The following is a 57,671-nucleotide window of genomic DNA, read 5'->3' as shown; positions in this document are numbered from 1 at the left end:
TGCGCATCAAAACCAGTGCCGGCCTTCGTTTCAATCAGCTCGCCCTGTCCTCGTTGCCGTTGTTCCTGCGCGGTACCGGAGAGTTGCCCGTGCGGCTGTACGAGCAGCTGATCGCCCACGGCTACGCCCTGGCGATCAAGCCGGTTGCGAGCGACGACCCCTGGGTGGAAATCGTCAGGCAACCGGGCCGGCGGATGGGTTTCGACGACGGGGAGGCCCTGCTACCCGTGGGACCCCGCTCCTTCCAGGGTTATCGGCTATTGCACGAATACTTCGCCTTTCCGGAGCGCTTCCTGTTCGTCGAATTGCAGGGCCTGGATGCGGCCGTGCGGCGGTGCCGGGATACGGAGCTCGATTTGATCGTCATGTTCGACAACAGCCACCCGGGACTGGTCAACGCGGTCGACGCCAATCAGTTCGCCCTGTTTTGCTCCCCCATCATCAATTTGTTTCCCAAGCGCTGCGACCGCATCCATTTGAACCGGGCGGATTCCGAGTACCACATCGTGCCGGATCGCACGCGCCCCATGGATTTCGAGGCCTATTCGATCGTCGAGGCGACGGGCTACGGGAGTACGCAAGGCCAGGAGCAGGGCTTTCTGCCTTTTTACGGCTCCAAGACCGGCTACAGCCGGGCCGATGAAACCGGCTACTACATGGTCCGCAGGCGGAAGCGGCTGCTGTCCTCCAAGCAGAGGCGGGAGGGGCAGCGCTCCTCCTATGTCGGCAGCGAAGTCTATTTGTCGCTGGTGGACGCAAATCAGGCGCCCTATGGCAGCGATCTGAAGCAGCTCGGGCTGCAAACCTGGTGCACTAATCGCGATCTCCCTCTCGTCATGCCCGTGGGTGTGGGCACTACGGACTTCACCCTGGAGGTCGGTGCACCGGTGCAGGCCATACGCTGCCTCGCGGGACCGACCAAACCGGCGCCGTCCAGAGCGGACGGTGGTTTCGCCTGGCGCTTGATCAGCCACTTGTCGCTGAACTATTTGTCCCTGGCCGACAGCGATGCCAAGAGCGGGGCCGCCGCGCTGCGCGAGCTGCTGACGATTTATGGCGAGCGTAACGATGTGAGCCTGCGCAAGCAGATCGAGGGGGTCTTGTCCTGCCAGGCGCGCAACGTGGTCAGACGGATAGACGCCGCCGGTCCCATCGTTTTCGGGCGCGGCCTGGAGATCACTGTCACGTTCGACGAATCATCTTTCGAGGGCAGCGGCGTCTTTCTCATCGGCGCGGTGCTGGAGCAGTTTTTCGCGCGCTATGCGTCCATCAATTCGTTCACGGAAACGGTCATACGGAGCAGCGACCGTGGGGAGATCATGAAATGGCCGATCAGGGTCGGACAGCGCCCCACGATTTGATCGAGGCCTTGCGCGAACAGCCGCAACGCTACGATTTCTTTCAGGCCTTGCGCCTGATCGAATGCCAATTTCCGGATAAGCCGCGCTTGGGCACCTCCTTGCGGGCGAGCGAAGATCCCATCAGGCTGGCGCAGCTCCCCGAGCTGGATTTCGCTCCCTCCACCCTGGCGGCCGTCGAGCCTGCTTTGGCCGGTATCCGCCCGGAGCGGCTGGCCGTGCGCTTCCTGGGGCTGTTCGGGCCGAACGGTCCCTTGCCCCTGCATCTGACGGAATACGCCAACGACCGTATTCGGCACCACCAGGACCTCACCCTGGCGCGGTTCGCGGACATTTTTCACCACCGCATGCTGTCGCTTTTCTTTCGCGCCTGGGCCAACGCCCGGCCTACGGTCAGCCATGATCGTCCCGCGTCCGATGTCTACGCCGGCTATGTGGCGTCGCTATTCGGTCTGGGACTGGACAGCCTGCGCGATCGCGACGCCCTGCCCGATTTGGCCAAGCTCCATTACGCCGGCCTGCTGGCGAGCCAAACCAAGAACGCCGAGGGGCTCGAAGCCATCGTCGCGGGTTTTCTCGGCTTCGAGGTGCGGGTGGACGAGTTCGTCGGCGAATGGATGGAGATCGCGCCGCAGGATCAGACGCGGCTGGGTGGGGGCGCGGCCAACGGCGCCCTGGGAAGGTCCACGGTGGCCGGCCGATTCGTCTGGAGCCGCCAGTACAAGTTTCGCATCGTGCTGGGGCCGTTGAGCCTGGACCAATACATCGCGATGTTGCCCGGCGGCCGGCGCTTGGCGGAACTGGTGGCCATCGTGCGCAACTACATCGGCGACGAACTGAGCTGGGACGTCAATCCGATACTGCGCCGCGCGGAAGTGCCGGCCATGAGTCTGAACGGCGCAAGCCGGCTGGGCTGGACCAGCTGGTTGGGTGCGAGCCCGAGCGCCTCCGACGCCGCCGACCTGATGCTCAATCCTTTTTTCGCTATGCCGGCCGATAGACACGACGCGCTCCTGGCCGGGGCGGGCGCGACCCAAGGCACCCGGTAGCCGTTAAAACCCACCCTAGACCTTTGCAGAGAGAAACCAGCGTATGACCGAAATCAACCGGGCCAATTTGTTCGGCAAGCTCAACCGGGTTTGTTACAAAGCCATCGAGGGTGCGACGGTATTCTGCAAGCTGCGCGGCAACCCTTATGTGGAACTGGTGCATTGGCTGCACCAGATCCTCCAGCTTCAGGATTCCGATCTGCACCGCATCATCAAGCAGTTCAACATCGATCCCGGCCGCCTGGTAAAGGATTTCACGGACGCCTTGGACCGTCTGCCACGCGGCTCCACCTCGATCTCCGACCTTTCCTCCCACGTGGAAGATGCCGTGGAGCGGGGCTGGGTGTACGGCACCCTGATGTTCGGCGAAAGCCAGGTGCGCAGCGCGCATCTCATCGTCGGCATCGCTAAGACCAAGGAATTGCGCAACCAGTTGCTGGCCATCTCGCATGAGTTCGACAAGATCAAGACGGACATCTTGACCGACCGCTACGCCGAGGTCGTCGCCGGCTCGCCGGAGGAAGGGCTGGGCGCCAGCGATGGCTTCCGAGTGGGGGGTGGCGCGGTGCCGGGCGAGGCCAGCGGGGCGATCAGTCCGGCGGCCCTGGGCAAGCAGGAAGCGCTCAAGCAATTCACCGTCGACCTGACCGAACAGGCCCGTGCCGGCAAGATGGATCCCATCGTCGGCCGCGACGAGGAGATCCGCCAGGTCATCGACATCCTGATGCGGCGGCGGCAGAACAATCCCATCCTCACCGGCGAGGCGGGCGTGGGCAAGACCGCCGTGGTGGAAGGCTTCGCCCAGAAGATCGTCGCCGGCGACGTCCCGCCCCCGTTGCTGGATGTGACCCTGCGCACCCTGGACGTGGGCCTGCTGCAGGCCGGCGCCAGCATGAAGGGCGAGTTCGAGAACCGGCTGCGCTCGGTGATCGAGGAGGTCCAGGCTTCGCCCAAGCCCATCATTTTGTTCATCGACGAAGCCCACACCCTGGTCGGCGCCGGCGGTGCGGCCGGCACGGGCGACGCCGCCAATCTGCTGAAGCCGGCGCTGGCGCGCGGCACCCTCCGTACCGTGGCTGCCACCACCTGGGCGGAATACAAGAAGCATATCGAAAAAGACCCTGCGCTCACCCGCCGTTTCCAGGTCGTGCAGGTGCAGGAACCCAGCGAGACGAAAGCGATCCTGATGATGCGCGGCGTAGCCTCGGTGATGGAAAAGCACCACAAGGTCCAGGTGTTGGACGAGGCACTGGAAGCGGCGGTCAAGCTGTCGCATCGCTACATCCCCGCCAGACAGCTACCGGACAAGGCGGTTAGCCTGCTGGACACCGCGAGCGCCCGGGTCGCCATCTCCCAGTACGCGGTGCCGGCCGAGGTGGACGACAGCCGCAAGCGCATCGACGCCCTCAACACCGAACTGGCCATCATAGGCCGGGAAAAAGCGGTGGGCATAGACACGGCTGAACGCGAAGCCCAGGCCAACGAAAAGCTGGCGGACGAACACGCCAGGCTGGCGCAACTGGAGGAACGCTGGAACAGCGAGAAGGCGCTGGTGGAGCAGGTGCTGGATCTGCGCGCCAAGCTCAGAGCGGGCGGCAAGCCGGTCGATACGACCGAACCGCAAGCTTCTTCCGCTGACATCCCCTCCCCCTCGCAGGGGGAGGGTCAGGGAGGGGGTGAGGCTGCTCCAGTTAGTAGGGAGGCCGACCACGCAACCCTGCTGGCCGAGCTCAAAACGCTGCAAGCCCAGTTGCACGAATTGCAGGGCGAAAATCCCCTGATCCTGCCTTCGGTCGACCACCAGGCCGTGGCCTCCGTGGTGCAGGACTGGACCGGCATACCCGTAGGCCGCATGGTTAAGAACGAGATCGAAACCGTGCTCAAGCTGGCGGATCTGCTGGAACAGCGCATCATCGGCCAGCGCCACGCGCTGGAAATGATCGCCCGGCGCATCCAGACCGCCCGCGCCGGCCTGGATAATCCCAACAAGCCCATAGGCGTGTTCATGCTGGCCGGCACTTCCGGCGTCGGCAAGACCGAAACGGCGCTGGCGCTGGCCGAGGTCCTCTACGGCGGTGAGCAGAACGTCATCACCATCAACATGAGCGAATACCAGGAGGCGCACACCGTCTCCACCCTCAAGGGCGCACCGCCCGGCTACGTCGGCTACGGCGAGGGCGGCGTGCTGACCGAGGCGGTGCGCCGCCGTCCCTACAGCGTGGTGCTGCTGGACGAGGTGGAAAAAGCCCATCCGGATGTGCACGAAATCTTCTTCCAGGTCTTCGACAAGGGCTGGATGGAAGACGGCGAGGGCCGGGTGATCGACTTCAAGAACACCCTCATCCTGCTCACCACCAACGCCGGCACCGAGCTCATCGCCAATCTTTGCCGCGATCCCGAGCTAATGCCCGAGCCCGAAGGCATCGCCAAGGCCTTGCGCGAGCCGCTCCTGAAAGTGTTTCCGCCGGCCCTGCTCGGCCGCCTGGTGGTGATCCCTTATTACCCCTTGAGCGACGAGATGATAGGCGCCATTGCCCGCCTGCAGCTCGGCCGCATCAAGAAGCGTATCGAGGAGGCTCACAAGGTTCCGTTCAGCTACGACGACGAGGTCATCAAACTCATCGCCAGCCGCTGCACAGAGTTGGAAAGCGGCGGCCGCATGATAGACGCAATACTGACCAATACCGTATTGCCTAAGATCAGCGAGGAATTTTTGGTCCGCATAATGGAAGGCAAAACCATAGGGCGGGTGCATGTCGGCGTGGGCGGCGGCGAGTTTGTCTATGAGTTTTGAGGGGTGAGCCGCCGCTAATATCCGGTTTTGGATTTGTGAGGTGCATGCGCTCAACGGTTGCGTAGCGTTGGGCTTGGTTATTTCATTTGTCAATGAAGTCAATCGAGGTCGCTCTGGTTTGCTCGATTGCAAAGACTGGAAGGAGAGATCGTGTCGTATTCGTTACCGAATAAGTTGCCTGAATTACTTCTCGTGGGCGATAAAACATTCAAGTTGCTTACCCCTAAGGAATCGGTTCGTCGAGGAGTATGTAAAAGCAATAGCGACGGCTGGTTTTACTACTTCAATCAAAAAGTGCTTGACGGGGGAGAAAAAGAAATCGGCAGCCGCAGGCATTTTTCCGTACAGCAGGCCAAAAATCGGCGTAGCGTCCACATATCGATGAAGCCCAGTGCTGCCAAGAACGATACGATCATGATTTGGTATCGCTACGACGCCCAGTGGACTGGACAAAGAACGGAACCGGAGGGGTGGGGAAGGATAGATCCCAGGCCTGGGCAAAACGCAACCAGGGTGGAGAAAGCGGCTCGTCTGCTTAAAACTTTCCTAGAGGCCATGGATGCGGTCGCCAAAGGGGGCTCGGCGGTTCCAGTAAAACCATGTCTGACGCCCCCGATCGTATCCCTTTCGAGTACATGGAACGATTGGGGAGTGACCACCGAAACCGACAACTTCTTCCCGCCGCCTATCGCGACACCGGTGACGCCAAAGACCACGGCGGAGCTACTGGGGAAGGCGGAGTCGGACGATTGGGAGGATTATGTGTAAGCAGCGTGGGGGTGCGACATGTCCCCTTCGGAATTGATCCGTTTGCCACCCTACAGCGGGCGGCGCGGGTCATTTGGAGGCCACCACCAGCAAACCCGGTACGGGCTGGCCGGCTTCCTTGCGGAATACCTCGTGCCGCAGGCATAGCAGGCCCAGCCCCGCGGCGTTCAAGGCCTCGGCGACGTGGGCCTGGGTGTGCGAATAGCGGCCGTGGGCGTTGAGCCGATAGACCGGCTCGGGTTCGGCGTCCGCGGCGTGCTCCAGCGAAAAGAGCAGGCGTCCGCCGGGCCGCAGCACCGCGGCGGCCGCCGCGATCACCGGTTTTAAATCCCCGAAATAGACCAGGGTGTCGGCCGACAGCACGACGTCGAACGCGCCCGCCTGCCGCTGCAGGTAATCGCCGAGTTCGGCTTCGTGCAGCGCATCGTATATCCCCAGCTCCCCCGCCTTGGCCAGCATGCCGGCCGACAGGTCGACACCCACCAGGCGTTTCGCCAGCGGGCGCAGCAGTGGGCCGCACAGGCCAGTGCCGCAGCCGGCATCGAGGATGTCCGCCTTTCCCTCCCCCATGTCGCCGGTTTCGTGCAAGGCCTCCACCAGGGCTTGCGGGGCGCGATAGTCGAGTTTTTTCAGCGTCGCGTCGAAATTCTCCGCGAAACCGTCGAACACCTGGCGCACGTAGCCGTCCGAGGCCCTGGCTGGCGCGGCCTGAAAAGACCAGGCGGCCCTGGCGTGTTCCAGCCGGTGGTCGCCGGGCAGGTTCCGTTCCCAATCCTCCAGTACGCCGGCGAGTTCACCTTGGCGCTCCTGCAGGATGAGGATGCGCCCCAGTGCCTCGTAGGCACTCGAGGTTTCCGGGCGCTGGCTCAGGTAGCCCCTCATCTCGTCCTCCGCTTCCGCTAGGCGTCCTTCCGCCAGTAAGGCCTGGCTCAGCTTGTAGCGTGGCTCGGGCCGGCCGGCGTCGGCCGCGATGGCCTTGCGGTAGGCCGCGATCGATTCGGCCATGCGCTTCAGGTCGAACAAGGTGCCCGCCAGGGCGTTGTGCGCCACGTACAGGCCGGGTTCCGCGGCAACCGCATCCTGCAACGCGGCGATCGCATCTTCCGGCTTGCCCTGCCGGCGCAAAACCTCGCCCAAGTTGTAGGCGATGCCGCCGCGCAGCTCGGCGGGGCAGTATTTCAGCGCATCGCGGTAACAGTCCTCGGCATTTGCCAGCCGGCCCTGAACGGAATAAACCACCCCGAGATTACAATAGGCGGCGATATTCTTGGGCAGGAGTGCCAGAACCTTGCGGTAAGCAGCTTCAGCAATGTCCAGCCGCCGTGCCTGATAGGCCGTGCGGGCAAGTTCGAAGCGAAGCTCGGCGGAGTCGGGTGTGCGGTCGGTGGCCCGTTGCAGGGTCTCGATAGCCTCGTCCCAGAGATCGTTCGCCGCCAGTGCGAATCCCAGTAGGATCCACGCGGCGGTATCTTCCCCCGCCTTGGCGACGGCCTTGCGCGCCAACATCAGGGCCTTGTCCTTATTGCCCTGGCGCAAGGCAGTACGGGCGGCATCCAACACACTCATGAGGTTTGCTTTCCTAATCGAAAATCAGGGGGTGGGAGGATATGGAGTGTAGATCGGCATCAATCCGCCGGCCAATCTGAGGGAAGGACTTCTTGACTCGTATCTCTCCGCGGCGCGACGATAGTCCGCTAGGCCAACCAGCGAGAACGAGGACGTAACGATGCCGGAAACCACCCAGGACAAACGGATAGCGGCGGTAGCGACCAGCCCTCTGGAGCCGGACGTGCTGCTGTTCCGTTCGATGAGTGGCACGGAAGCGCTCAGCCGGCCCTATGATTTCGAGCTGGTGCTGCTGAGCGAGAACCCCAACCTGGCGGCTGCGGACCTGCTGGGGCATCCGCTGGCGATTTCCCTGATCCAGGCCGACGAGACCTCGCGCTATTTCCACGGCCACATCGCCCGCTTCGGCTACGCCGGGGTGGAGGGGCGCTACTTCCGCTATCAGGTGCGCCTGCGTCCCTGGCTGTGGTTGCTCAGCCGCGCCTCCAACCTGCGCGTGTTCCAGCAAAAGAACGTGCCCGACATCGTCAAGGCGGTGTTCGATGCGCACGGCTTCACCGACTACCGATTCGCCCTGTCCGAGACCCACCCGGTGAGGGAATACTGCGTCCAGCATCGGGAGACCGATCTGGAGTTCGTCAGCCGTCTGCTGGAAGAAGAAGGCATCAATTATTTTTTCGAGCACACCGCGCAAAAGCACACGGTCGTCCTGGCCGACGCCAACGACGGCCATCCTACGCTGACTGGCGGCAGCGAACTCGCCTTTGCGCCCGAGGCCGGCAACCGGCGGGCGCGCGATGTGTACGTCTACCAATGGGCGTCCGAACACCGCGTTCAGCCGGGCAAGGTGGCGATGCGCGACTATGATTTCGAAAGTCCCGGCACCGACCTCACGGTCAGTTCGGCGCAGAGCCGGAGCCATCAGCATGCCGCGCTGGAACGCTACGAGTTTTCTCCGGGCAAGTACAAGCAGTCGGGGCTGGGCCAGTCCCGTGCCGCTTGGCGGCTGCACGAATTCCAGTCGCGCCACGCCTGGTATGTGGGTGCGACCAACGCCATGAACGCGGCGTCGGGGTCCTTGTTCACCCTGAAGGAGCATCCGCGCAGCGACCAGAACGGCGAATACCTGCTGACCGAAACCCGCTTGCGGATCGATGCCGGCCCCTATGGCGCGGGCGACGCGGGCCAGGAGGTCTACGACTGCGAGTTCGCCGCCCTGCCGCGTGCCCAGCAATACCGGCCGGAAACCGCCACACCCAGGCCCATGGCCGGTGGCCCGCAGACAGCCGTGGTGGTGGGGCCGCAGGGCGAGGACATCTGGACCGATCAGTATGGCCGGGTCAAGGTGCAGTTCTACTGGGACCGCGACGGCCAGCGGAACGAGAACAGCTCCTGCTGGGTGCGCGTGGCCCAGCCCTGGGCCGGCAAGGGCTGGGGCGCCGTGTTCATCCCGCGCATAGGCAACGAGGTGATCGTCGATTTTCTCGGCGGCGACCCGGATCAGCCCATCATCACCGGCTGCGTCTATAACGCCGATCAGACCGTGCCCTACACCCTGCCCGACAACCGGACGCAGAGCGGTATCAAGACGCGCAGCAGCCTGAACGGCACGGCCGAGAACTACAACGAGATCCGCTTCGAGGACAAGAAGAACGAAGAGGAGATCTGCATCCATGCCGAGAAAGACATGAATGTCGTGGTGGAAAACAACGCCACGCTGAAAATCGGTTTCGACAAGCAGGACGCCGGCGACCAGACGGTGGACATCTACAACCACCGTACCGTGACCCTGGAGGAAGGCAACGACACCCTGCATCTGAAAAAGGGCAAGCGCGAAACCACCCTGGATCAGGGCAACGACATGCTGCAGCTCAAGCAGGGCAAGCGGGACGTCATCCTGGACGTGGGCAACCATACCCTGTCGATCAAGCAGGGCAATCAGGAAACCAAGATCGATGCGGGCAGCAGTAAGCTGGAAGCCATGCAGTCCATCGAATTGAAGGTGGGCGGCAACAGCATCAAGATCGACCAGCAAGGCATCACCATCAAGGGCATGATGGTCACCGTGCAAGGCGATTCCAAGGCCGACCTGAAAAGTCCGATGACGACGGTATCCGGAGACGGAATCCTTACGGTCAAGGGCGGTTTGGTTAAGATCAATTGACCGCTGTGGAACAAGCGCAGATGAGCGGACACAATTTCAAAAAAGTGGCTTCCCCGGCGGCCGAGACCTTCAGCCGGGACATCGAGTTGTCGGCGGAGGCCAAGTCGCTGCTGAGCCCGCAGCTCAGCCCGGCGGACTTCCTGGAAGGGCTGCTGGCCGCCGGCCATTACGGCGACGCCGTCAACTTCATGGCGCGCGCCCTGCCCAAGCGGGAAGCGACCTGGTGGGCTTGCCTGTGCGCCCGCAGCGCGCTGGGCGAGAACCCGCCCGCCCCGTACGTGCAGGCTTTGGCGGCGGCTGAGCAGTGGGTCTACACGCCGTCGGAAGAAAACCGCCGACTCGCCATGGCCGCCGCCGAGGCGACCCCCTTCGACCATCCGGCCGCCTGGGCCGCGGTGGCGGCGTTCTGGAGCGGCGGCAGCCTGGCGCCGGAAAACGTGCCGGCGGTTCCTCCCGCCGACAACCTGAACGCCAAAGCGGTGATCGGCGCCGTGCGCCTGGCGGTGGTCATCCGCGAGCCGGAGAAGGCCGCGGAGAAATACCGGCTTTTCCTGGAACAGGCCATCGATATCGCCAACGGCGGCGACGGCCGCAAAGTCGCCCCTACTGCTCCCGGAGCCTGACCATGCCGCCCGCCGCGAGACTCACCGACATGCATACCTGCCCAATGTTCGACGGCCCCAAGCCGCACGTCGGTGGGCCCATTACCGCGCCGGGCGCGCCTACCGTGCTGATCGGCAACCTTCCCGCCGCGCGCGTGGGGGACGTGGTCACCTGCGTCGGCCCGCCCGATACCATCGTCAAGGGTTCGGCCACCGTGCTCATCGGCAATCAGCCGGCGGCGCGCATGGGCGACAACACCGCGCATGGCGGCGTCATCGTGGGCGGTTTTCCGACGGTGATGATCGGCGGTTAGAAGTTCAGTCGCAGGCCGAGTTCGACGATGTGGTTGCTGATGCTGCTCTGGCCCAGGCGGGTCTCGTAGCGCAGGAAGGCCGAACCGCCGTTGGGCAGCACAGCGGCGACCGAGCCGCCCAGGTTCAGGTAATCGCGGTCCGGTTTACCGGTGTTGACCGTGAACGCCCCCAGGCCCGCCGAGGCGTCGTTCAGGCGCATGTGGATGCTGCGATTGTCGTTCAGGTACTGATGCTCCCATTCCACCCGTAGCGCGGGCGTCACCACGCCCCAGGGCAGGCTGAGGTTGTGGCCGATCTGCGCGCCCAGGTCGGATACCAGGGAGTCGTCCGACTGTTTGTCCGCGTTCAGCCCCAGGCCGCCGCCGCCTTTTTCACGATAGGCATCGACGTTCAACTGAGAGTATTCGAAGCGCAGGATGGGGCTGGCCAGCCATTCCTTCCAGGCGAAATCCCGCCCGCCGCTCACGGACACGCCGAACTGGTCGCCGCCCGGCGTGCTGCGGGCCTTGCCGCTGAATCCCGAGTAGGCCAGCTGGCGCGTGAGGGTGTAATCCAGGCCACCGTAATTGACCAGCCAGTCCACGTAGTAGTCCTGCGGCAGATACAGGCTACCGTAAAGGCCGCCCAGCACGCTGTCCTGGTTCATCTCGCCCGATCCCTTCGCGAACACGGTGTTGGTATTGGCGTAGCTCAAGGCCACGCCGGCCACGAGATTGTCGTTGAACCGGTAATCCGCACCCACGGTCACATTGCGGGTCTCGTAATGGAAGCCGCGCGCCGTGGCATCCTCGTCCTTGTCGCCCAGGCTCATCTTGCCCTGGATGAACACGCCCAGCGGACTGTCGCGGAACGGCTCGTCGCCCGCGGCTCCGCCGGTCGCGCCCAGGGATACCGCATAGCCGTTGAAGTTCAGCGCCAGCGGGCCGACCCCGCCCACGCGCAAGGAGGCCAGGCGGGCCAGCGGCGCATCCATGCGGGTATTGTTGAACTTGATGCCGAGGTTGGTCTGGGTGGGCGTCTGGTCCGGCGTCAGGCTTTGTACCGCCTGGTTCTTACCGTCATTGTCCAGGGCCTGGAGTTCCAGGCAGCGCTCGGCGAGTTGCCCGGTGGCCGCGGTGCACGACTCGTCCACCGCCGCGGCGAAGGTCTGTTCGTTTTCCGTCAAGGCATCCGTGCCGCCCGTATCGGTCAGGCCGGGGACGAAGCTCCAGGGCAGCAAGCGGCCTTTGCCCCCGCCCAGGCTCGCCCCGAGCAGGTATTGGTTTTCCGTCAGACTGGGATCGAAATAAACGTTGTAATCGCTGAATACGCTGGCGAGTTGGGCGGTGCCGCCGGGCAGCACGATGCGGCGGGCGTACAGGGCGGCGCCCGGGGTCGTATTCCCATCGGTCAGATTAAGCCGATCGCCGCTGGCCAAAGCCAGCGTGCCCCAGGAAAAATTGTTGAGAAAGGCCGAGGCCTGCGCGCCCCGGTCTTCACCGGCCAAGCCCATGACGTGTTGCCCCGAGCCGCCGGCGAAGACCAGGGTCGATGCGCTGGTCTCCCACAGGCTGCTTTGCGTGGAACCGTTTTGGAAGTCGCCGCTTACGACGAAGGCGTCGCCTTCTCCCCCCACCAGATAGCCTTCGGCGCCGACGCTCAGATTCTGGAACTGGTTGAGCGAAGGATCGCTGATGTAGGCCCCTTCGTTGGTGAAGGTGCCGCCGAAGCTCACCGTGGTTTCGGTGACGTTGAAGGTGCCGCGGTTCAGCACATCGCCGCCGACGACATGGGCGCCGACGCCGCTCAGGTTCACGATGCCCCGGTTCACCAGGCCCGCGGTGTTGGGCAGGGAGCCGGTCAGATTCAGCGTACCGGCGTCCACCGTCGTCAATCCCGTATAGGTGCTGATGCCGGAGAGGTTCAGGGCGCCCGCGCCGGTTTTGGTGAGGCCGCCCGGGCCAGCGATGGCGGAGCTCACGGTCGTGTCGAAGCCGTTGGTGTCCACGGTCCCGCCCGAGCGGTTCAAGGTGATGGCCCGGTCGATGGACAAGGCACTGGTGAGCCTCAAGCGGCCGCCGTCGAACGAAACGCCGCCGCTGCCCAGGTTACTCAGGTTGGCGATCTGCAACACGCCGGCATTGATGGCCGTGCCGCCGACATAGGTATTGGCGGCGCTGAGGGTCAGTGTCCCGGCGCCGGCTTTGGTGAGCCCGCCGCTGCCACCGATGGCCGAACTCACGGTCGCGTCGAGGCCGTTGGTGTCCAGGGTTCCGCCGCCGGTATTCAGGCTGAGGGTTCGGTCGATGGTCAGCGCGCTGACCAGGCGCAAGCTGCCGCCGTCGAACGAAACGCCGCCGCTGCCCAGGTTGCTCAGGCTGGCGATCTGCAGCACGCCGGCGTTGATGGCCGTGCCGCCGGTGTAGGTGTTGCTGGCGTTCAGGGTCAGCAGGCCGGCGCCTTGTTTGCTGATAGACCAGGAACCGGCATTCGCGCCGGTACCTCCGCTACCGGTTTGATCGGCGATCACCCCGTTGATCGTTTGGGTCTCGCCGCTGGACGGACTGAAGGTGAGCGTTCCGTTGCCCTGCAGAAACAGGCCGCTGCCGTAAGCGCTGCCGTTGCCGCTGGCGAGGGGCGAAGCTACACCTTGCCCGGCCGTCACGGAACCGCCCGTTTCGCTTAAGTTTCCGGTTACGTTGAGCGAACCGCCCTCCCGGACGAAGATCGCTCCACCCAGTCCCGCACCGCCGCCGCCGTTGCCGCTGGTAAAGCTCGAGTCGCCGGAGCCGTTCCCTGCGCCGAAACCTCCCTGGCCGCCTATGCCTCCCGCACATGGCCCGCCGCTCGGACCGCACAACTGGCCGCCGCCCCCGCCGCCGCCCCCACCGCCGAAACCGCCGTTGCCCCCATTGCCGCCGATGGCGAAGGAAGAGAAGATGGCGCCGCCGCCCCCGCCGCCGCCGCCGCCGAGGCCGCCTGCGCCGCCATCGATGACTTCGACGCCGCCGCCGAAGCCGCCGGCGTTGCCGCCGCCGTTACCGCCGTCGCCACCGCTGTTGCCACTGCCGCCAACGCCGCCGTTGCCGCCCTGCGCGCTGTTGCCCGAGAACTGCACGTTGGAAATCGTCACGGCGGCATTCTGGTTGACGTACAGTCCACCACCGGCTCCCAGTCCGCCGCCGCCGCCGCCGCCCCAGCCGAGGCCATCGGCATTCTGTCCGTTGCCGCCAACGGCCTTGCCGTTGACCACGGTGAGATTGTTGATGGTGACGGAAATCGCGGTATCGCCGTTGCCGACGAAGAACACGCTGTGTTGATTCTGCCCATCGATGGTGACGTTGGCGCCGTTGATCGTCACGCTGTCGGTGAGTGTCGGCAGGTTCACGGTCAGAAGGATAGGGGCTATGCCCGGCGCGAAATTGATGGTGTCGGTGCCGGCCGTTTGGTTGGCCTGGAAGATGGCTGAAACGAGTTGCTCCGCACCCAAACCGCCGCCTTGGGTGATTTCTATCACGGCGGCGTCGGCGGGACCGCAGAGCAGAACCGAAACCGCTGCCGAAACCACGGTGCGTCGGGCATGGGAGCCGTGGCCACGGCCTGTGTCGACAACCGTTCCGGCGGTGCGTGATGATCTGGCCGCCTTTGACGGGGTGGCTGGGCGCGGAATTCCGAAAATCATGAATGACTCCATAGTGGCAATCGGTAGCGGACGACAGCCTGCCCTATGCTTCCTTAGGCATGTTCCTTGGAAAGGAAGTCGATGCTTCGGGTGCGTTCCGAGCAAATTTCGCGATTCGGTCGGAGCTTCCACTACGCGGCAGGGCAAAACGCCGGGACTGCCGCTCCTAGATAAGCCAAAACGGGGAACAAAACAACCGCTGGCTATAAGGTGTCCCGGGCTAGGCGGTTAGAAATTCAGTCGCAGGCCGAGTTCGACGATGTGGTTGCTGATGCTGCTCTGGCCCAGGCGGGTCTCGTAGCGCAGGAAGGCCGAACCGCCGTTGGGCAGCACAGCGGCGACCGAGCCGCCCAGGTTCAGGTAATCGCGGTCCGGTTTACCGGTGTTGACCGTGAACGCCCCCAGGCCCGCCGAGGCGTCGTTCAGGCGCATGTGGATGCTGCGATTGTCGTTCAGGTACTGATGCTCCCATTCCACCCGTAGCGCGGGCGTCACCACGCCCCAGGGCAGGCTGAGGTTGTGGCCGATCTGCGCGCCCAGGTCGGATACCAGGGAGTCGTCCGACTGTTTGTCCGCGTTCAGCCCCAGGCCGCCGCCGCCTTTTTCACGATAGGCATCGACGTTCAACTGAGAGTATTCGAAGCGCAGGATGGGGCTGGCCAGCCATTCCTTCCAGGCGAAATCCCGCCCGCCGCTCACGGACACGCCGAACTGGTCGCCGCCCGGCGTGCTGCGGGCCTTGCCGCTGAATCCCGAGTAGGCCAGCTGGCGCGTGAGGGTGTAATCCAGGCCACCGTAATTGACCAGCCAGTCCACGTAGTAGTCCTGCGGCAGATACAGGCTACCGTAAAGGCCGCCCAGCACGCTGTCCTGGTTCATCTCGCCCGATCCCTTCGCGAACACGGTGTTGGTATTGGCGTAGCTCAAGGCCACGCCGGCCACGAGATTGTCGTTGAACCGGTAATCCGCACCCACGGTCACATTGCGGGTCTCGTAATGGAAGCCGCGCGCCGTGGCATCCTCGTCCTTGTCGCCCAGGCTCATCTTGCCCTGGATGAACACGCCCAGCGGACTGTCGCGGAACGGCTCGTCGCCCGCGGCTCCGCCGGTCGCGCCCAGGGATACCGCATAGCCGTTGAAGTTCAGCGCCAGCGGGCCGACCCCGCCCACGCGCAAGGAGGCCAGGCGGGCCAGCGGCGCATCCATGCGGGTATTGTTGAACTTGATGCCGAGGTTGGTCTGGGTGGGCGTCTGGTCCGGCGTCAGGCTTTGTACCGCCTGGTTCTTACCGTCATTGTCCAGGGCCTGGAGTTCCAGGCAGCGCTCGGCGAGTTGCCCGGTGGCCGCGGTGCACGACTCGTCCACCGCCGCGGCGAAGGTCTGTTCGTTTTCCGTCAAGGCATCCGTGCCGCCCGTATCGGTCAGGCCGGGGACGAAGCTCCAGGGCAGCAAGCGGCCTTTGCCCCCGCCCAGGCTCGCCCCGAGCAGGTATTGGTTTTCCGTCAGACTGGGATCGAAATAAACGTTGTAATCGCTGAATACGCTGGCGAGTTGGGCGGTGCCGCCGGGCAGCACGATGCGGCGGGCGTACAGGGCGGCGCCCGGGGTCGTATTCCCATCGGTCAGATTAAGCCGATCGCCGCTGGCCAAAGCCAGCGTGCCCCAGGAAAAATTGTTGAGAAAGGCCGAGGCCTGCGCGCCCCGGTCTTCACCGGCCAAGCCCATGACGTGTTGCCCCGAGCCGCCGGCGAAGACCAGGGTCGATGCGCTGGTCTCCCACAGGCTGCTTTGCGTGGAACCGTTTTGGAAGTCGCCGCTTACGACGAAGACGTCGCCTTCTCCCCCCACCAGATAGCCTTCGGCGCCGACGCTCAGATTCTGGAACTGGTTGAGCGAAGGATCGCTGATGTAGGCCCCTTCGTTGGTGAAGGTGCCGCCGAAGCTCACCGTGGTTTCGGTGACGTTGAAGGTGCCGCGGTTCAGCACATCGCCGCCGACGACATGGGCGCCGACGCCGCTCACATTCACGACCCCCCGGTTCAGCAAGCTTGCCTGGAAGCTTCCTGCGGAATAGTTCAGCACGCCTTGGTTGACAAACGTGCTGGTCTGCACGCTGCCGCCGGACAGGTTGAATGTTCCTCCCTGGATGTCGACCTGGCTGGCTTGCAATGAGCTGGACAAGTTGGTTAGTCCAGCCGTTTGGGTATAAGTCCCCGTACCGGTAAGGCGGCCATTTCCAGTCAGATCGAATTGGCCCGAGTTAATGATGCTTCCGGAATTATCCCATTCGCCTTGCACGTTCACCGTGCCTCGGTTGGCAAGGCTTGCCTGGAGGCTTCCTGCGGAATAGTTCAGCACGCCCTGGTTGACAAACGTGCTGGCCTGCACACTGCCGCCGGACAGATTGAATGTTCCTCCCTGGATGTCGACCTGGCTGGCTTGCAATGAGCCGGACAAGTTGGTTAGTCCAGACGTTTGGGTATAAGTCCCCGTGCCGGTAATGTGGCCATTTCCGGGCAGATCGAATTGGCCCGAGTTAATGATGCTTCCGGAGTTTTCCCATTCGCCTTGTTGCGCGACGGTCCCCTGGTTAATGAATGTGCCGGGATTCTGTATCGTCGCGCCGTTGTTGGTCAGAGTGCCGCCATTGATATATGTCTCCGACGTGGAGTAATAGTATCCGGGGTTCGTGCTCAAGGTATTGGGCGAGGGATTCGGGGCCAGCGCGATGGGGATCACGGTGACCTGGTAGGGCGCGGCGCCGGGTATCCCTTGTGCGTCCGCTCCGGCGGCGCCGGCCATATTGGGGTGATAGAAAAAATCTAGCGTGGATGCCAGACCGATGTAGTAGGTCCCGGGAGTTTTTGGCGCATCCGATGTCCATGCCGGAAGGACGCCGGATAAAGAGCCAAATCCAGGGAAGATTTCTCCCGAGTAGAATCCTTGCGAGTTGGCCGGTGCGGGCGAAATCCATGCCGTGTAAAGTTGGATGACGCAGAATGGGCAATAAGAAGTGTCCCCTTCCTGTATGGAATATGCGCCCGTCAGGGTAATGCTGGAGCCGGAGCTTACGGTCGCGGCATTGCCTGCAAAAGTCCCGTCGCCCGCTGCCGTGAATGCAGGATTGGAAATGGTGATATTCCGCCCAATGACGGACCACGACACGTCGGAGGATAGGGTCTCAGAAAATGCCGGGCCGGAGGAGCAGGCCAGCAGCATGCCGACCGATAGGGTTTCCATTCCGCGGGAGCGCAGGTGGCGGGTAATTTTGCTCACGGTGGTTTCATCCTAAATGACGGGGTGGGGTTGTCCGTGCGGTTCAAACATTAGAACCCCATATGGCGCGGCTTTCAATTGACGGTACGCCGCCGCCGGCTTGCCGGCGCAACCTCGCCAGAGGGGGCGAGCCCTGTCACAGCCGGGTATTTGCCCGAACCCCGGGCACCCGGCCGCCTGCAAGGGTCAAATTATCCCCAACTCGGCCCAGATGCCGTCGATCTTGGCCTTGACCTCGGCGCTCATGCTGATCGGGCTGCCCCACTCGCGGGTCGTCTCACCCGGCCATTTGTTGGTCGCGTCCAGGCCCATCTTGGAGCCCAGGCCCGAGACCGGCGAAGCGAAGTCCAGGTAATCGATCGGCGTGTTCTCGATCAGCGTGGTGTCGCGCGCCGGGTCCATGCGGGTGGTGATGGCCCACATCACGTCCTTCCAGTCGCGCACGTTCACATCGTCGTCGCAGACGATGATGAACTTGGTGTACATGAACTGACGCAGGAAACTCCAGATGCCGAACATCACCCGCTTGGCGTGACCAGGGTATTGCTTCTTCATGCTCACCACCGCCATGCGATAAGAGCAGCCTTCCGGCGGCAGGTAGAAATCGACGATTTCCGGGAACTGCTTTTGCAGCAGGGGTACGAACACCTCGTTCAGCGCCACGCCCAGGATGGCCGGCTCGTCCGGCGGCCGACCGGTGTAGGTGCTGTGGTAGATCGGATTTTCCCGCTGGGTGATGCACTCGATGGTGAAGACGGGGAACTCCTCCACCTCGTTGTAATAGCCGGTGTGGTCGCCGAACGGACCTTCCGGTGCGGTTTCACCGGGATAGAGAAAGCCTTCCAGCACGATCTCCGCGCTGGCCGGGGCCTGCAGGTCGCTCAGCCGGCACTTCACCACCTCGGTCTTGGAACCGCGCAACAGGCCGGCGAAGGCGTATTCCGACAAGGAGTCCGGCACCGGCGTGACGGCGCCGAGTATGGTGGCCGGGTCCGCGCCCAGCGCCACGGCTACCGGGAAAGGCTGGCCCGGATGCGCGGCCTGCCAGTCGCGGTAGTCCAGCGCGCCGCCGCGGTGCGCCAGCCAGCGCATGATGACCTTGTTCTTGCCTATGACCTGGCAGCGGTAGATGCCGAGATTCTGCCGTTCCTTGTAAGGCCCGCGGGTGATGACCAGGGCCCAGGTGATCAGCGGGCCGGCATCGCCCGGCCAGCAGGTCTGCACCGGGTAGCGGCCGAGGTCGATGTCCTCGCCCAAGCGCAGGATTTCCTGGCAGGGCGCGTGCTTGACCTCCTTGGGCGCCATGTTCAGCACCTGCTTGAAGATGGGCAGCTTGTCGAAGGCGTCCTTCATGCCCTTGGGCGGGTCGGGCTCCTTGAGGAAGGCCAGCAGTTTGCCGACCTCGCGCAAGGCTTCCACCGAGGTTTCGCCCATCCCCAAGGCCACGCGTTCCGGAGTGCCGAACAGATTGCCCAGCAGCGGGACGTCGTAGCCCTTGGGATTCTCGAATAGCAAGGCCGGCCCGCCCGCCCGCAGGGTGCGGTCGCAGATCTCGGTGATCTCCAGCCTGGGATCGGCCGGATAGGCGATGCGTTTCAGCTCGCCGCGGGCTTCGAGTTGGCCGATAAAGTCGCGCAGATCGCGGTATTTCATGTAAAGAGTCCGGCGTACGCTTCCTCCTGGAGCCAAGCATTGAGTCAGGCTCTTGCTTCCCTCTCCCTTTGGGAGAGGGCTAGGGTGAGGGCTAAGCGTGTGGGTGTCCCAACATGGTCACCGTAAGCAGCGTACGCGCTTGGCCCTCACCCCAACCCCTCTCCCACAGGGAGAGGGGCCTAACTCAATGGCGGTTCGTTCGGGGGAGGATTAAAGTTTTGAGGGGATTCAGTTGAACCGCTCAGGCGAAGAACAGCGCTTTCAATGCCGCGCCCGGATCGTCGGCCCGCATGAAGGCTTCGCCGACCAGGAAGGCGTTGACCTTGTGCTCGCGCATCAGGGCGACGTCTGCAGGTGCCAGGATGCCGCTTTCGGTGACGACGATGCGGTCTTCCGGGATGCGCGGCAGCAGGTCCAGCGTGGTGTTCAGCGACACCTCGAAGCTGCGCAGATTGCGGTTGTTGATGCCGATCAGCGGCAGGTCCAGCTTGAGCGCGCGCTCCAGTTCGTCGGCGTCGTGCACTTCCACCAGCACGTCCATGCCCAGTTCCTTGGTCAGGGCGGCGAGTTCGGCCAGACGGGCGTCGTCCAGGGCGGCGGCGATCAACAGGATGCAGTCGGCCTTGATGGCGCGCGCCTCGACCACCTGGTAGGGGTCGATGATGAAATCCTTGCGGATCACCGGCAGGGCGGACGCCGAGCGGGCCATTTCCAGATAAACCTCGGCACCCTGGAAGAAGTCGCGGTCGGTCAGCACCGACAAGCAGGCCGCGCCGGCGGAGGCATAGCTCCAGGCGATCTCGGCCGGGCGGAAATCCTCGCGCAGCACACCCTTGCTGGGCGAGGCCTTCTTGATTTCGGCGATCACCGCCGGCTGGCCCTTGGCGATCTTGGACTTGATCGCGGAGACGAAGCCGCGCGGCCAGTCGCCAGCCGCGAGTTCGCGGAGGAATTCAACCGGAACCCGTGCCTTGCGCTCGGCGATTTCCTCGTGCTTGCGGGCGATGATTTTCTTCAGGATGTCGGGCGTATCGGTCATGATGGGTCTGTTTTAGGTGTTGTTTGCGGTGGGGGCAACCGGGGCCGGGGTACTTGCGGGCGCTATTCGGAGCGATCGCGCCGAACCCCGTATTCGACAAGTTCGCCGCTAACGGCATGCAACCGTGGGCTTAACTGCGCTTGCGCCGATCATTAATGGACACGATGTTCGACTGGGAATGGTTGGCATAGGTATCCCAATCCGGCGCGTAATCTTCGGCCTGATTGCCCCAGCACTGCCAGTTCGGCCGGTTGCCGCGGGCGAACATCTCCAGGTAAGGGCCGGGACTGCAAGATTCGATCAGAGCGTATTGCTCGTCGGGCTTGCGGCTGTGCTCGCGCTTCTGGGTGGCGATGATGTTTTCCTGGCTGCGACCCGGCTGCAGGGTACGCGCGTTCTTGCCACGGACGCCGAAAAGTATCATCTCCGTGACGTTGCGGAAATAAAACCCGACGCCGCGCCGGTCTGGTCCGCCGTCTTTGCGCACCTTGTACCAGATCAGATTGGTCTTGTAGGTGAAACCCCAGCATTCCATCACCGCCAGGCCCTCGGCCAGCAAGGCGTTCGGCACCCAGAGATAAAGATGGGCGGTGTCCTTGACGGCGGCTTCCACCGGGATGTCCTTGATCTCCTGTAAGGTCAGGGTCGGATAACGGGACAGCCGCTTGTGTTCCGGCGCCATCTTGCCGGTGCGGTTCTGGAACTGCCAGGGCGGATCCGCCAGCACGGTGGAAAATTTCCGCCCCTGGGCGAACTGAAGGAAGTCGTCCGCGGCGGAGAGCGTTTCTATGGACATGAAGCCTGTGCCTGTTCGATCAACTGCGTCGTGATGCCGAACACCAGCACCGGACAGCCGCCGTTGCGCCCGGCGTCCAGCCGGGGCAGGAGCTTGCCCATCTGGGTGGTGCTGGCACCGTATTTACCGTATATCCCCAGTTCCTTGAACCAGGGGTCGAGATCGTTGCTGCGCGTCGCGAGGACGCCGACGCTGATCTTGTCGTAGTCGAAAAACGCCCGGAAGGCGTAGAGGTCGCGGTCGTAGGTCTGATCCTTGCTGTTCCACTCCAGATCGAACGCGACCCGCCCTTTCAGGTAATCCACGTTATGGCTGTCGTGGGCGAACTCGTGGCCGTCCACGATCACCTTGGCGTTCAGTTTTTGTTCGCGCCATCCCATGGGGCGGAGGATATCCGAGAAGCGCTTGGGGATCGCACTTTCGCTGCCGCCCGGATCGCGCACGTTTTGTTCGCTCAGCCGGAAGGCGCGCAAGGCGCAGCAGATTTCCTGGAATTCCACGGGAAATTCGTATTTGAGTATGGCCGCGGCGTGCTTGTAATCGTGCACTTCGTAAAGCGCGGTAATGTCTTCCGGTATGTAGTGTTGCCAGCTCATCGGTATGCCATTAACAGCTTATGGCGCTCGCGCCATAAGCTGTTTCCCTCACCCCTGCCCTCTCCCAGTGGGAGAGGGAGACCAAAGTGTTCGCTTCGCGACTTTCATGGCAACCGAGGGCCTCGCAAAGCGGCGCAACGGCGAGAACCTCGAAGGGGGGCCGAAACAACACCGGCCGCGTGCCGGGCCAGGATGCTGCCGTGCTTTCAATGGTTCACCGGAGGGTAGACGGTCCATGTGGCCAGGTAATCCGGGTCCTTGACCACGAAGCCGGTGGTTTTAAGCTGGTACTCGCCTTTTTCGGCTTCCTCGTACCGTTCCAGCATGGGAGGCAAAGACATTTCTTCACCCGTGTCTCCGCGGGATATCACCAAGCCTTCATCCAAATTGACCCGCAGGACGATTCCGAAGTACTGCTCCAGGCCCAGTACGTTGTCGGAGCGGTCGCGGCGGGTGATGCCGACAAGAACCATTTTGCCGATCATGATCCTGGCTTTAATCGGGTCGATGTGTAGATCCACTTCGCTCCCTAACCGGCCGTCGGCAGTTTGAGTCGTGATGCGATCACGTGAAGGACTGGCTTACCGCGATCAGTTCATCCAGCTTGCGCCGGGCCGAGCCGTCGGCGATTACCTCTTGGGCGCGCAGCACGCCCGCTGCGAGATCACCCGCCAGGTCCGCCGCGTATATCGCCGCCCCCGCATTCAGTGCCACGATATCATGCGCCGGTCCCGGCTTGCCGTCGAGGACGCCGCGCAGCATGGCCAGGCTGGCGGCTGCACTGTCCACTGCCAGCGCAGCCAGCGGCGTGCGGGCGACGCCGAACTGCTCGGGTGTGAGGGTGTAGGTCTCGACCTTGCCGTTTTTCAGTTCGGCCACGTAGGTAGGCGAGGCGATGCTGATCTCGTCGAGTCCGTCTTCCGCGTGGACGACCAGCACATGTTTGCTGCCGAGCTTTTGCAGCACGCGGGCCATGGGCTCCACCCATAAGCGTGCAAACACGCCGAGCAGTTGGTTGGGCGCGCCGGCCGGGTTGGTGAGCGGGCCGAGCAGGTTGAACAGGGTGCGCACGCCTAGTTCCCTGCGGGGACCGACGGCGTGTTTCATCGCGCCATGGTGGCGTTGGGCGAACAGGAAGCCGATGCCGATCTTATCGATGCACTGCCCGACCTGTTCGGGTGTCAGATCCAGATTGACGCCGGCCGCTTCCAGCACGTCCGCGCTGCCGGTGCTGCTGGAAACCGAGCGACCGCCGTGCTTGGCCACCTTGCCGCCGGCGGCCGCCACCACGAAGGCGGCGGCGGTGGAGATGTTGAAGGTATGGGCGCCGTCGCCGCCGGTACCGCAGGTGTCGATGACGTGTTCGCCGTTGACATGCACCTTGGTCGAAAGCTCGCGCAGCACCTCGGCGGCGGCGGCGACCTCGTCCACCGTCTCGCCCTTGGCGCGCAGTGCGATCAGGAATGCGCCGATCTGCGCCGGCGTGGCTTTGCCGCTCATGATACCGAGCATCAAGGCTTTCATCTGCACGGGCTCGAGATCCTGGCCGTTGAGCAGATGGTTGAGGGCGGCGGGGAGGTTCATGGGGCTGGGTTTCGGGTTTTTTCGTGGGTCGGGTCAGCCTGCGAGGGCGTAACCCGGCGACATGCGGGATAGGCCGGGTTACGCGATGACGCCGCTAACCCGACCTACATTAGGCGACGAGGAAATTCCTCAACAACTCGTGTCCCTGTTCGGTCATGATGGACTCGGGGTGGAATTGCACGCCCTCGACGGCCAGGGTCTTGTGGCGCACGCCCATGATCTCATCGAAGCCGCCGTTTTCGTCTTCGGTCCAGGCGGTGATTTCCAGACAATCGGGCAGCGTGGCGTGTTCGATCACCAGCGAATGGTAGCGGGTGACTTGCAGCGGGTTCTTGAGTCCCGCGAACACGCCCTGGTCCTTGTGTCGCACCAGCGAAGTCTTGCCGTGCATGATGGACTTGGCGTGGATGACGTGCCCGCCGAAGGCATGGCCTATGCTCTGATGTCCCAGGCAGACCCCCAGTATGGGATAACGCCCGGCATAGCGATGTATGGTTTCCACCGAAATGCCCGCTTCCTTGGGTGTGCAGGGACCGGGCGAGATGACGATCTTGTCCGGATTGATCTTCTCGATCTCCTCGACGGCGATCTGGTCGTTGCGCACCACCTCGACCTCGGCGCCCAGTTCGGCCAGGTATTGCACCAGGTTGTAGGTGAAGGAATCGTAATTGTCGATCATCAGCACGCGGGCGCTCATAGGGACTCCCCTTTTTCCAGGCCGGCCTCGGCCAAAGCCACGGCGCGGAACACCGCGCGGCCCTTGTTCATGGTTTCTTCCCATTCGTTCAGCGGAATGGAATCGTGGACGATGCCCGCCCCGGCCTGGATGTGCAGGGTGCCGTCCTTGATGACGGCGGTGCGGATGGCGATGGCGGTGTCCAGGTTGCCGGACCAGCCGATGTAGCCGACCGCGCCGGAATACACGCCGCGCTTGACCGGTTCCAGTTCGCCGATGATCTCCATGGCCCGGATCTTGGGCGCCCCGCTCACGGTGCCGGCCGGGAAGGTGGCGGCCAGCACGTCGAAGGCGTTCAGGCCCTCCTTCAGCTTGCCGGTGACGTTGGAGACGATGTGCATGACGTGGGAATAACGCTCGACGATCATCTTATCGGTCACCCTGACCGAGCCGGTTTGCGCCACCCGGCCGGCATCGTTGCGGCCCAGGTCGATCAGCATGAGGTGCTCGGCGATCTCCTTGGGGTCGGCCAGCAGTTCCTCTTCCAGTGCGAGGTCTTCTTCCTGCGTCCTGCCGCGCTTGCGGGTGCCGGCGATGGGGCGCACGGTGACCGTCTCGTCTTCCAGACGCACCAGGATCTCCGGTGAGGAACCGACGACGTGGAAGTCACCCAGATTCAGGTTGAACATGTAGGGCGAGGGATTCAGGCAACGCAGCGCCCGGTATAAGTCCAGCGGCGAGGCCGAATAAGGAATGGAAAGCCGCTGCGACAACACCACCTGCATGGTGTCGCCCTCGACGATGTACTGCTTGATCCGGCGCACGGCGTTTTCATAGCCTTCCTGGGTGAAGCCGGAGACGAAGTCGGTTTCGTCCACCTGCTTGGCAGGACGCTGCGGCCGTATCGGCAAGGCCTGTTCGCGTAGCTTATGCACCAGGCCGTCCAGCTTGGCTTCCGCCTTGGTCAGCGCCTCGGCCTCGGCCGGGTCGGCGTGGGTGACGATCAGCAGTTTGCCGCTCAGATTGTCGAACACCAGCACATCTTCCGACACCATCAGCAGGATGTCGGGCGCGCCGATGGGGTCGGGCTTTTCGGTCTTCAGGCGCGGCTCGATGTAAGCCATGGTCTCGTAGCCGAAATAGCCGACCAGGCCGCCGGTGAAGCGCGGCAGGCCGGGGATTTCCGGGGCCTTGAAGCCGGCCGAATAGTTTTCGATCCAGCTCAGGGGATTATCGACCGCCAGGGTTTCGGCCGGCTGGCCGTCACGCTCGATCGAAATCGCCTGGCCGCGCACCTTGAGCACGGTGCGGCAGGGCAAACCGATGATGGAGTAACGCCCCCATTGCTCGCCGCCGTGTACCGACTCGAACAGGTAGGAATAGGGCCCGTCGGCCAGCTTGAGGTAGGCGGATAGCGGGGTGTCCAGGTCGGCCAGCACCTGGCGGGCGACCGGGATGCGGTTGTAGCCGAGTTCGGCGTAATGGTGGAATTGTTCGGGAGTCATGGTCTTCAAAGTCTAAAGTCTGTGCGGGGTGGGTTCAGCGTACGCTTAACCCAACGAGGAGGCCGTTCGTCGGGTTACGGCCTAACCCAAGCTACAGGTTCTGAAGACGCCATCGTTCCCTTAGAGTGGTCATGTCCATCATGCCGCCTGCTTGACGAGGAGGCCCGGCAGGTCGGCGATCGAGTCGATCAGCGCGTCGGCTTTGAGGTCTTGCGCGTCCGCGCAGCGCCGGTAGCCGTAAGGTAGGCAGACGATGGCGTAACCCGCGGCGCGCGCGGCTTCGACATCGTTTTCCGAGTCGCCCACCATCAAACAATGCTCAGGCCGCACGCCGAAACGCTCGGCGGTCTTGAGCAAGGGTTCCGGGTGCGGTTTGTGCTTCTCGAACTGATTGCCACAGCCGATGTAATCCAGCTCCTGCGCGACGCCCAGCTTTTCCAGCAGTGGCTCGGTGAAGTCTGAGTGCTTGTTGGTGAGGCAGGCCAGCTTGTAGCCTTCGGCTTTCAGCGCCCGGATCCCCTCCAGCACGCCCGGATAAAGTTTGCTGCGCTCGCACAGATTGTCCGCGTAGATGGCCATGAAACGCGGCAAGGCCTCGGCGAAGCCTTCGGGTTCGCCTTCCGGCCACATCTCGAAGGTCAGGCCGCGCTTCACCAGCATGGCGACGCCGTTGCCTATCCAGCCGCGCACCCGCTCCACGCCGGCCGGCGCCCGCCCCAGTTCGGCCAGCAGCGTATCCAGGCTGTAGGCCAGATCGGGCGCGCTGTCGACCAGGGTGCCGTCGAGATCGAAGACGATCAGTTCGGGGCGGACGAGCGTCATCTGTCTTAGCGCTTGGCCTGGGCCAGTTCGTCGCGCAGCGACTTGATGATGGAGTCGTAGCGGTTGGGATCGCTGTCCTTGCCGGCGCCGAATACCGCCGAGCCGGCCACGAAGGTGTCGACGCCGGCTTCGGCGACTTCACGGATATTGGCAGGACCGACGCCGCCGTCGATTTCCAGGCGGATGTTGCGGCCGGACGCCTTGATGCGCTTGCTGACTTCACGCGCCTTGTCGAGCACGTAAGGGATGAACTTCTGCCCGCCGAAGCCGGGGTTGACCGACATCAGCAGGATGATGTCCAGCTTGTCCAGCACGTGGTCCAGGTAGTGCAGCGGGGTGGCCGGGTTGAACACCAAGCCGGCCTGCACGCCGCTGTCCTTGATCAACTGCAGGCTACGGTCGACGTGTTCGCTGGCTTCCGGGTGGAAGGTGATGATGCTTGCGCCGGCCTTGACGAAGTCCGGGATGATGCGGTCCACCGGCTTGACCATCAGGTGCACGTCGATGGGCGCGGTGACGCCGTGCTTGCGCAAGGCTTCGCAGACCAGCGGGCCTATGGTCAGGTTGGGCACGTAATGGTTGTCCATCACGTCGAAATGCACGATGTCCGCGCCGGCCTTCAAGACGTTCTGAACTTCCTCGCCGAGGCGGGCGAAGTCGGCGGACAGGATGGAAGGGGCAATCCAAAAATCGTTCATCGGTTCATGCTCGCTAGGGGTCTGATACGGTTCGTCGTCGGCCGTTTCGGCTGTCGGCCTGATCCGCCGGGCCTTGATAGTGCCGCGCGGGGCCGGTATTTTCACACTTTACGCAAGCCGCGGGCAAGCAAGCGCCCGGGCTCTTTCCCGACTTTCATTCCCGGAACACCATGTCTACCTCCCCGGATAAAACCCTGGTTCTCGTCGACGGCTCGTCCTTTCTCTATCGGGCCTTCCACGCCTTGCCGCCTTTGACCAATTCGCGCGGCGAGCCGGTGGGGGCGGTCGTCGGCGTGGCCAACATGCTGCGACGCCTGCTGTCGGAATATCCGCAAGCGCACGTAGCCGTGGTGTTCGATGCGCCGGGCAAGACCTTCCGCGACGAGGCCTACGAGCACTACAAGGCACACCGCCCGCCCATGCCGGACGATCTGCGCGCGCAGATCGCGCCGCTGCACGAACTGGTCAGGACCATGGGCTTCCCGTTGTTGATGGAAAGCGGCGTGGAAGCGGACGACGTGATCGGTACCCTGACCCATCGCGCGCTGGAGCAAGGCTTCAGCGTAGTGATCTCCACCGGCGACAAGGACATGGCGCAGTTGGTGAACGAGCGCGTGGTGCTGGAAAACACTATGAACAACACGCGCATGGACATTGCCAGGGTGAACGAGAAATTCGGCGTGCCGCCGGAGCGCATCGTCGACTATCTGGCCCTGGTCGGCGACACGGCGGACAACATCCCCGGTGTGCCCAAATGCGGCCCCAAGACCGCGGCGAAATGGCTTGCCGACTTCGGCAGCCTGGACGAGCTGATGGCGCGGGCGGACGAGGTCGGCGGCAAGATAGGCGAGAGTCTGCGGGCGAGCCTGGCTAGCATACCCTTGTCGCGCGAACTGGCGACCATCAAATGCGACGTGGAGCTGGATGTGGCGCCCGACCAGCTGGTCGTGGCGACTCCTGACCCGGCGCGCCTGAAGGAACTGCTGCAACGCCTGGAGTTCAATTCCTGGCTCAAGCAGCTCGAAGGCACGGGCGGCGCGCCAGCGCCCGCGGCCGCGGTGGCCTCCGACCCGCCCAAGGCCACCGAACGACGCTACGAGACCGTGGCTACGGAAGCGGATCTGCGCCGCTGGCTGGCGCGTCTGGAGAATGCCGAGCTCTTCGCCTTCGATACCGAAACCACGGCGCTCGATTATTCCCGCGCGGAGATCGTCGGACTCTCATTCGCCATTGAGCCGGGCGAGGCGGCCTATGTCCCCCTGAAGCACGACTACCCCGGCGTGCCGGACCAATTGAACCGCGAGGCGGTGCTGGAAAAGCTCAGGCCGCTACTGGAAGACCCCGAGCGCGCCAAGCTGGGCCAGCATCTGAAATACGACGCCAACGTGCTGGCCAACCACGGCATCGAACTGCGCGGTATACGCCACGACACCATGCTGGAGTCCTATGTGCTGGACAGCACCGCGACGCGACATGACATGGATTCGCTGGCGGCTCATTATCTCAAGGAGCAGACCATTCATTACGAAGACGTGGCCGGCAAGGGCGCCAAGCAGATACCGTTCGCCCAGGTGGACATCGAAGCGGCCACGGCCTATGCCGCCGAGGATGCCGACATCACCCTGCGTCTGCACCAGCATCTCTGGCCTTTGCTGGAAGCCGAGCCCAGCTTGAAGGCTTTGTACGAGGAGGTCGAAATACCCCTGGTGCCCGTGCTCTCGCGCATGGAGCGCACCGGCGTACTGGTCGACGTGTTCAAGCTGGCCGAGCAGAGTGACTTGTTGGCCGCGCGCATGCGCGAGCTCGAGAAGGCCGCCCACGACGAAGCCGGCCAGCCTTTCAACCTGGGTTCGCCCAAGCAGATCCAGACCATTTTGTACGACAAGATGAATCTGCCGGTGGTGAAGAAGACGCCCAAGGGCCAGCCTTCGACGGATGAGTCGGTGTTGCAGGAACTGGCGGAAATCTACGACCTGCCCCGTTTGATCCTGGAGCACCGGGCCATCTCCAAGCTCAGGTCCACTTATTGCGACCGCCTGCCCGAGCAGCTCAATCCCAGGACCGGCCGGGTGCATACCTCTTATCACCAGGCGGTGGCGGCCACCGGGCGCTTGTCTTCATCCGATCCCAATCTGCAGAACATCCCGGTGAGGAGCGACGAGGGCCGCAAGATCCGCCAGGCTTTCATCGCGCCGCCGGGCTATAAGCTGCTGGCCGCCGACTACTCGCAGATCGAACTGCGCATCATGGCTCATCTGTCCGGCGACCAGAGCCTGCTTCAGGCTTTCGCCCAGGGCGAAGATATCCATCGAGCGACTGCCGCGGAAGTGTTTGAGACCGCGCCGGAAAACGTCACGGCCGATCAGCGCCGTGCCGCCAAGGCCATCAACTTCGGGCTGATCTACGGCATGTCCGCCTTCGGACTCGCCAAGCAACTGGGTGTGGGGCGAGAGCGGGCGCAACTCTATATAGATCTGTATTTCCGGCGTTATCCGGGTGTCCAGGCCTACATGGACCACAGCCGGGAAACGGCACGCCAGCGCGGCTACGTGGAAACCCTGTTCGGCCGCAGGCTCTACGTGCCGGACATCAACGCCAAGAACGGCCAGCGCCGGCAATATGCCGAGCGCACCGCCATCAACGCGCCCATGCAGGGGACGGCGGCGGACATCATCAAGCGGGCGATGATTTCCGTCGACCGCTGGATAGAATCGGAGCATCCACCGGTCCGGATGATCATGCAGGTGCACGATGAACTGGTGTTCGAAGTCCGGGAGGACTATCTGCAGGAGGGCGCCGCCGCGATAAGACAGCGGATGGAGGCCGCGGCCGACCTGGCGGTGCCCCTGATCGTCGAGGTCGGAACGGGCGATAATTGGGGCGAAGCCCACTGAGTGAAGCGGGCGAACAAAAGGTCGCTCTGCCGCTCATAGAGTGTTTCTCCGGCGTTGACATCGGGCCTGCTTGTACCGTACATTCGCGCGCCGAAGCATAACAACAATGCATCGCACCTCGTAATTACTGAATAACCTTTCGGAGGACGCATCATGGCTAAGCCCCTAATTCAAGTCGCTTTGGACACCCTGGATTTCGAACAGACCCTGAAACTGGCCGCTTCCGTGGCTCCTTATGTCGACATTCTCGAAATCGGTACCCCGTCCATCAAGTTCAATGGCATCGGCCTGGTCAAGGCTCTGAAGGCCGCTCACCCGCGCAATAAGGTCCTGGTCGACCTGAAGACCATGGATGCCGGTCTGTACGAAGCCAAGCCGTTCTATAACGCTGGCGCAGACATCGTCACCGTGCTGGGCGTCGCCGGTATCGCCACCATCAAGGGTGTGATCGAAGCTGCCAATGCTTACGGCAAGCAGACTCAGATCGACCTGATCAACGTTCCGGACAAGGCTGCCCTGGCTCGCGAAGGCGTTGCTGCCGGCGCTCACATCCTGGGCGTACACACCGGTCTGGACGCACAGGCTGCCGGCCACACCCCGTTCGCCGACCTGCAAGGCATCCTGAACCTGAACCTGGGTGCAACCGTGTCGGTAGCCGGCGGTATCAACCAGTCTACCGTTCAGCAGGTTGCTCGCGCCGGTGCAGGCATCGTCGTAGTCGGCGCAGCCATCTACGGTGCGGCTTCTCCTGCCGCCGCTGCCAAGGAAATCCGCGGTCTGGTTGACGCCCTGTAAGGTAAGGTCAAATGCACCAGAAGCTTATCTTCGATAAGATTTCCGGCATACTCGCCGCGACCCCCGACACCTACGACGCGCAGCTGACCCAGATACTCGATGGGGCCAAGCGCATCTTCGTGGCCGGAGCCGGTCGTTCGGGTCTCGTTGCGAGATTCTTCGCGATGCGTTTGATGCACGGCGGATACGAAGTATTCGTCGTCGGCGAAATCGTGACTCCCAGCATCCGTGAAGGCGATTTGTTCATCGTCATCTCGGGTTCCGGCGAGACCGAAACCATGCTGGCCTTTACCAAGAAAGCCAAGGAGCAAGGTGCGAAGATTGCTCTGATTTCCACCAAGAGCAGTTCTACGTTGGGCGATTTGGCGGATACGACGTTCCAGATCGGAACGCCGGAGTTGTACAGCAAGGTGGTCGGCATGCCCATGGGCACGACCTTCGAACTGTCCACGTTGTTCCTGCTGGAAGCAACGGTCTCGCACATCATCCACGAGAAGGGAATTCCGGAAGAAGAAATGCGGACCCGGCACGCCAATCTGGAGTAGTGCCGAACCGAGCGGGAAGCGCAAGCTTCCCGCTTCTTCGATTGAAGAGCCCGGGCGATGTGCCGCAAGGTCATCCCCGGGTTTTTTTATGGGCGTGAGGTTTGAACCGGTCCGGGTATTCGCGGTTTGAAAATCGATACCGCTCGGAGCCCGGTCAGTCGAAAACCCGGTATCAAATTCCCTTGCATGGCGGTCGCGGGCGATGCCCCGTTGGGCGACCCGCCCATTTAGGGCTCGAAGCACGCGTCATTGCACAATTCCTATCAATAATCCCGGCGTAACCCTTCGGTGCCGCGGCTTGTTTCCCTTCCTATTGCTTCAGCACGTCTTTTTTAAACCCTTGAAGAGCTTTAACCCACCAATCAAACGTATCTTCGAGGTTGCGCTTGGTTACCCCATAGTCGATATTGGCTGTCATTTTCAAGTTCACATCCCCGTCACTATCGGAATATGCATTGCCATACCGTCTTGTTAGATTCCAATTATTAATTTTATCTTCGCTAACTTTGGCGCCGGACCAGCCTGCACCAAACTGAATGTCGTCACACTGAGAGCCTTTGCTGCAGCCATAAAATGATATTTGATACTTGGTTCCTTCGATTCGTCCGACGATTCTAGGGTCGCCTTCACTGTCTTTTTCCAAGGACGCGCTACCGAAGCCTTTCGCAATATCCAAGATGGCTTCCGGGGCTTCTGCGGAGATAATATCTGTATCAGCCGCAAAAGAAGCAGATGCAGCTAATGACAGTATCATGGCGCCAAACGCTCTTCTCATTTATGGTTCCTCTATGCCCCGTTGGTTAGAAGAAATTGGGCTGTAATTAGTGGGAGCATTTCTAAACAGCCTAACTAACAATGCTAAGCAGAATGAGTATAGCAGCGAAATCTATATCTCATTTGTCATGGGGAAGTCGGCAAGAAAAGAGATTGCTCCAGGCGCGGTAATGTTTCACGGGTAGTAAGATACCCGGATCCGACAGGATGAGTGTTGGTGGCGAGTGACCTTATGCATAGGGTCACACAAGACAGGGAGGATATCCGTTAATGTGATATGTCAGTCCGGCGGCTGAAAATTCATCTACGCCTGATACTTCGCATATATCCAGACCAAGCCATCCGATATTGGGTAATTTTCCCATTTGGCGGAGAGCCGGTGGTGCCGGCCCTATTTTACGGCGCCGGCGCAGAAGGTCTTCCGGCGCCCACCAGATTCGGCCGCCAGGGAACGTGAGGAAAGCGTCAATCCCAGCCGACGGGCTGGTAACCTCGCTCCTGTAGACACTGATTCACGAAGTTCTCGAAAGCCGGACTGCGTGTCGGCTTGCTGAATATCCAGTGCAACAAGCCGGCGGTGGCTCCGCTGGCCGCCCCGATTGCGGAACCGGAACCCGCCGCCCCGACCACGGCGCCGCCGACCGCTCCCGAGGCGGCGCCGACGGCGGCTCCCCCGGCAGTTCTGGCAGCCGCGTCTTGCGCGCTGCTGTTCCCGGGTTGGGCGCCGGCGGATTCCGCAAGCTCCATGCAGATCTCGACATCATGTTCTGCCGCCTCCGCGCCGACCGCGTTGAAACGTTCATTGGGATAAAGGACGGGACGGGTCGAGGCACACCCGGCTACCGCCAAGGCGACGACACAGGCCAAAAAAGTCCTGGACATGGGAGTCTCCCGTTGCAGATAAGTTGAGTAATTGTCTAGCTTTGACGCTGCACAAGGTCGTGTTCAGTACCCCAGTCGAACCATTCCGTAATGGCGGGGCTCCAAATGTGACCGCTGCGACTATGTAAAGAATAAGCTAATGCAGCAGATCTCGCCCAGCACGGAACCGGCTGGGTTGGGGGGATGATAGATCAGCGCCGTGGGCTGGAATGAGCGGGAGCGAATTCCAGCGAATAGTCCGCAAAGAGCTGGAATTCCCGCTGGTCATTCCAGCCTACTGCCGGGTTTTGGGGCGAGTTTGGAATGCCGTAGCCCAAGGAGGGCGGAACCAGGTCCTATCGGGTTCCGCCGGATGGAAAGCGGGATAGCGCGATATGTTTTTTCGAGGTTTAGTGGCGGATCGCCCTACCGGGCATCCACCCTACTCGGGCGTGGGTATCAAGACGAGGAGGCGGCCGGTTCCGTTTCCGCTGGCGCTTCAGCGACTTCCTGGCTGTCGAGGTCGGCCTGAGGATATTGCTCGATCTGCGCGACCACTTCGTTGGAGGCGAATAACAGGCCGTTGCGGAAATACTGGCTGGCTTTCGGGGTATCGTTTTGCTGGAGGAAAAGGTCGCCCATCAGTTGATAGGCTTCCACGCTGGGTTCTATCCCCAGGCTGGTGTCCAGGTATTTCGCGGCTTTTTCGCGGTCGCCGACGCGTAATGCCAATTTACCCAACACGCGATGCAGGACGGCGTCCCGGGCATGGGAGGGGAGCCAGGACTCTTCGGCGAGGGCGAGTTGCTGCTGGGCGTCAAACGACTGGATGCAGCCGTATAGCACGAGCAGGGTGGAGTTCCATTCCTTGCTTAAGGCCTGTCGCAACGCCGTTTCGACTTCCGCTCCGGCGCCAGCTTCTATCATCGCCGCAAAATAAAGTTGCTGTATGCCGCTCATTTCACGAATGTGTGCGGGTATGGTGTCCCACACCTTGCGCAGGGTGGCGGCGCCTCCCTCCTCCGAACGTTGCTTGAGCAGTGCGGTATATGTTTCGGCCTCCAGCAGCTTGATTTCCGCTTCCAGCAAGATCTTGTTGGTATGAAGTTGGGGAATGATGTGGCTAAGTCCTTCCCAGTCTTCCGCTTGCGCATAGGCCTGGTGCTTGAGCCTTAGGACGGCGGCATGGCTGGGGGCGATGAGTTCGAGCTGGGTCAGATTTTCCAGGGCTTCTTCGAACTGCTGGTTGGATAACTGCAGCTCTGCTTTGGTGAGCCCGATAGCCAGCTCGGCATCTGGCATGGATTCGTGGGCGAGCCTCAGGTATTCGTCGCGCTGCTCCAGCGCGCCGCGCGAGTGAGCGGCGCGCGCGGCGGTGAGGTAGTTGATCAGCGGCACGCCGCTGTTGGCCGCATGGCGGATCAGATGCTTTTCCGCATTTTCCCAATTGCCTTCGACCGAGGCCAGGAGGCCGGCGACGAGGGCCTCCTGAGACAGTCGGCCCCGCTTCTCGCGCACGCGCTGCTTGATGACGCGCGGCAGTCTGAGCGTATTGGCGATGATCCGGATTACGACGTAGAGAGCGATGAAGCTGAGGATGATCGCGCTCGCCGCCAGGATCAGCGTGGTCTCGATTTTCCAGTTTCCAATACCGGCGACGAAAAAGCCGGGATCACCCTGGGAGGCCAGTTGGCGATGGATGAAAAAAATCGCCCCGGCCAGGATGATCGAGAAAATCGCCAGGAGGATCAGGGCTCTTTTCACGGTTTGACTCCCTTGGTCCGTTTGCGCGGGGTCGGCGCGGGACTGGGCGTTTCGGCCGGGGCAGCGGCATTGCCACCGCTCTCGGCTGTAGGGACGGGGCTGGCTGCAGGCGCTACCGTTTCAGGCTTGACACTCTCGCCGCTCGCGGCTGGAGTCTCGGCGGGCGCCGGAGCTGTCCCTGGCGTTGGCGCGGGTTCCGGCGCCGGAGTCGGAGCCGGAGTCGGAGCCGGGGGGGTGCCGGCGCCGCCGGGAGCTGCTTTGCGGGGCGCTGCGCGTTCTTCGGCTTCCAGGCGCAGCTTCTCGATATTGCGCAGCATGGCCAGGGATTTGCTGACATCCGGGAACGGCAGGCTCAATTGAACGGCGCCCAGAGCGCGCAAGTCCTCGGCAACGGATTTCGTGCTGGCCGCGTCGCCGTCGAAGTGTTCGCCGAGCCAGGCCTGCGCCGATTCCAGATTGGCCTTGTAGAACGCGTCGTCTCCGCGCAAAAGCGCGGCACGCGTCATCTCCAACTTGAGCAACAGAACTTGGCGCAGCGCTTCGGCCTGCTCGGGCGCCAAAACCGCCTCTATGGGCCGGTCGGTGCGACGGATTTTGACCAGGTCGCGCAGATTGTGCAGGGTGGAGTCGACGAGGTTTTTGGCGTCGGCGTTGCTCGGTTCGGAGGGTTTGCTCTCAGGCTCGTCCGGCTGGGTCTTGCTCATGTCCGCATGAGGCAAGAACAGGGGCAGAGCCTTGGTTTTGCTCTCCAGGGCCAGCAGCCGAGCCGAAATCCCGACCACATCGGGAGCCTCGAATTTCTTGAGCTGGTCGATTTCCTCGGCCAGGGCGACCCGGACTTTGTAGGCGGCAGGGTCGCCGCTGTCGTGCAGCCTTTGATCGGCCGCTTCCATCGCGGCCAGCACCGCTTTCACGTCGCCGACCAGATGCAGTTTCTGGTTGGCGATGCTCAGCAGGTATTCGGCATCGGCGACCATCAAATCGCCACGGCTCTTGTTGAGCTGCTGCTGGATGTGCTGTATGGAGCTATCGAGATCGGACCGCGTGCTCTCCAGTTTTTCGCCGAATGAGGTCCCCTGTTCGCCGATGATGCGCTCGAACGTGGCGTCTTCGGTGGTGACTTGCGATTGCAGGGTGGCGAACTGGCTATGTAGCGCGGCGAGTTCGGCCTGGAGTCCGGTGATCTGGTGGGTCAGTTCCAGCATCTGCTGGTCGCCCTTGTTCAGTTCGCCGCCGAGCCCCTCTTGTTTGGAGCGAAGCTCCTGCAGGAGAAACACGCCGGCGACGACCAGCGCGACGATCAGCAATAGCGTGCCGTAACCTAGCCACGCGGCGAATCTATTGGTTCGGGGAGGCGGAGGGGGCCGACGATCAGCGGTTTGCGAAGAATCGGTTTCGGTAACGGCGGATTTGCCGTTCGGAGTCAATTCATTATCCTCGTCAGCCAAGGCTGTATCCCCGTAGTGTTGAGATTGGCGGAAAAACCCCGCGTGCACGGAAACTTATGTCCGCCACCGCATCGAAAACAGCTCGATCGCTCGCGGTTTCGGCGACCACCGGACAGCGAAACCCCAAAGACCGTGCGCGTTCTGCCAGGCGTTCACTGACCACGACCATGGGGACTTCGGCGATCCGCTCCAGGGTCGGCGCATCCAGTGCCTGGGCCAAGTGATCCAGCGCGTCGCCGCTGGTGATCGTGATCGCCCCCTTCGCCCCGTCACTGATCCAGGCGATGAATTCGGTGAGTTCCAGGGCGGGTCTGACGCGTCGGTAAACTTCCGCGTATTCCACCTCCGCGCCGCGCGTCCTCAGCGTGTCGGCCAGCAGTTCGCGGCCGCCTTCGCCGCGCACGATCAACACGCGCTGGCCGCTCATTTCGGCCCACTCCGGTTGGGACAACAAAACCTCACTATTAAACTGCTCTTTGGGGGCTAGGTCCACCGTCCAGCCCCGCCGTTCCAGCGCCGCGCGCGTCGCTTCGCCGATGGCCGCGACGCGGGGGCGGGAACCGGCCGGAATATGCTCCAGGCCATAACGAACGGCGTTGGCGCTGACGAATACCAGCCAGTCCACGTTTGCGGCCTGGGCCAATCGCACCGCACCGTCGGCCCCAAGCGGTTCTATGGCCAGCAAGGGAAGGCGCATGGCGCGTCCCCCGGCCGCATCGATCATGCGGCACAGATTTTCGGCCTGTTCGGAGGGGCGCGTGACCACGACGGTAAAGTCGTTCGGCAAGCGGATCTCCGGGGCGGCGGTGTTAGTCATGCAAGGCTTGGAGCAAGCGATCGGCGCCGCGGGATAATAGATCTTCCGCCAGCGCAATGCCCAATTCGCGCGCGCGCGCGGCCGGCCCTGCGACTTCGCCGCGCACGATTTCGCTGCCGTCGACCGCGCCCACGAGGCCGCGCAGACGCAGGGTGCCGCCGTCAACTTCGGCATACCCCGCGATGGGTACCTGACATCCGCCGTGCAGGCGCTCGTTCATGGCGCGCTCGGCGCTTACCCTGAGTGCGGTTTCCGGGTGGTTCAGGGCTTGCAGCAGGGCGTTGACGCGGCTGTCGTCGGCGCGGGTTTCGATGCCGATGGCCCCCTGTCCTATGGCCGGCAGGCTGGTTTCCGGATCGAGCAGGGCCGCGATACGCGAGGCTAAGCCCAAGCGCTTGAGTCCCGCTGCTGCCAGCACGATGGCGTCATATTCGCCGGCGTCCAGCTTGGCGAGCCGGGTGTTGACGTTGCCACGCAGGTTGAGAATGGTGCAGCCGGGCAGTCGGGCGCGTATCTGGGATTGGCGGCGCAGGCTGGAGGTGCCGATGCGGGCGTCCGCCGGCAAGGCGGCGAACGAGTCATAGCGGCTGGAAACCAGTGCGTCGCGAGGGTCTTCGCGTTCCAGGATGACGGCCAGGTGCAGGCCGTCCGGAAACTCCACCGGCACGTCCTTCATGGAATGGACCGCGATGTCGGCATGGCCTTCCAACATGCCCTGCTCCAACTCCTTCACGAACAGGCCCTTGCCGCCGATTTTGGCTAGCGGGGCATCCAGGAGCTTGTCGCCCTGGGTACTCATCGCCACCAGCTCGGTGGTCAGGCCGGGATGAGCGGTTTCCAGGCGTTCGGCAACGTGTTTCGCCTGCCACAACGCGAGCGGGCTTTTGCGGGTAGCGATACGGATGACATCCAGCGCCACGTCAGTAGTCTCTAGGCTTACGGAAAGGCCGGCATTGTAGCAGAAGCGGACGGCTGCCTTAATCGCGGGCTCCAACCCTCGCTCGATGTCGGCGCGCCACGGTCCGGACCATGTGAAACACCATTTCGAGAAAACCGGTATGATGCGGTTTTTTCAACTATTACGGGCGTCACCATGGTTATTTCCGCCGACAAGGTCGTGCTTTTTCACTATACCCTCACCGACGAAGAAGGCGAGGTTCTCGACAGCTCCGAAGGGCATGGCCCGTTGGCTTATATACACGGCCAGGGCAACATCATTCCCGGCCTGGAAAATGCCCTGGCCGGCAAGTCGGTCGGCGATCGCCTCGATGTCACGGTAACGCCTGAAGAGGGCTATGGCCTGCGCGACGAAGACTTGATACAGGCCGTGCCGAAGAATGCCTTCGAGGGCGTAGACGTGATCGAACCGGGCATGCAGTTCCATGCCGAAGGACCCGAGGGTCTGCAACTGGTCACCGTACTCGAAGTGTTGGACGACGAGGTGATCCTGGACGGTAATCACCCCATGGCCGGCCTGGTGCTCAACTTCGCCGTCGAAATCACCGACATTCGCGACGCCACTGCCGAAGAGCTGGATCATGGCCATGTTCATGGCCCGGATGGGCATCACCATCATTGAAGAGTCTCCAAGAGGCGTCTAGGCTTGTCCCCCAGTCAGGGCTTCGCGTCCTGCGTGTTCCTGGGGGCGGTCTCGCTAGCGTAGAGCGATGCTGGCGAGCCGGTTAACCGGATTCTGCGATTCGCCAATCTTGTGGGTACCATGTCTTACAACAATAAAGCCTATCTCGCTAAATTCCTCGTTCCTTTTACCCTGGCTTCGATCTGCCCTGCCGTCCACGCCGATCATGGCGGGCTCGGGGTGGGCATCGGTATCGCGTCGCCGATCGTCACGGACAGCGCCATTACCTTGCCCGCGGGCAAATGGGTGGTCGGCGAAAGGACCCAGTTGATCTCTTGGGATACTTTTACGAATTCGCAGCTTCATGATATCAAGCATGCCAACGAGGGAACGCCCAAAGAAGATGTCCACAGCATAGGGTATACCTTGAATCCCTCCGTCTACGCGGCTTATGGGATTACCGATACCGTGACGCTGGGGCTCAAACTTCCCGCATCTCTTCGCTATAACGTGCGGGAGGCCGCCCATGAGGAAGGCGAGTCGGTGAACAGACTGGGGAATTCCACGGGGTTCGGCGATATCTCGGCCTTTGGGCAATGGCGTTTCTGGTTCAGCCAGGATAATGCCACCCATGCTTCCTTGATTGCCGGATTGAAAATGCCCACCGGATCGACCCGGTCCAGAAATTCGCTCGGCGAATTGTTCGAGGCCCACTTTCAGCCCGGCAGCGGTTCCTGGGATCCTTTCCTGGGCGGCGCCTTTACCCACGGCTTAGGTCAGTTCTCCTTCGATAGCAGTGTGATGTACCAGTTCGCCACGCCGGGGACCCAGTCGACCAATCTGGGCGACGGTTTCCAATATAACCTCGCTTTGTCCTACGCATTGGGCGGAGTCGCGCCCAGCGTGTTGTATGCCTCCAGCAATGCCGCGGGCTGGGTTTTGGTCGGCGAACTCAATGGGGAATGGCATGCCAAGCAGAAGGCGTTTGGCGAATACGATCCGAATACCGGCGGCAATACGGTTTATCTCTCTCCGGGCGTGCGTTATGCCGGCGGGGCGAACTGGAACATTTCCCTGTCCTTCGGAATACCGATCGTCCGGGATGCGTACGGTTATCAGGATAATCCCGACTACCGCATCGTGAACCGGATCTCCCTGCTCTTCTGATCGCGGTCCACGAGTTTTAGCTCCCCGTTCCCATGCGCTTATCTTTGAATCATGTCCTCTGGGTGTGCGCGGCATTGCTGTTCGCGGGGTGTAGCGTGTCGCATCAGGGTGGGGTTCATTCCCCTGCCGAGGGGGCAGAGGTGCCCCGGGCTAGCTTCAACCTGCCGGTCGGCGTCGCGTTCGGACCCGATCAACGCTTGTGGCGCGTGGCGACGGATAGGGGTCACGCCTATGTCGATTTTTCCAGGGATCAGGGGAAAACTTTCAGTCCCCCGGTCGTAGTCAATCCGGATGCGCAGACCATCAAGACGACCATGGAAAATCGGCCCGACATCGTGGTCGACAGGAATGGCCGGGTTTACGTCGTTTATCCTGCGGAAGGACGCCAGGAGTCTGCGGTTTACCTGAGTGTTTCGGCAGACGGGCAAAGCTTCTCCGAGCCCGTTGCGCTCAGCGACAAGGCCGCACAGGCCAATTTTTTTCAGAGCAAGCTGGGCTTGAGCCCTTACGGCCGCGTGTATGCTTTTTGGCACGACGAGCGCGACAAAACCGATTGGCGTGAAGTCGGCAACGCGATTTATTACACGACCCTGGATGGTGCAAACGCGGAGAAGCCGGCCGCCCGCAAGGCGGCGGGTTCGCTGTGCGAATGCTGTCGGCTTGCGCTCGATTTTGATGCCGCGGGAAGCCCCGTCTTGTTGTCGCGATTCGTTTATCAGGGAGGCGCGCGCGACCATGGCCTGATCAAGCCGAATGGTCCGGGCGGCGCGGAGTGGCAAGCGTGGCGCGTAACCGACGATGATTGGCGCATCGAGGCGTGCCCGGAGCACGGCCCCGGCTTCTCGATCGCCTCGGACGGCCGTTACCACATCGCTTGGTTCACCCTGGGAGCCAAGCGTAAAGGTCTCTTTTACGCTTACTCGACCGACGAAGGTCGTCATTTCTCCGATCCGCTGTCTTTCGGTGACCCCAAGAAACTGCCCAGTCATCCCGCGATAGCCAGCGCGGGAGCGCGTGTGGTTTTGGCGTGGAAGGAATTCGACGGGAAGCTCGCCCGGATCATGGCGACGCAATCCGGGGATGGCGGGCAAACCTGGTCGTCGGCAAGTTCCGTTGCGGAGGCTGCAGGGGAGTCGGATTACCCCGTTCTCCTGGCCAATAAACAGGGCATTTACTTATCCTGGAACAGTTCGCGGCAAGGGTACCGCTTAATTCCCATCGAGGCGTCGGCAAGTGCCGGTCGTTGAGTCATCCGTCCGTCACCTATGGCCATGAAAATTCCCGGCATCGTTTTTCTCCTGCTCATTTCTTTGACCACCCGTCTCGCGGCGGCGGAGGTTCCCCTCCGTCCGTTCGGTTCGGGCAGTTTGGCGCAGATTGAGAGCGCCCGGACGGGCAAACCGTTCATCCTGAGTGTTTGGTCAATCGATTGCGTGAGTTGCATGAAAGAGCTGGATGCCTTGTCGCATGCACTCGACAAATTCCCCGGTCTCCAGGTCGTCCTGGTATCCACCGACGACCTTGCGCAGCAAGACGCCGTGGCAAAAATGCTGCAGAAACACGGTCTGATCGGAAAAGCCGACAACTGGATTTTTGCGGACTCCGATGCGCAGGCCTTGCGCTATGAAATCGACAATACGTGGTACGGCGAAATGCCCCGCAGCTATTTCTATGATGCCGCTCATGAGCGCACGGCGCACAGTGGTGCTTTGACCCTGCCGGACATCGACGCTTGGCGAAACCGGAACAAGCCGTGACGCGCGTCGACGGCCGCTGGTCGGATCGGCTTTAGAAGACGAAAGGGTCGCCGACCCCTTCTTCGCGGTGGCCAGGAAGGGGCTCAGGGGAAAGTATGCGGATCCACCCCTTCGCACTCCGCTTCGGGATGATGTTTCTTGATGATCTCTTCAATTTCGTCGACGCGGTCCCGCGGCACATCGACCATCACCAGCAACTCTCCGCTCTCCACAGCCTTCTGAAACTGCTCGATGCGGCGATTGCCCACGCTGATGCCTATCATGCTGGACATCAAGCCGCCCAAGCCGGCACCGGCCAGGGTGATCGCAAACACGGCGCCGCCGCCCAATATCAACCCCGTCGGCAAGACCAGGGCCACCAGGCCCGCTAGCAATCCCGCTCCACCGCCGAGGGCGATGCCCTGCTCCAGGGCGGGAACGAAGTCGGTTTTTTCGAGAAAGCTCGCTTCCGGCAAGTCATCCAGAGGAAGGTCTTGTTTGCCGACGACGTGGATATGCCTCTCTTCCACCCGGGCCAGGAGGAGGTCGTCCACGATCTTCCGGGTGAGTTCGACGTTCGGTGCCAGGAAATAGATGCGTCTCATGAGAGTAGCCCTCCAGCATGGTGAAAGTTCTCGTCAGCATCGAATGGATCGGCCGTCTTGCGACCGTTGCGCCGACTGGCAGGAGCGTGATCAGTGAACTCCTGTGGCTAATTCTTGCCTTGCCGTCGGTGTGACCGACTCTCCCGGTGAAGAGCAAGCGGCTTCTTGCTCGGTGAAATTCGTGCACAATTGGACTTTGAGCTGGCGCCGGAAGTTCCATCACCATTTCGGGCGCCGGGTCCCGCCCTCCCTTTATCCAGGCAGGTTTTTAAGCCTGTTGATGGGTGACGCTCAGGGCATGCCGGCGACGGGGATAGATAGCTGAAACGTAGCTCGATTCATCTTGTTATTTGTGGGTGTTTGGAGCGGCGGCTATCCCGCTACCGATCCTATTCGGCTGAAGATAGTTCTTTGCTGATCACGGCGGGGAGTTTCTTGGGGGATTTGATGCGCAGTTGTTTGTTGACGTTGAAGCGGCCGAACACCACTTCGATGTCATTGGTGGTCACGCCGAATTCGGGGGCCAGGAAGCGCACCATGTGATCGGTGGCCTTGCCGCCTACCGGCGCGGCGGTGACGCTGACCTTGAGCTGGTTACCCTTGGGTTTGCCGATGGCATCCTTTTTGGCGCTGGGGGTGCCGAGTATGTTCAGCACCAGGGTGTCGCCATCCCAGGCGCAGAAAGATTTCAGGGTCATCCTGTTGCTTGCCAAGTAACCTCCGATGGTGTGGTGTTGATGACTGCCGTTGAAAAGTGGCCCCGCAAAACGACAGTGCGGGAACCGGCCCATGGCCTGAACGGCATTGCGATTTTAAGCGGGCGGTCGTAAAGCACCAAGCCGGTGTCTGTTAGCCCCGATCGTCCCAGTGACAGCCAAGGCAAAGCCGGTCGGGTCATCACCCATCTGATCTTCAGCTTTGCGCTCAATGCGGACGCCCAGCCGCCGCAAAGCGCCCAATGTTCAGCGCCGAAACCATGCCCCGGCTCGCGCGCCTACATCGAAAGCACGCCCAACCCGGCAAAACCTGGGAGCAAGCCGGGCGGCACTTGAGCGCGAAGGCCGGCCGGTAGAGCGGGATGCCATAAAGGTCGCGAAGCGAACACTTCGATCTCCCTACCCGGGAACCCGCGACCCAAGGTCGCTCCTTATGCATTTCCCAATTGCAAAGCGTCGCTTTAGTCGCCGCCGTCCCTCTGACAGAGGGAAACGGGTCGCCATAACCCGTTAAACGGCATCGGGGTTGCGAACGGCGCAGATGCCGCGCTAAGGGGCGTCTCAGTGGCGATTCAGCGCGATGATGTTTTCGATCAGGCTGCGGCCCGGAAAGTCGGCCGACAGGAAGCCGACCCGAGGCGGGGGCAAAGGATGGTCCCGGTTTTCGGGTATCTTGTTGAGGAATTCCATGCTCATCTTTTCCGTGAGTATCCATTGGCTGGCCAACCGAATCCAGCCTGCCTGCCAACCACCCCGCGGATTCCGACGGGAGCGCCCGTCGCGGCCTATTCTGCAACCCGGTTCAGCCTGGGCCGGACTCCTCTCTTGCTGGGCGGGACTGGTTGTGGGTACGGCAAGCGCCGCGGGCCCGCCCCTGACCAACCACGCCGGGCAACGCCTGAGCGTGTATTGTAAAAACCAGACCTTATCGCATTGCTTGGAACTGACCGGTGCTGGGCTCAACCTCCGCTTTCGTATCGACGCTGCGCAAATCGGTCAGGACAAAATCACGGTCGCCTTCGCCGACCTCTCCTTGGCCGCAGCCTTGGCCCGGCTGCTGGAAGGCTATTCCTACGTGAGCTATCCCTACCCGGAAGGGCGCTGATTGATAAAAGTCATCGGCCGCTCGGCAGTTACCGAGGCGGATCAGAGGATCGCGCCCGGACCGGCTCAGAGGGAGCCGGCCACGCTGGAGGAGTTCCGGCCCCTGGCGACCGCGTTCGAAAGCCTGAGCCCCGACGGCGATCACGACGCACAGGCACTCGCCCTGGCCGAGGCTCAGCGACGCTGGTTGGACGCCTCGGTCGAGCGGGCTCTGGATGCCTGGCTTTCACCCTACGCCGGTCTGTACGAGGGGCCTTGACCGTGCTGGCTGCTGTCGACGATCCGCGGGCCTAGGCAGCGCTGATCGACGCGCGGCAAACGTCAGACCATGTGCCGGCTTTCCGCCGACGGGTAGCCGGCCTGTTGTGGCAGCACAGTGCTGCCGAGCAGTTCCGCGAGCGTGTCGTGGTCGAGGCCTTGCGCCGACTCGCCAGCGATGCCGATGCGCAGGTTCGCATTTACGCCACGGGCGCCCCCCCGGATGGCACCGGGGGTGAGCCAGCTCCTTAACCATTCCCCGCTGCCGACGTAGCCACGCCTAGATCCTGCCGCAGACATGGTTATCCATGAGGAGGCGGTATAAAGGCGCACCGTATAAAGGGCGGTAGCGCGATAAAATATTGTCTATTACCCCTTTTTCACTTCATCTTTTTTTACCCAGCTTGCAGCCTAAAAAAGCTACAAGCTTTTCACCTGTTAGGGTAGAAAAATAAGTTGCGCGGGTGGGTATATGCAGCAAGCTATGGACTTAAGTAAAGTCGATATTGTTATTTGTTAACGCTTCACAATCATAAAGTTAATTCGATACAGAAATTTAGATCGCTACAGCGATAGTCTGAGTTCGCCGTTGATGCTAAGGGTAGCTAGCCTGTTTCAGGCTCTATCAATAACGGCAGTCTTTAGCCTGTTAATCTAGGAGATCTACTATGAACGTTACATATTGGAAATGGGTTGTAGCCTTTGCTTCTTCGGTGTTTGTTATGGCCAGCGCTCAAGCTGCGGGTTGGCAGATATATTCCAGCCAGTTCGCTCAGCCCTACAATGCGTCGGACGCGACCAAGATAGATTATTTAACTGATGGCGCTCGTAGTTTTGCTACCTATCCGACATCGCTGATTTTTCCGTTCGTAAGGGCAAGCACCGGAACTACCGGGGCAAGTGCCTGGGTTCAGTCCTATCTGAGCAGCGGTACTCTTAGCGCGACGATTTATAGTTTTCGGGAGAACGGTACGTTGATCACGTCGCGGTCCGGCAGCACAAGCACGACCGGGTGGAGCCAGTTCAATCTTAATTTCACCGGTGCGGGCAATAGCGAGTTCTACGGAAGATATTCCGCGCTGGTAACGGTGCCGGCAAATTCTCAGGGACATTTGAAAGGTATTGAGCTGTACGATAACTAATCCGTGGTGCTGTTGTTTAGTAGCGATTGCTAGACGATACGAGGCGGTGTAGCTTGCGAAGCGCTCGCCGTCTCGTATTTCGAGGAACGAATTTCTAACTTTGGATATCCTTCGTCATGAAAAACTATCGTCGACTAATTCTGGCTAGTATCCTCGTTGCGCCCTTGTTGGCTTATGCCGTGTATTCTGAATTTGCCGGGCACGAACGATCGCCCGTATCCTTGGCATCAGCCGGTGCGGCGAGCCCCGAGCCTCGGAAAGCTATTAACAAATCATCCGCAGCACAAGGCGATAGCGATAATTTCGAGCGCTTGAGTCGGGAGCTTTCCAAATTGAAAGGCGAGCTTACGGAGATGCGTAGAATATCGCAGCTACAAGCAAATGCCGCGAGAGGTTATATGTCGGAGCCCGAAGCACAGGACAAAAGACTCGCCGATGATGCCTATAAAGCGGAACAGGAACGATTGAATGAGGAGCGCGTGGCACACATAGAAACCAATTTCCGAATCGAGAAAAGCGATCCCGAGTGGGCGCCGAAAACTGCATCTACATTGCAAGACGCATTAAGGCAAAACCATTTGGATCAAGGTCTGGCGCAAGGTATAGACTGCAGGTCGCAAACTTGCAGAGTGGAGCTGAACGGAGACAATAGTACTGGAGATCATATGAAGTCCATTATGCGGTTTATCCATGAGGTCGGTTCTGAAATGCCCAATATGGACGCCGATCAGAGGATAGACGAGTCCGGTAATATGCATACCGTGTTGTATCTATCCAATGCCGCCGAGACGGGGTCGTCCGGGGGCAAATGACTTAGGCTGCTGAACTGTTCGCAATCGTGGCATGGATCTATAGCGATTTTTTAGTTTGATGGAACAGTTATTCTCCTGCCCGCCATTCTACCCGCCAATGGTCTTGTCTACCCGCCGACGGCCACTCGCTCAGCCAGGGCAGGAGGGTCTTGAGCTGTTCGTCGATTTACCAAAACGGGTTGACGATCACCTACCGCTGGAAAAGTGATTAAAAGGGGCCATAAAACTGAAATGGGGTCACCCATTAGCCAGCCGATGTAAACAGCCTGTGAAATACCCTGCCGATGAAATCAGCATATTCAACTCCATTGACCGACATCCGCCTCTCGCCCGTTATTTCAATCGGTAGGCGTCGGATGAGTCATCCGCCCGGTTACCCATCTGGAGCAAGGCGTGACAGAGCCGTAGGCGCGATTAGCGATGGCGTAATCGCACGCGTGGAGAGCCCCCATACTACGCGGACTAGGATTACGCTCCGCTAATCGGACTAGAGGATTATCAGACAAGATATTTTACAGACCGCCGATCCGTCACGGATGTATGGAAGACAAGTCCGTGCGAACTCCGTTGAAGAGATAGGCGAGCAGGCGCGGCAGATTGCCTTTGTCGGCGCTGATCCAGGCGTTCGTCTTGAGGTATTCCGAAAGGTAGGCAGGCAGGGTTTGAAATTCCAACTGATAGCCGCACGCCACCGTGAGCCACTGGGTCGCCCCCTCCACCTGGAAGGGGTGATGGCCGCCGACCATGTAATAACTCGGATAGAACGATTCGTGCGACAGCCAATGGATGTATTCGTGGGACAAGACCATAAGCTGCTGTGCACGGGTATATCCCTGCACCTTGGGTGAGATATAGATCTTGCGTTTGGTATGGGAAAAAGTCGGCGTGACGAAACCCAGTACCCCGTCGATGAAGTCTCCGGCTTCCTGGTTGAACTGATTGGCCGGCTTGAACACTACGTCATAAATGAAGCGGAATGCGGTGCCCCATTGCTGCTCGTTGGCAAGAATGGTGATCTGATCGGCCTTGTAGTTCTTTAAGTGGGCGGGGATATAAGCCCCCCATTGATTCTGTACGGCCTGCATGGCCTGCGCAACGTCGGCGAGTGTCGGCATGTTTACCTCCTGGGTCGGGTCGTGAAGAAAGGGAAAGCGGGGGCGGATATTTTTCGATGATGCGAGTCGGTTACCCCACTGTCAATCAAGGGAAGATTCACATGCCGCCAAGCACACCCAAGGACCGACGGCCCGACCGAACCGAACTGGGACGGTACATGTCCATACTTCAGCCGGCCTGCGACCGCCTCGTCAAACCTCGTATAGCGATAGCGTAATCGCACGCACGGAAAGCCCCCTACTACGCGGGCTATTCGGGTCAAGCCGTCAGGCTGAGAAACACCTGTGGCAGCCGCTCCGGCAATCTCTGGATGTTGTCGATCACGGTGTATTGCTGGCCGAAGATGTCGCTGACGTAGTCGTCGGCCTTGGGGTCGAGATTGATGCAGTAGGTGTAGATGCCTTGCCGGTCGAGTTCCTGCACCGCCTTGTGGGCATCTTCGATGAGCAGGCGTTCGTCCTTGGCGTCGATGTCCGCCGGCTCGCCGTCGGTGAGGATCAGCATGAGTTTCTTGTCCGCTTTCTTCGCTTCCAGGTAGTGGGCGGCGTGGCGCAGGGCGGCGCCCATGCGGGTGGAATAGCCGGCCTCCATGGCGGCCAGGCGGCTTTTCACCCCGTCGTCCCAGGATTCGCTGAAGCCCTTGATGTGCAGATAGCGCACTTCGTGGCGGGTATTGGAGTGGAAACCGGCGATGGCCAGCGGGTCGCCGAGCCGGTCTATGGCCCAGGCCAGCAGGGATACGGCTTCCTGGCTGAGTTCCAGGATGCTTTGTTCACTGCCCGGCACTTTTTGCGCGAGCGATTCCGAGAGGTCGAGCAGGAGCAGCACGGCGATGTTGCGCGAGTCGTGGCGGTGGCTCAGGTTGATGCGTGGGTCCGGCGTAGTGCCGCTCCTGAAGTCGATCAACGAGCGCAGAGCGACGTCGAGATCCAGTTCGCTGCCTTCCTCCTGATAGCGGACGCGCACCTTGTTCTGCGGCTTGAGCACGTCCAACAGCCTTTTGAGCCGTTTGGCCAGGGCGTCATGCTTGCCGAGCAGACGGTCGATGTCGCCGGCTTTGCCGGTGGGGTGCAGCGATTCGTAGACGCTGACCCAGTCCGGCCGGTAGGTGCTGCTGGCGTAGTCCCATTCGGGATAATGGCGGGGTGGCAGGCCTTGGGTTTGTTCCTCGTCCACCTGGCGGTGTTCCTCGAACATCTCCTCATCGTCGCTGAGTTCGTAAAACTTCCACAGATGGCGGTTGTCGTCGCGGTAGTCGACCTCGGTATCCTTGAAGTGCACGTTGGGCAGTTGATCGCTTTGCCGCCGGGTCTTGGCGACGAAGGCGATGGCGAGGTCGGCGATATCCTGCGTGCTCGCCTCCCCTTGCCGCATGAGGGTGTGGAAGCGTTCGACGAATTCCCGGACATGCGGGTTTTGATAGCCGTGGTTCGGGTCGAGCAGGGCGCGCGACAGCATCGCCAATCGGTGGCGCACGGCGGATTCGGTTTCCGGGTTGCAGGCGTTTTCCTCGGGCACCGGATGCAGAGCCGCGAAGATGCGGCGCAAGCCCGGATATTCCCGCATGGCGAGATATTCCACGCGGGAGTCCTCGAAAAATTCGACGGCCATGCGCTGAAACGGGCTGTAGTTATCGGCGAAGATCGGCGTGCTCCAGCGCCGGTGGGCGGCGATGTGCGCCAGAGTGGCGCGATAACGGTCTATGCCCGCGATGCCGGCGAGATCGTTGTAAACGTCCGGCAGGCGGATGCCGAGGGCGTCGTAGTAGGGTACGGGTTTGCGCAGCTCGTGGAATCCGGTCGAATAGGGCACGAAATGGTCGCTGTCCCGCCACAGTGCGCGCAGATAGAGGTCCAGTTGCCGCTCGTGATCCACCAGCAAGGTGCCGTGGCGCTCCCGTTGCAGTACGGCACGGGCGTCGGCCGATTGCAGGCTGAAATAATCGCGTTGCCGCTCGGGATGGTCGTGGTAATTGCGGATGCCGTAATCCACCCACTTTTTCAGCCCTTGGGCGGAAAGTTGGTTGGTCAGAAACGGCGCCTGCGCGAAGAACTCCGGCAGGCCGGGACTGGCGAAGGTGGTGTGGATGCCGTGGATGGATCCGGTGGTACGGTGCATGAAGTCGACGATCAGAACCAGGTAATCCTGGATCTGATCGAGTGAATGCAGGCGGCGCGCGACCGCGGGTAGGGACTGCAGAAACGGGGCGATCGCCTTGCCATTCGGCGATTTGTGCAGGGTGCGGATACAGGCCGAGACGGCCGGCAAGGCATGTTCGCCCAGATGAGCCGCGATTTGCGGCCAGCCCTCGAGAAAACTCAGGATGGGTTCGACGCCCCGGCCCATCTTGCCCAGGAAGCGGGCTTCTTCCAGGTAGGCGGTAACGCCGTCTGCGGTCAGCACCTTGAGCGCCTCGTCCATGCAGGCCTCGAATACTTCCTGGACCTGGGCGAAGCCGCTGTCGAGCCGTTTCCAGTAGGCCTGCATTTCGTCTTGCATGGCTGGAGCCTCCGAGAAAGCCGGGTTTACGCCAAGGTGGCGTCGATGGCGTGATCCAGGGTGGTACGAATGTCCGCATCGTCGGTGATGGGGCGGACCAGGGCCATGCGGCAGGCATCTCGCGGGGCGACGCCGCCCTTGATGAGGGTGGCCGCGTAGACCAGCAAACGGGTGGAAATGCCTTCGTCGAGCCCGTGTCCCTTGAGGTTGCGGGCGGCAATGCCGATCTTGACCAGCTTGCCGGCTAGCGTTTCGTCCAGGCCCGTTTCCTGGGCCAGGATGGCGGTTTCCAACTCGGCCGGCGGGTAGTCGAAATCGAAGGCGGTGAAGCGCTGCTTGGTCGATTGCTTGAGATCCTTGAGCAGACTCTGGTAGCCGGGGTTGTAGGAGATGACCAATTGGAAATCGGGATGGGCGGTGATCAGCTCGCCTTTCTTGTCCAGCGGAAGAGAGCGCCGGTGGTCGGTGAGCGGATGGATGACCACGGTCGTGTCCTGGCGCGCCTCGACCACTTCGTCCAGGTAACAGATGGCGCCGTGCCGCGCGGCGACGGTGAGCGGGCCGTCCAGCCAGCGGGTGCCGTGGGCGTCGAGCAGGTAGCGGCCGACCAGGTCGCTGGCCGTCATGTCCTCGTTGCAGGCCACGGTGATCAGCGGCTTGCCCAGCTTCCAGGCCATGTGTTCGACGAAGCGCGACTTGCCGCAACCGGTCGGGCCTTTCAGCATCACCGGCAGGCGGGCGGCGTAGGCGGCTTCGTAAAGTTCGATCTCGTTGCCTTGCGGCAGATAGTAAGGTTCTTGGCTGATGAGGTACTGCTGGATATCGAATGGCGTGCTCATGGTGACCTCGGATGCATTAACCAAGCGTAAAGCTGCGGAATGGCCGGGTAAAAAAGCCCCTGAGATTTGCATCTTCAGGGGCTTCCATTCCGTGTTCTGGATGGCGGGTTACGGCGCGCTTCGCTTGTCGGTCACCGATAAGCGAAGCGCGTGAGCGCCTAACCCACCCTACATTATTTGTGTACGCCCAGCTTTTCGCGCCAGCCGGGGAAGAGCTTGTCGGCATCGCCCGGGAAGGATTCGAAGGCCCGGGCGAATTCCTTGTGTTCCTTGGCCCATTGAATCGGGTCGGCGCCGGCCTTCCAGCATTCGTAGGCCTGGCGCAGCGAGATCGCGCCGGCCGCCGGGCTGTCGATATGGCCGTAGGAACCGCCGCCCGCGGTGTTGATGACGTTGCCGTGGCCCAGGTTTTCGAAGAAACCGGGCAGACGCAGCGCGTTCATGCCACCGGAGATGATGGGCGTGGTGGGCTTCAGACCGAACCATTCCTGGTGGTAGGCCGGGCCGGTGTAGCTGTCGCGCTCGATGATGTAGGCGATGGCGCGGTCGTCGCGTTCGCCTTCCATCTTGCCGTAGCCCATGGTGCCGACGTGGATGCCCGAAGCGCCCTGCAATCGGGACAGTTTGGCCAGCACGTAGGCGGTGTAGCCGCGCTTGGCCGACGGCGAAGTCACGGCCCCGTGACCGGCTCGGTGATAGTGCAGGTATTGATTGGGGAAGTTGCGCCGGGCGGTGGTGACCATGCCGGGGCCGCCGACATAACCGTCCACGAGGAAGGCCACCTTGTCGGCGTCGGGCCCGAATTGCTCCAGGATGTATTCGCCGCGGGCGATCATCTCGTAGTGATCGTCGGCGGTGATGTTGGCGGAGAAGATCTTGGCTTGGCCGGTCTCGTCCTGCGCCCGTCTTAGCGCGTCGACCACCAGCGGGATGGTCTTCTTCAGCGGCGCGAAGACCTGGTTGCCCTGAGGCTCGTCGTTCTTGATGAAGTCGCCGCCCAGCCAGAATTGATAGGCGGCCTGGGCAAAGGGTTCGGGACGCAGGCCCAGCTTGGGCTTGATGATGGTGCCGGCGATGTAGCCGCCGTCCTTGATCGGGCGGCCCAGGATGCGCCACAGGTCGGAAATGTCCTTGGAGGGGCCGTCGAACAACTGGATGGCGCGCGGCGGGATCCAGAAGTCGTACATCTTGGCGTGCTCGACGTCGCCCATGCCCTGATTGTTGCCGATGGCCAGGGTCAGGAAGGACACGACCATCAGGCGGCCGTCGGTGATGTTGCGGTCGAACAGATCGAGCGGGTAGGCGATGCGCATTTCCTCGGTCGCCTCGTCGATGTGATAGACCAGCGCATCGACACCCTTGGTGAATTCGTCGGTAGTGGATACTTCCACGTTGGTGCCGGTGGAGGACTCGGCCGCGAAATGGGCAGCGGTCTCCAGATAGCCGTAACCGGTTTTCGGCTTCATCTTGTAAGCGACCAGAATGTGGTTTCCGCCTTTGATCAGGTCTTCTTCTTTCAGGCTCAGATCCGCGTAGCGCGCTGATTGATCCATGGTTTTCTCCTCGCTTTCTCGTTAGGTGGAAATTCAGGGCTGTTATATTCGTGTTCCCACGTCCCCGAACGGTTTGCTCTGCCGATACGGTAGAGGGCTAGCCTCGGGGTGGCGCGGCATTCCCGATTTGCGATTCGCCTGATCCCCGCTGGGTGCGCACTATAGGCGGTAAATCGCATAATTTAAATTCAGTTCTGGTAATCCAGTGAATAAGCTTCCCTTATGTACGTATCCTATGTGTGGCTTAATGACTGATGACGCCGGCCTACGCTATTGCCGCATCAGAGGGAAAGCGTAAAATCCGCGAAACTCGCCTCTTACAGGCCTCATCGGGGAGCACGGGCATTTACCCGTCGCGACACCGGCTCGCACCTAGCCTTCCAACCAAAAACTTTACAGAGAACAGGATACGTGTCTAAGCGATTGATCGGTTTAGCGTGTGCGGGAAGCCTACTGTTTGCGGGGTGTGCCGGCACAGGGACGGTGGGTCTGGAAAATGGGACGCTCGAAGATACCGCCATACGTGAGGGTAGCCGAGGTCCGAAGCAGCAGGACGATGCCGTCTATTTGATGCTGGCGGCGGAGTTGGCCGGCCAAAGGGGGCAATTCGACAGCGCGCTGGAAAATTATCTCAAGGCCGCCAAACTGTCCGGTGACGCGCGAGTGGCGGCCCGCGCAGCGCAGATCGCGCTGTATCTCAAGAAAACCGATCAGGCGCTGGAGGCTGTCAGCCTCTGGCTCGCGCGCGAACCGGACAATGTCGAGGCGAGACGTTTATCCGCCTTGCTGGAGCTTAAGGCGGGGCATGCGGACGCTGCCTTGGAGCAGATGGCCGCCTTGCTGCAATTGCCCGGGGTCGATCTGGAAGAAACGCTCATCGAGGTGGTCAAGCTCTTGGGGGCGGAACTGCCCAAAGAGGCCGCGCTCGATTTCGCGCGGCGTCTGGTCGAGCGCTTCCCGGATCTGGCGGAGGTCCATTTCGCGCAGGCTTTGCTGGCCGCGGACAAAGGCGAATACCAGTTGGCGCTGGATGAGACCGAACATGCTCTGGCCTTGCACCCGGATTGGAATCGCGCCCGCCTCCTGCAGGCACAGGTCATGTCGCAGATGGGGGACTCCAACGCGGCCCGTGAAACGGTGCTGAAGGCGCTGAAAAAAGATCCGAACAATCTACGCCTGCGCCTGATTTATTCGCAGTTCCTGGCCAAGTCGGGCAATGTCGCCGAGGCCGTGAAGCAGTTGGAAGTCGTGCTGGCGAAAGAGCCCGGCAACGAGGACGCGCGTTTCGGCCTGGGGATGGCGCTGCTGGATTCCGGCAAGATCGATAAGGCAAAACAGGCTTTCACGCGGTTGTCCGCCTCGTCGCGCTGGAAGACGCAGTCCTATTTTTATCTCGGGCTGATCGAGGCGCGCAAGAATCGTCTGAGTGCCGCGCTGGAATTGTTCGATAAGGTGACCGACGGTCCGCTGGCGTTCGACGCGCAGGTCAACGGCGTGACCGCCTTGATCAATCTGGGGCGCTTGCCGGAAGCGCGCGCGCGTCTCGCCACGGTGCGCAAGCGCTTCCCGCAGGAGGCCTTGCGCCTCTATCTGCTGGAGGCGGAACTGCTCAACAAGAAGAAGGACTACGCCGCGGCTTTCGATCTGCTGACGCAAGGCCTGGAAGAGATGCCGGGACAGGTGGAGCTGCTTTACACCCGCGCTTTGCTGGCTGAACAGCTGGACCGCGTGGAGGTTCTGGAGGCGGACCTCCGGGCCGTGCTGGAAAAGAACCCGGATGACGGCAACGCGCTGAACGCCCTGGGCTATACCTTGGCCGACCGCTACCCGGATCGCCTCGAAGAGGCCAGGAAATATCTCGATAAAGCGCTGGAGCTCAAGCCGGACGAGCCGGCGGTTCATGACAGTTACGGCTGGTTGCTCTATCGCCTGGGCGATTACGAGGGCGCGCTCTCCTATCTGCGGCGGGCTTACGAAGCCGTTGCCGATCCGGAGATCGGCGCCCATCTCGGCGAGGTTTTGTGGGAATCGGGCAAACAGGCCGAAGCCCGCAAGGTTTGGCGGGAGTCTTACAAGAAAGATCCTGAACATGGGGATATCAAGCGGATACGCGAGCGCTATCCGGAAGCCTTCCGCTAACCGACGGACGTATGAATCGCATCGCGCGTTGTGTACGCCATGGACTGGCGCTGTCCTTGATCGGCCTGCTGTCGACGGCGTGTGCTCCCTCATGGGTCAAACCGCCGGAATTACAGGCCGGCACAGAGCAGAACCGGCTGCTGGCACTGACTCACTGGCGCCTTGAGGGGCGAGTGGCGATACAGGCGCATGGCGAGGGCGTGAACGCCAATCTGTACTGGGAGCACGACGGTCGCCAGGACCGGGTCAGGCTGTCCGGTCCGTTTTCCCAGGGCGCCGTGTCCGTGGTGTTGCAGGACGATTTGATTTACCTCAACGAGGGGAATGGAAACATTCGTTCCTCGCGAGACCCCGAAGAGCTATTGAAAGACCGGTTGGGATTCAGCGTGCCCTTGCGCGAGCTGCGCTATTGGGTGCTCGGCTTGCCGTCTCCGCGTGGGGCGCCGGCGTATGTGTCGGTGGCGGGTGTCGCGGGCGAGGTGCGATCGTTCAGCCAGCAGGGATATTCGTTGACCTACGAGCGTTTCGCCCGTGTGAAGGAGTTCGATCTGCCGCAAAAATTGTCAGCCCAGGGGCGCGAGCTCAAACTGAAGTTGATCGTGGACGAGTGGGTTTTGAATTGAGCATAAGTACTGAATTGCGGCTTCCTGCGTCGGCCAAGTTGAATCTGACCTTGCGTATCGTCGGTCGGCGCCCGGACGGCTACCACCTGCTTCAGACGGTATTTCAGTTCGTCGATTTGTGCGACTGGATTACTTATCGGGTCCGCGGCGACGACGTGATCACGCTGCTTAATCCGCTTCCCGGCGTGCCGGAAGAATCCGATTTGACCGTAAGGGCGGCCCGCATCTTGCGGCGCGAGGTTGGCTCAACGCCGGGTGTGGAGATTTCCATCGAGAAAAATCTGCCCATGGGCGGCGGCCTGGGGGGCGGAAGCTCGGATGCCGCGACGACGCTGCTTGCGCTCAATGCCTTGTGGGGGCTGAATCTGAGCATCGATCGCCTGGCCGAACTAGGTCTGGAATTGGGGGCCGACGTGCCCGTATTCGTTCGAGGCATCGCGGCCTGGGCGGAGGGCGTTGGCGAGAAGATCGTGCCATTGCCCGACTTGGCGGAGCCCTGGTATGTCATTCTGAACCCGCCCTGTCATGTCGCTACCGGCGCGGTGTTTAACGCTCCGGGTTTGACACGCGATCATCATCCCATCACAATACGCGACTTTCTTGCTGGCCAGCAGGAAAATCATTGTCTGTCCGTTGTCACCGAGTTGTATCCTCCGGTGCGCGATGCACTGGCCGCACTCGGCGCTCACGCCGGGGAGGCTAGGCTGACCGGCACGGGAGCATGCGTGTTCGCGGCCTATGCGAGCAAGGAAGAGGCGGAGAGCGCGGCAGAAGCGCTCGCGCAGGACTGGAAAGTCTTTGTGACGCGGGGCGTCAATGTGTCTCCCGCGCACAGTGCGTTGGAGTTGGCCAAGCAGTAATTACACCGATTATTGGGACGTCGCCAAGCGGTAAGGCACCGGGTTTTGATCCCGGCATTCCCAGGTTCGAATCCTGGCGTCCCAGCCATGTTTCTGTCTGTTCCCCTGGTTCTGGGAGTTTTTACTTGAACGACACCTCGTTCATGGTGTTTTCTGGAAACGCCAATCCGGCGCTGGCCGAAGGTATCGTGCGCAAGTTGAACCTGCGCCTGGGTATGGCCAGCGTCGGGCGGTTCAGTGACGGCGAGATCGCGGTCGAGATCGAGGAGAATGTGCGCGGGCGCGAAGTGTTCGTCGTCCAGCCCACCTGTGCGCCCATCAACGAAAACTTGATGGAGCTGCTGATCATGATCGACGCGTTTCGCCGTTCGTCGGCCTCCCTGATTACCGCGGTTATCCCTTATTACGGCTATTCGCGCCAGGACCGGCGCACGCGTTCCGCGCGCGTGCCGATCTCGGCGAAGCTGGTCGCGAGAATGATTTCGGCCGCCGGCGCCGATCGCGTGCTGACGGTGGATCTGCATGCGGATCAGATACAAGGCTTCTTCGATGTGCCAGTAGACAATGTCTACGCCTCACCGATCCTCTTGGGCGATGTCTGGCGTCAGAACTACCCGAATCTGATCGTGGTTTCGCCCGATGTCGGTGGCGTGGTGCGCGCCCGGGCCCTGGCGAAGCGTCTGGACGACGCCGATCTGGCGATCATCGACAAGCGGCGTCCGCGCGCCAACGAGTCCAAGGTGATGAACATCATCGGCGACGTCGAGGGACGCACCTGCGTGATGGTGGACGACCTGGTGGATACGGCCGGCACCTTGTGCAAGGCGGCCAAGGCCTTGAAGGACCATGGCGCGCTCAAGGTCGTCGCCTATTGCACGCACCCGGTTCTGTCCGGGGCTGCGATTGATAACATCAGTCGCTCGATGCTCGACGAGCTGGTGGTCACCGACACCATACCGCTGAGTCCCGAGGCTCAGCGCTGCGAAAAGATACGGGTATTGAGCGTGGCCGAGATGCTGGGTGAGACCATCCGTCGCATCGCTGTAGGCGAATCGGTTAGCTCGCTTTACGTGGATTGAGTTTTTATTTTTTAACAACCTGCTCAGAGTATTTTGGAGAAAAAAGATGGTAGGCAGTTTTGAGTTTGACGCAGAATTGAGAAGCCGCACCGGCAAGGGCGACGCCCGTCGTTCACGTCTTCAGGGCAAGATTCCGGCGATCGTTTACGGCGGCGGCGCCGATCCGGTCCAGCTGTTCCTCACACACCACAAGGTGGCGAAGGCGCTGGAAAACGAAGCGACTTATTCGCATATCCTGACCGTGAAGTACGACGGCAAGGAAGAGAAGGTCATTCTGAAGGCCTTGCAGCGTCACCCGGCGCGTCCGATCATCATGCACATCGATTTTCAGCGCGTGAACGAGAAGGACAAGTTGCACGTCCACGTTCCCCTGCATTTCATCAATCAGGAGACGTCCGTCGGCGTGAAAAAGGGCGGCGTCGTCACTCATGCCGTGGTGGAGGTCGAGGTCGTCTGCTTGCCGCAGAACCTGCCGGAATATATCGAGGTCGATTTGGCTGATCTCGACATCGGTGACTCTATTCACTTGGCCGATCTCAAATTGCCGGCCGGTGTTCAGATTCATGCCTTGACCCAGGGGCCGGAGCACAACCTTCCGGTCGCCGCGATCCTGGCGACCCGCGCTACCGATACGGCCGAATAGCCCGGCGGGTTTGGATCGTCCGATGGCGCCTAATTTCAGGTTGCTGGTCGGTCTGGGCAATCCGACGGCGAAGTACGAAAAAACCCGGCACAATGCCGGGTTTTGGTTTCTGGACGAAGTGGCTCGGCGTTACGGCGTGTCTATGGCGGCCGACTCCCGCGCCTTGGGGATGGTCGGCAAATGGATGTGGCAAAACGAGCCGGTTTTTCTCCTGAAGCCCATGCAATACATGAATCGTAGCGGGGGTCCGGTCGCCGCCGTGGCGCGTTTCTACAAGATTCCGCCGGAGCAGATACTCGTCGCGCACGATGAGCTGGATTTCTCGCCCGGCACCGTGCGCCTAAAGCAAGGCGGCGGGCATGGCGGGCATAACGGCTTGAG

At 61.7% G+C, this 57,671-nt stretch carries 50 protein-coding genes and 1 tRNA gene (2 of these 51 cut by a window edge); 25 read left to right on the top strand and 26 right to left on the bottom strand.

Going from position 1 to position 57,671, the window contains the following annotated elements; genetic code table 11:
• The 4 genes from tssF to JWZ97_RS14390 form a co-directional block, all read left to right on the top strand.
• On the top strand, positions 1–1,361 hold the 3' portion of the coding sequence (gene tssF, locus JWZ97_RS14405) for a type VI secretion system baseplate subunit TssF (RefSeq protein ID WP_205430576.1). 514 nt of this gene lie to the left of the window's left edge; 1,361 of the gene's 1,875 nt are visible here — the last part of the coding sequence; the start codon falls outside the window, past its left edge; the stop codon is at positions 1,359–1,361.
• The gene (tssG, locus tag JWZ97_RS14400; RefSeq protein WP_205430567.1) at positions 1,325–2,407 is read left to right on the top strand and encodes a type VI secretion system baseplate subunit TssG; all 1,083 of its coding nucleotides are present in this window, start codon (positions 1,325–1,327) and stop codon (positions 2,405–2,407) included. Before tssF ends, tssG begins: the two co-directional genes overlap by 37 nt.
• A gap of 43 nt (positions 2,408–2,450) precedes the next feature.
• A complete protein-coding gene (gene tssH, locus JWZ97_RS14395) occupies positions 2,451–5,201 on the top strand; it encodes a type VI secretion system ATPase TssH (protein WP_205430558.1) in 2,751 nt (916 codons plus the stop codon).
• A gap of 126 nt (positions 5,202–5,327) precedes the next feature.
• A complete protein-coding gene (locus JWZ97_RS14390; protein WP_205430550.1) occupies positions 5,328–5,969 on the top strand; it encodes a hypothetical protein in 642 nt (213 codons plus the stop codon).
• A gap of 69 nt (positions 5,970–6,038) precedes the next feature.
• On the opposite strand, the gene JWZ97_RS14385 is transcribed toward JWZ97_RS14390, so the two are convergent.
• Positions 6,039–7,535 carry a tetratricopeptide repeat protein gene (locus JWZ97_RS14385; protein WP_205430548.1) on the bottom strand — a complete coding sequence of 499 codons (1,497 nt, stop codon included), beginning with the start codon at positions 7,533–7,535 and terminating at the stop codon, positions 6,039–6,041.
• Positions 7,536–7,695: 160 nt separating this feature from the next.
• On the opposite strand from JWZ97_RS14385, the gene JWZ97_RS14380 reads away from it, so the two are divergent.
• Genes JWZ97_RS14380 through JWZ97_RS14370 form a run of 3 tightly spaced genes read left to right on the top strand, consistent with a single transcriptional unit; the run spans position 7,696 to position 10,615 of the window.
• Positions 7,696–9,699, top strand: coding sequence for a type VI secretion system Vgr family protein (locus JWZ97_RS14380; RefSeq protein ID WP_205430546.1), 2,004 nt, complete (start codon positions 7,696–7,698; stop codon positions 9,697–9,699).
• Between the two features lie 20 nt (positions 9,700–9,719).
• Positions 9,720–10,322: a hypothetical protein gene (locus JWZ97_RS14375; RefSeq protein WP_205430544.1), complete on the top strand. Its 603-nt coding sequence runs from the start codon at positions 9,720–9,722 to the stop codon at positions 10,320–10,322.
• Positions 10,323–10,351: 29 nt separating this feature from the next.
• The gene (locus JWZ97_RS14370; RefSeq protein WP_371822515.1) at positions 10,352–10,615 is read left to right on the top strand and encodes a PAAR domain-containing protein; all 264 of its coding nucleotides are present in this window, start codon (positions 10,352–10,354) and stop codon (positions 10,613–10,615) included.
• Here JWZ97_RS14370 and JWZ97_RS14365 read toward each other — a convergent pair.
• The 12 genes from JWZ97_RS14365 to rpe all read right to left on the bottom strand — a co-directional run bounded on the left by JWZ97_RS14365 (position 10,612) and on the right by rpe (position 26,922).
• Positions 10,612–14,112 (bottom strand): autotransporter domain-containing protein, encoded by a 3,501-nt coding sequence (locus JWZ97_RS14365; RefSeq protein WP_205430540.1) that lies wholly within the window; start codon positions 14,110–14,112, stop codon positions 10,612–10,614. The two genes, JWZ97_RS14370 and JWZ97_RS14365, sit on opposite strands and share 4 nt — an antisense overlap.
• A 393-nt stretch (positions 14,113–14,505) precedes the next feature.
• Entirely contained in the window at positions 14,506–17,553 is a 3,048-nt protein-coding gene (locus JWZ97_RS14360; protein WP_205430529.1) for an autotransporter outer membrane beta-barrel domain-containing protein, read from the bottom strand.
• Between the two features lie 186 nt (positions 17,554–17,739).
• The gene (gene ubiD / locus JWZ97_RS14355) at positions 17,740–19,206 is read right to left on the bottom strand and encodes a 4-hydroxy-3-polyprenylbenzoate decarboxylase (RefSeq protein WP_205430521.1); all 1,467 of its coding nucleotides are present in this window, start codon (positions 19,204–19,206) and stop codon (positions 17,740–17,742) included.
• Between the two features lie 241 nt (positions 19,207–19,447).
• Entirely contained in the window at positions 19,448–20,245 is a 798-nt protein-coding gene (trpC, locus tag JWZ97_RS14350; RefSeq protein ID WP_205430520.1) for an indole-3-glycerol phosphate synthase TrpC, read from the bottom strand.
• 130 nt (positions 20,246–20,375) lie between these two features.
• A complete protein-coding gene (locus JWZ97_RS14345; protein ID WP_205430518.1) occupies positions 20,376–21,041 on the bottom strand; it encodes an MT-A70 family methyltransferase in 666 nt (221 codons plus the stop codon).
• On the bottom strand, positions 21,032–21,637 hold the full coding sequence (locus JWZ97_RS14340) for a BglII/BstYI family type II restriction endonuclease (RefSeq protein ID WP_205430516.1): 606 nt from the start codon (positions 21,635–21,637) through the stop codon (positions 21,032–21,034). Before JWZ97_RS14340 ends, JWZ97_RS14345 begins: the two co-directional genes overlap by 10 nt.
• Before the next feature lie 206 nt (positions 21,638–21,843).
• Entirely contained in the window at positions 21,844–22,158 is a 315-nt protein-coding gene (locus tag JWZ97_RS14335; RefSeq protein ID WP_205430514.1) for a hypothetical protein, read from the bottom strand.
• A gap of 43 nt (positions 22,159–22,201) precedes the next feature.
• The gene (gene trpD, locus JWZ97_RS14330; RefSeq protein WP_205430513.1) at positions 22,202–23,221 is read right to left on the bottom strand and encodes an anthranilate phosphoribosyltransferase; all 1,020 of its coding nucleotides are present in this window, start codon (positions 23,219–23,221) and stop codon (positions 22,202–22,204) included.
• A 109-nt stretch (positions 23,222–23,330) separates the two neighbouring features.
• Complete coding sequence (locus tag JWZ97_RS14325; protein WP_205430511.1) at positions 23,331–23,918, bottom strand: aminodeoxychorismate/anthranilate synthase component II; 588 nt, start codon at positions 23,916–23,918, stop codon at positions 23,331–23,333.
• Complete coding sequence (gene trpE, locus JWZ97_RS14320) at positions 23,915–25,402, bottom strand: anthranilate synthase component I (RefSeq protein ID WP_205430509.1); 1,488 nt, start codon at positions 25,400–25,402, stop codon at positions 23,915–23,917. Before trpE ends, JWZ97_RS14325 begins: the two co-directional genes overlap by 4 nt.
• Positions 25,403–25,540: 138 nt before the next feature.
• Positions 25,541–26,224 (bottom strand): phosphoglycolate phosphatase, encoded by a 684-nt coding sequence (locus tag JWZ97_RS14315; RefSeq protein WP_205430506.1) that lies wholly within the window; start codon positions 26,222–26,224, stop codon positions 25,541–25,543.
• Between the two features lie 5 nt (positions 26,225–26,229).
• A complete protein-coding gene (rpe, locus tag JWZ97_RS14310) occupies positions 26,230–26,922 on the bottom strand; it encodes a ribulose-phosphate 3-epimerase (protein WP_205430504.1) in 693 nt (230 codons plus the stop codon).
• Between the two features lie 170 nt (positions 26,923–27,092).
• On the opposite strand from rpe, the gene polA reads away from it, so the two are divergent.
• From polA to hxlB, 3 genes are all read left to right on the top strand, one after another.
• Entirely contained in the window at positions 27,093–29,816 is a 2,724-nt protein-coding gene (polA, locus tag JWZ97_RS14305; RefSeq protein WP_205430502.1) for a DNA polymerase I, read from the top strand.
• Positions 29,817–29,969: 153 nt separating this feature from the next.
• Positions 29,970–30,611, top strand: coding sequence for a 3-hexulose-6-phosphate synthase (gene hxlA, locus JWZ97_RS14300; protein ID WP_205430500.1), 642 nt, complete (start codon positions 29,970–29,972; stop codon positions 30,609–30,611).
• Positions 30,612–30,622: 11 nt separating this feature from the next.
• A complete protein-coding gene (gene hxlB, locus JWZ97_RS14295; RefSeq protein WP_205430492.1) occupies positions 30,623–31,156 on the top strand; it encodes a 6-phospho-3-hexuloisomerase in 534 nt (177 codons plus the stop codon).
• A 310-nt stretch (positions 31,157–31,466) separates the two neighbouring features.
• Here hxlB and JWZ97_RS14290 read toward each other — a convergent pair whose 3' ends face one another.
• The 6 genes from JWZ97_RS14290 to hemC form a co-directional block, all read right to left on the bottom strand.
• Positions 31,467–31,931, bottom strand: coding sequence for a YbjN domain-containing protein (locus tag JWZ97_RS14290; protein WP_205430490.1), 465 nt, complete (start codon positions 31,929–31,931; stop codon positions 31,467–31,469).
• Positions 31,932–32,395: 464 nt separating this feature from the next.
• Positions 32,396–32,812, bottom strand: coding sequence for a glycine zipper family protein (locus tag JWZ97_RS14285; protein WP_205430488.1), 417 nt, complete (start codon positions 32,810–32,812; stop codon positions 32,396–32,398).
• A gap of 438 nt (positions 32,813–33,250) precedes the next feature.
• Positions 33,251–34,555, bottom strand: coding sequence for a heme biosynthesis HemY N-terminal domain-containing protein (locus tag JWZ97_RS14280; protein WP_205430486.1), 1,305 nt, complete (start codon positions 34,553–34,555; stop codon positions 33,251–33,253).
• Positions 34,552–36,003, bottom strand: coding sequence for a uroporphyrinogen-III C-methyltransferase (locus tag JWZ97_RS14275; protein ID WP_205430484.1), 1,452 nt, complete (start codon positions 36,001–36,003; stop codon positions 34,552–34,554). The genes JWZ97_RS14280 and JWZ97_RS14275 overlap by 4 nt, the downstream gene beginning before the upstream one ends.
• Positions 35,996–36,820: a uroporphyrinogen-III synthase gene (locus JWZ97_RS14270; protein WP_205430476.1), complete on the bottom strand. Its 825-nt coding sequence runs from the start codon at positions 36,818–36,820 to the stop codon at positions 35,996–35,998. Before JWZ97_RS14270 ends, JWZ97_RS14275 begins: the two co-directional genes overlap by 8 nt.
• Positions 36,813–37,739: a hydroxymethylbilane synthase gene (gene hemC / locus JWZ97_RS14265; RefSeq protein WP_205430474.1), complete on the bottom strand. Its 927-nt coding sequence runs from the start codon at positions 37,737–37,739 to the stop codon at positions 36,813–36,815. Before hemC ends, JWZ97_RS14270 begins: the two co-directional genes overlap by 8 nt.
• 174 nt (positions 37,740–37,913) lie before the next feature.
• Here hemC and JWZ97_RS14260 point away from each other — a divergent pair, with 174 nt between their 5' ends.
• From JWZ97_RS14260 to JWZ97_RS14245, 4 genes are all read left to right on the top strand, one after another.
• The gene (locus JWZ97_RS14260) at positions 37,914–38,399 is read left to right on the top strand and encodes a peptidylprolyl isomerase (protein WP_205430465.1); all 486 of its coding nucleotides are present in this window, start codon (positions 37,914–37,916) and stop codon (positions 38,397–38,399) included.
• Positions 38,400–38,540: 141 nt separating this feature from the next.
• The gene (locus tag JWZ97_RS14255) at positions 38,541–39,566 is read left to right on the top strand and encodes a transporter (RefSeq protein WP_205430463.1); all 1,026 of its coding nucleotides are present in this window, start codon (positions 38,541–38,543) and stop codon (positions 39,564–39,566) included.
• A 140-nt stretch (positions 39,567–39,706) separates the two neighbouring features.
• Positions 39,707–40,813: a sialidase family protein gene (locus JWZ97_RS14250; protein ID WP_205430461.1), complete on the top strand. Its 1,107-nt coding sequence runs from the start codon at positions 39,707–39,709 to the stop codon at positions 40,811–40,813.
• An 18-nt stretch (positions 40,814–40,831) separates the two neighbouring features.
• Positions 40,832–41,323: a TlpA disulfide reductase family protein gene (locus JWZ97_RS14245; protein WP_205430459.1), complete on the top strand. Its 492-nt coding sequence runs from the start codon at positions 40,832–40,834 to the stop codon at positions 41,321–41,323.
• A gap of 83 nt (positions 41,324–41,406) precedes the next feature.
• Here the strand turns inward: JWZ97_RS14245 and JWZ97_RS14240 are convergent, their stop codons facing one another.
• The 3 genes from JWZ97_RS14240 to JWZ97_RS20195 form a co-directional block, all read right to left on the bottom strand.
• Positions 41,407–41,907, bottom strand: coding sequence for a DUF1269 domain-containing protein (locus tag JWZ97_RS14240; RefSeq protein ID WP_205430457.1), 501 nt, complete (start codon positions 41,905–41,907; stop codon positions 41,407–41,409).
• Positions 41,908–42,296: 389 nt separating this feature from the next.
• A complete protein-coding gene (locus JWZ97_RS14235) occupies positions 42,297–42,605 on the bottom strand; it encodes a DUF167 family protein (protein ID WP_205430455.1) in 309 nt (102 codons plus the stop codon).
• Between the two features lie 579 nt (positions 42,606–43,184).
• Positions 43,185–43,313, bottom strand: a complete 129-nt coding sequence (locus JWZ97_RS20195; RefSeq protein WP_256438252.1) for a hypothetical protein — start codon at positions 43,311–43,313, stop codon at positions 43,185–43,187.
• Between the two features lie 154 nt (positions 43,314–43,467).
• Between JWZ97_RS20195 and JWZ97_RS14230 the strand changes: the two genes are divergently transcribed.
• From JWZ97_RS14230 to JWZ97_RS14215, 4 genes are all read left to right on the top strand, one after another.
• On the top strand, positions 43,468–43,728 hold the full coding sequence (locus tag JWZ97_RS14230; protein WP_205430447.1) for a hypothetical protein: 261 nt from the start codon (positions 43,468–43,470) through the stop codon (positions 43,726–43,728).
• A complete protein-coding gene (locus JWZ97_RS14225; RefSeq protein ID WP_205430445.1) occupies positions 43,729–43,986 on the top strand; it encodes a hypothetical protein in 258 nt (85 codons plus the stop codon).
• A 667-nt stretch (positions 43,987–44,653) separates the two neighbouring features.
• Entirely contained in the window at positions 44,654–45,127 is a 474-nt protein-coding gene (locus JWZ97_RS14220; protein ID WP_205430443.1) for a hypothetical protein, read from the top strand.
• 116 nt (positions 45,128–45,243) lie between these two features.
• Entirely contained in the window at positions 45,244–45,939 is a 696-nt protein-coding gene (locus tag JWZ97_RS14215; RefSeq protein WP_205430441.1) for a hypothetical protein, read from the top strand.
• Between the two features lie 530 nt (positions 45,940–46,469).
• Here the strand turns inward: JWZ97_RS14215 and JWZ97_RS14210 are convergent.
• From JWZ97_RS14210 to JWZ97_RS14195, 4 genes are all read right to left on the bottom strand, one after another.
• On the bottom strand, positions 46,470–47,054 hold the full coding sequence (locus JWZ97_RS14210; RefSeq protein WP_205430439.1) for a hypothetical protein: 585 nt from the start codon (positions 47,052–47,054) through the stop codon (positions 46,470–46,472).
• Positions 47,055–47,313: 259 nt separating this feature from the next.
• Positions 47,314–49,554, bottom strand: a complete 2,241-nt coding sequence (locus JWZ97_RS14205; RefSeq protein WP_205430437.1) for a nitric oxide reductase activation protein NorD — start codon at positions 49,552–49,554, stop codon at positions 47,314–47,316.
• A 26-nt stretch (positions 49,555–49,580) separates the two neighbouring features.
• Positions 49,581–50,393 (bottom strand): CbbQ/NirQ/NorQ/GpvN family protein, encoded by an 813-nt coding sequence (locus tag JWZ97_RS14200; RefSeq protein WP_205430435.1) that lies wholly within the window; start codon positions 50,391–50,393, stop codon positions 49,581–49,583.
• Positions 50,394–50,566: 173 nt separating this feature from the next.
• Positions 50,567–51,946, bottom strand: a complete 1,380-nt coding sequence (locus tag JWZ97_RS14195; protein WP_205430433.1) for a ribulose-bisphosphate carboxylase — start codon at positions 51,944–51,946, stop codon at positions 50,567–50,569.
• 483 nt (positions 51,947–52,429) lie between these two features.
• On the opposite strand from JWZ97_RS14195, the gene JWZ97_RS14190 reads away from it, so the two are divergent.
• From JWZ97_RS14190 to pth, 7 genes are all read left to right on the top strand, one after another.
• On the top strand, positions 52,430–54,085 hold the full coding sequence (locus tag JWZ97_RS14190) for a tetratricopeptide repeat protein (RefSeq protein ID WP_240342356.1): 1,656 nt from the start codon (positions 52,430–52,432) through the stop codon (positions 54,083–54,085).
• Between the two features lie 11 nt (positions 54,086–54,096).
• Entirely contained in the window at positions 54,097–54,708 is a 612-nt protein-coding gene (gene lolB / locus JWZ97_RS14185) for a lipoprotein insertase outer membrane protein LolB (protein WP_205430431.1), read from the top strand.
• A complete protein-coding gene (gene ispE, locus JWZ97_RS14180) occupies positions 54,705–55,568 on the top strand; it encodes a 4-(cytidine 5'-diphospho)-2-C-methyl-D-erythritol kinase (protein WP_240342355.1) in 864 nt (287 codons plus the stop codon). The genes lolB and ispE overlap by 4 nt, the downstream gene beginning before the upstream one ends.
• A 13-nt stretch (positions 55,569–55,581) precedes the next feature.
• A tRNA-Gln gene (locus JWZ97_RS14175) sits at positions 55,582–55,656 on the top strand.
• 55 nt (positions 55,657–55,711) lie between these two features.
• Entirely contained in the window at positions 55,712–56,647 is a 936-nt protein-coding gene (locus tag JWZ97_RS14170; RefSeq protein WP_205434676.1) for a ribose-phosphate diphosphokinase, read from the top strand.
• A 46-nt stretch (positions 56,648–56,693) separates the two neighbouring features.
• Positions 56,694–57,290 carry a 50S ribosomal protein L25/general stress protein Ctc gene (locus JWZ97_RS14165; RefSeq protein ID WP_205430428.1) on the top strand — a complete coding sequence of 199 codons (597 nt, stop codon included), beginning with the start codon at positions 56,694–56,696 and terminating at the stop codon, positions 57,288–57,290.
• Between the two features lie 22 nt (positions 57,291–57,312).
• Positions 57,313–57,671 carry the 5' portion of an aminoacyl-tRNA hydrolase gene (pth, locus tag JWZ97_RS14160; protein ID WP_205430426.1) on the top strand. The gene runs 220 nt beyond the window's last position, so the window shows 359 of its 579 coding nt (coding positions 1–359); its start codon is at positions 57,313–57,315; its stop codon lies off the right edge, out of view.

The organism is Methylococcus sp. EFPC2 (assembly GCF_016925495.1).
Classification (GTDB): domain Bacteria; phylum Pseudomonadota; class Gammaproteobacteria; order Methylococcales; family Methylococcaceae; genus EFPC2.
Note: the sequence above shows the minus strand (reverse complement) of the source record. Positions and strands in the feature narration are given on the sequence as shown.

Coding starts and splice junctions, on each gene's coding strand:
- trpE (WP_205430509.1), bottom strand. CDS start 25,402: ATGACTCCCGAACAATTCCACCATTACGCCGAACTCGGCTACAACCGC.
- JWZ97_RS14325 (WP_205430511.1), bottom strand. CDS start 23,918: ATGAGCGCCCGCGTGCTGATGATCGACAATTACGATTCCTTCACCTAC.
- trpD (WP_205430513.1), bottom strand. CDS start 23,221: ATGAACCTCCCCGCCGCCCTCAACCATCTGCTCAACGGCCAGGATCTC.
- JWZ97_RS14380 (WP_205430546.1), top strand. CDS start 7,696: ATGCCGGAAACCACCCAGGACAAACGGATAGCGGCGGTAGCGACCAGC.
- JWZ97_RS14370 (WP_371822515.1), top strand. CDS start 10,352: ATGCATACCTGCCCAATGTTCGACGGCCCCAAGCCGCACGTCGGTGGG.
- JWZ97_RS14385 (WP_205430548.1), bottom strand. CDS start 7,535: ATGAGTGTGTTGGATGCCGCCCGTACTGCCTTGCGCCAGGGCAATAAG.
- JWZ97_RS14170 (WP_205434676.1), top strand. CDS start 55,712: ATGGTGTTTTCTGGAAACGCCAATCCGGCGCTGGCCGAAGGTATCGTG.
- tssG (WP_205430567.1), top strand. CDS start 1,325: ATGGCCGATCAGGGTCGGACAGCGCCCCACGATTTGATCGAGGCCTTG.
- JWZ97_RS14255 (WP_205430463.1), top strand. CDS start 38,541: ATGTCTTACAACAATAAAGCCTATCTCGCTAAATTCCTCGTTCCTTTT.
- JWZ97_RS14200 (WP_205430435.1), bottom strand. CDS start 50,393: ATGAGCACGCCATTCGATATCCAGCAGTACCTCATCAGCCAAGAACCT.
- JWZ97_RS14315 (WP_205430506.1), bottom strand. CDS start 26,224: ATGACGCTCGTCCGCCCCGAACTGATCGTCTTCGATCTCGACGGCACC.
- JWZ97_RS20195 (WP_256438252.1), bottom strand. CDS start 43,313: ATGGAATTCCTCAACAAGATACCCGAAAACCGGGACCATCCTTTGCCC.
- JWZ97_RS14245 (WP_205430459.1), top strand. CDS start 40,832: ATGGCCATGAAAATTCCCGGCATCGTTTTTCTCCTGCTCATTTCTTTG.
- JWZ97_RS14285 (WP_205430488.1), bottom strand. CDS start 32,812: ATGTCCAGGACTTTTTTGGCCTGTGTCGTCGCCTTGGCGGTAGCCGGG.
- ubiD (WP_205430521.1), bottom strand. CDS start 19,206: ATGAAATACCGCGATCTGCGCGACTTTATCGGCCAACTCGAAGCCCGC.
- JWZ97_RS14165 (WP_205430428.1), top strand. CDS start 56,694: ATGGTAGGCAGTTTTGAGTTTGACGCAGAATTGAGAAGCCGCACCGGC.
- JWZ97_RS14215 (WP_205430441.1), top strand. CDS start 45,244: ATGAAAAACTATCGTCGACTAATTCTGGCTAGTATCCTCGTTGCGCCC.
- tssH (WP_205430558.1), top strand. CDS start 2,451: ATGACCGAAATCAACCGGGCCAATTTGTTCGGCAAGCTCAACCGGGTT.
- JWZ97_RS14270 (WP_205430476.1), bottom strand. CDS start 36,820: ATGACTAACACCGCCGCCCCGGAGATCCGCTTGCCGAACGACTTTACC.
- polA (WP_205430502.1), top strand. CDS start 27,093: ATGTCTACCTCCCCGGATAAAACCCTGGTTCTCGTCGACGGCTCGTCC.
- JWZ97_RS14240 (WP_205430457.1), bottom strand. CDS start 41,907: ATGAGACGCATCTATTTCCTGGCACCGAACGTCGAACTCACCCGGAAG.
- JWZ97_RS14195 (WP_205430433.1), bottom strand. CDS start 51,946: ATGGATCAATCAGCGCGCTACGCGGATCTGAGCCTGAAAGAAGAAGAC.
- trpC (WP_205430520.1), bottom strand. CDS start 20,245: ATGACCGATACGCCCGACATCCTGAAGAAAATCATCGCCCGCAAGCAC.
- lolB (WP_205430431.1), top strand. CDS start 54,097: ATGAATCGCATCGCGCGTTGTGTACGCCATGGACTGGCGCTGTCCTTG.
- JWZ97_RS14290 (WP_205430490.1), bottom strand. CDS start 31,931: ATGAGAAGAGCGTTTGGCGCCATGATACTGTCATTAGCTGCATCTGCT.
- JWZ97_RS14205 (WP_205430437.1), bottom strand. CDS start 49,554: ATGCAAGACGAAATGCAGGCCTACTGGAAACGGCTCGACAGCGGCTTC.
- JWZ97_RS14375 (WP_205430544.1), top strand. CDS start 9,720: ATGAGCGGACACAATTTCAAAAAAGTGGCTTCCCCGGCGGCCGAGACC.
- rpe (WP_205430504.1), bottom strand. CDS start 26,922: ATGAACGATTTTTGGATTGCCCCTTCCATCCTGTCCGCCGACTTCGCC.
- JWZ97_RS14340 (WP_205430516.1), bottom strand. CDS start 21,637: ATGAGCTGGCAACACTACATACCGGAAGACATTACCGCGCTTTACGAA.
- JWZ97_RS14210 (WP_205430439.1), bottom strand. CDS start 47,054: ATGCCGACACTCGCCGACGTTGCGCAGGCCATGCAGGCCGTACAGAAT.
- hxlB (WP_205430492.1), top strand. CDS start 30,623: ATGCACCAGAAGCTTATCTTCGATAAGATTTCCGGCATACTCGCCGCG.
- JWZ97_RS14260 (WP_205430465.1), top strand. CDS start 37,914: ATGGTTATTTCCGCCGACAAGGTCGTGCTTTTTCACTATACCCTCACC.
- hxlA (WP_205430500.1), top strand. CDS start 29,970: ATGGCTAAGCCCCTAATTCAAGTCGCTTTGGACACCCTGGATTTCGAA.
- JWZ97_RS14235 (WP_205430455.1), bottom strand. CDS start 42,605: ATGACCCTGAAATCTTTCTGCGCCTGGGATGGCGACACCCTGGTGCTG.
- JWZ97_RS14345 (WP_205430518.1), bottom strand. CDS start 21,041: ATGTCCATAGAAACGCTCTCCGCCGCGGACGACTTCCTTCAGTTCGCC.
- JWZ97_RS14220 (WP_205430443.1), top strand. CDS start 44,654: ATGAACGTTACATATTGGAAATGGGTTGTAGCCTTTGCTTCTTCGGTG.